This is a genomic window from Mycolicibacterium frederiksbergense (assembly GCF_012223425.1).
Classification (GTDB): Bacteria; Actinomycetota; Actinomycetes; order Mycobacteriales; family Mycobacteriaceae; genus Mycobacterium; species Mycobacterium frederiksbergense.
On the sequence record NZ_CP038799.1, the window covers coordinates 803330 to 861000 of the forward strand.

General features: G+C 64.1%; 52 protein-coding genes and 7 pseudogenes (2 of these 59 running past the window's edge). 21 read left to right on the forward strand and 38 right to left on the reverse strand.

The features are described from left to right. The 12 genes from EXE63_RS06815 to EXE63_RS06870 form a co-directional block, all read right to left on the reverse strand. Positions 1-860, reverse strand: the 5' portion of a protein-coding gene (locus EXE63_RS06815) for an MCE family protein (protein WP_168141328.1). Its footprint begins 484 nt before the window's first position; 860 of the gene's 1344 nt are visible here — the first part of the coding sequence; its start codon is at positions 858-860; its stop codon lies off the left edge, out of view. 4 nt (positions 861-864) lie between these two features. Next, positions 865-1722, reverse strand: coding sequence for an ABC transporter permease (locus EXE63_RS06820; RefSeq protein ID WP_168141329.1), 858 nt, complete (start codon positions 1720-1722; stop codon positions 865-867). Continuing rightward, positions 1719-2528, reverse strand: a complete 810-nt coding sequence (locus tag EXE63_RS06825) for an MlaE family ABC transporter permease (RefSeq protein WP_168141330.1) — start codon at positions 2526-2528, stop codon at positions 1719-1721. Before EXE63_RS06825 ends, EXE63_RS06820 begins: the two co-directional genes overlap by 4 nt. A 155-nt stretch (positions 2529-2683) precedes the next feature. Next, entirely contained in the window at positions 2684-3133 is a 450-nt protein-coding gene (locus EXE63_RS06830) for a dioxygenase family protein (protein ID WP_234904398.1), read from the reverse strand. Between the two features lie 71 nt (positions 3134-3204). Further along, positions 3205-3603 carry an SCP2 sterol-binding domain-containing protein gene (locus tag EXE63_RS06835; RefSeq protein WP_168141331.1) on the reverse strand — a complete coding sequence of 133 codons (399 nt, stop codon included), beginning with the start codon at positions 3601-3603 and terminating at the stop codon, positions 3205-3207. Between the two features lie 28 nt (positions 3604-3631). After that, positions 3632-4129, reverse strand: coding sequence for an aromatic-ring-hydroxylating dioxygenase subunit beta (locus tag EXE63_RS06840; RefSeq protein WP_011855458.1), 498 nt, complete (start codon positions 4127-4129; stop codon positions 3632-3634). Next, entirely contained in the window at positions 4123-5286 is a 1164-nt protein-coding gene (locus tag EXE63_RS06845) for an aromatic ring-hydroxylating oxygenase subunit alpha (RefSeq protein WP_234904400.1), read from the reverse strand. Before EXE63_RS06845 ends, EXE63_RS06840 begins: the two co-directional genes overlap by 7 nt. Positions 5287-5300: 14 nt before the next feature. Next, positions 5301-6386, reverse strand: coding sequence for a beta propeller repeat protein (locus EXE63_RS06850; protein WP_011777804.1), 1086 nt, complete (start codon positions 6384-6386; stop codon positions 5301-5303). A gap of 14 nt (positions 6387-6400) precedes the next feature. Then, entirely contained in the window at positions 6401-7426 is a 1026-nt protein-coding gene (locus EXE63_RS06855) for a 2,3-butanediol dehydrogenase (RefSeq protein WP_011767832.1), read from the reverse strand. A 57-nt stretch (positions 7427-7483) separates the two neighbouring features. Further along, positions 7484-8311 (reverse strand): SDR family NAD(P)-dependent oxidoreductase, encoded by an 828-nt coding sequence (locus EXE63_RS06860; protein WP_083406783.1) that lies wholly within the window; start codon positions 8309-8311, stop codon positions 7484-7486. A gap of 19 nt (positions 8312-8330) precedes the next feature. Next, positions 8331-9698 carry an aromatic ring-hydroxylating dioxygenase subunit alpha gene (locus EXE63_RS06865; protein ID WP_083406782.1) on the reverse strand — a complete coding sequence of 456 codons (1368 nt, stop codon included), beginning with the start codon at positions 9696-9698 and terminating at the stop codon, positions 8331-8333. 60 nt (positions 9699-9758) lie between these two features. Further along, positions 9759-10268 (reverse strand): aromatic-ring-hydroxylating dioxygenase subunit beta, encoded by a 510-nt coding sequence (locus tag EXE63_RS06870; protein WP_011777802.1) that lies wholly within the window; start codon positions 10266-10268, stop codon positions 9759-9761. 193 nt (positions 10269-10461) lie between these two features. Between EXE63_RS06870 and EXE63_RS06875 the strand changes: the two genes are divergently transcribed. Further along, positions 10462-11744 (forward strand): IS3 family transposase gene (locus tag EXE63_RS06875; RefSeq protein ID WP_085981120.1). Its coding sequence is split into 2 segments (ribosomal slippage): positions 10462-10744 and positions 10744-11744, totalling 1284 coding nucleotides; the frame shifts between segments, so codons are not numbered across the junction. Between the two features lie 39 nt (positions 11745-11783). Here the strand turns inward: EXE63_RS06875 and EXE63_RS06880 are convergent. From EXE63_RS06880 to EXE63_RS06900, 5 genes and pseudogenes are all read right to left on the reverse strand, one after another. Next, positions 11784-12125: pseudogene (locus EXE63_RS06880) on the reverse strand (transposase); the annotation flags it as partial. A 275-nt stretch (positions 12126-12400) separates the two neighbouring features. Next, positions 12401-13861: an aldehyde dehydrogenase family protein gene (locus EXE63_RS06885; RefSeq protein ID WP_011777801.1), complete on the reverse strand. Its 1461-nt coding sequence runs from the start codon at positions 13859-13861 to the stop codon at positions 12401-12403. A gap of 195 nt (positions 13862-14056) precedes the next feature. Beyond that, entirely contained in the window at positions 14057-14347 is a 291-nt protein-coding gene (locus EXE63_RS06890; protein WP_011767827.1) for a 4Fe-4S dicluster domain-containing protein, read from the reverse strand. Further along, complete coding sequence (locus EXE63_RS06895) at positions 14344-16116, reverse strand: FAD-binding protein (RefSeq protein ID WP_011559041.1); 1773 nt, start codon at positions 16114-16116, stop codon at positions 14344-14346. The genes EXE63_RS06890 and EXE63_RS06895 overlap by 4 nt, the downstream gene beginning before the upstream one ends. Before the next feature lie 122 nt (positions 16117-16238). Next, positions 16239-16748: an aromatic-ring-hydroxylating dioxygenase subunit beta gene (locus EXE63_RS06900; protein ID WP_011559047.1), complete on the reverse strand. Its 510-nt coding sequence runs from the start codon at positions 16746-16748 to the stop codon at positions 16239-16241. Between the two features lie 323 nt (positions 16749-17071). On the opposite strand from EXE63_RS06900, the pseudogene EXE63_RS06905 reads away from it, so the two are divergent. Next, positions 17072-18377, forward strand: a pseudogene (locus EXE63_RS06905) (IS256 family transposase). Between the two features lie 798 nt (positions 18378-19175). On the opposite strand, the gene EXE63_RS06910 reads toward EXE63_RS06905, so the two are convergent. From EXE63_RS06910 to EXE63_RS06960, 12 genes and pseudogenes are all read right to left on the reverse strand, one after another. Continuing rightward, complete coding sequence (locus EXE63_RS06910; protein WP_011777791.1) at positions 19176-20201, reverse strand: dihydrodipicolinate synthase family protein; 1026 nt, start codon at positions 20199-20201, stop codon at positions 19176-19178. A 168-nt stretch (positions 20202-20369) separates the two neighbouring features. Then, a complete protein-coding gene (locus EXE63_RS06915) occupies positions 20370-20756 on the reverse strand; it encodes an SCP2 sterol-binding domain-containing protein (RefSeq protein WP_011777790.1) in 387 nt (128 codons plus the stop codon). Positions 20757-20801: 45 nt separating this feature from the next. Then, complete coding sequence (locus EXE63_RS06920) at positions 20802-21692, reverse strand: VOC family protein (RefSeq protein WP_013470355.1); 891 nt, start codon at positions 21690-21692, stop codon at positions 20802-20804. Positions 21693-21710: 18 nt separating this feature from the next. Further along, positions 21711-22709 (reverse strand): dihydrodipicolinate synthase family protein, encoded by a 999-nt coding sequence (locus EXE63_RS06925; protein ID WP_011777788.1) that lies wholly within the window; start codon positions 22707-22709, stop codon positions 21711-21713. Between the two features lie 24 nt (positions 22710-22733). Continuing rightward, a complete protein-coding gene (locus EXE63_RS06930; protein WP_168141332.1) occupies positions 22734-23819 on the reverse strand; it encodes a cupin domain-containing protein in 1086 nt (361 codons plus the stop codon). Positions 23820-24395: 576 nt separating this feature from the next. Beyond that, complete coding sequence (locus tag EXE63_RS32855) at positions 24396-24776, reverse strand: oxidoreductase C-terminal domain-containing protein (RefSeq protein WP_234904548.1); 381 nt, start codon at positions 24774-24776, stop codon at positions 24396-24398. A gap of 21 nt (positions 24777-24797) precedes the next feature. Continuing rightward, positions 24798-25636 (reverse strand): annotated as a pseudogene (locus tag EXE63_RS06935) (NAD(P)/FAD-dependent oxidoreductase); the annotation flags it as partial. Further along, positions 25633-25833, reverse strand: a complete 201-nt coding sequence (locus tag EXE63_RS06940; protein WP_069416979.1) for a ferredoxin — start codon at positions 25831-25833, stop codon at positions 25633-25635. The pseudogene EXE63_RS06935 and the gene EXE63_RS06940, both read right to left, overlap by 4 nt. Positions 25834-25861: 28 nt before the next feature. Next, positions 25862-26665: a 3-(cis-5,6-dihydroxycyclohexa-1,3-dien-1-yl)propanoate dehydrogenase gene (gene hcaB, locus EXE63_RS06945; protein ID WP_011855194.1), complete on the reverse strand. Its 804-nt coding sequence runs from the start codon at positions 26663-26665 to the stop codon at positions 25862-25864. Then, positions 26662-26967 (reverse strand): hypothetical protein, encoded by a 306-nt coding sequence (locus EXE63_RS06950; RefSeq protein ID WP_013470350.1) that lies wholly within the window; start codon positions 26965-26967, stop codon positions 26662-26664. Before EXE63_RS06950 ends, hcaB begins: the two co-directional genes overlap by 4 nt. Beyond that, positions 26964-27563, reverse strand: coding sequence for a 3-phenylpropionate/cinnamic acid dioxygenase subunit beta (locus EXE63_RS06955; RefSeq protein WP_168141333.1), 600 nt, complete (start codon positions 27561-27563; stop codon positions 26964-26966). Before EXE63_RS06955 ends, EXE63_RS06950 begins: the two co-directional genes overlap by 4 nt. Beyond that, positions 27560-29014 (reverse strand): aromatic ring-hydroxylating dioxygenase subunit alpha, encoded by a 1455-nt coding sequence (locus EXE63_RS06960; protein ID WP_168145442.1) that lies wholly within the window; start codon positions 29012-29014, stop codon positions 27560-27562. Before EXE63_RS06960 ends, EXE63_RS06955 begins: the two co-directional genes overlap by 4 nt. A gap of 474 nt (positions 29015-29488) precedes the next feature. Here EXE63_RS06960 and EXE63_RS06965 point away from each other — a divergent pair, with 474 nt between their 5' ends. The 5 genes and pseudogenes from EXE63_RS06965 to EXE63_RS06985 form a co-directional block, all read left to right on the forward strand. Further along, the gene (locus EXE63_RS06965) at positions 29489-30289 is read left to right on the forward strand and encodes an IclR family transcriptional regulator (protein ID WP_168141334.1); all 801 of its coding nucleotides are present in this window, start codon (positions 29489-29491) and stop codon (positions 30287-30289) included. Further along, positions 30289-30792, forward strand: a complete 504-nt coding sequence (locus EXE63_RS06970; protein WP_011777780.1) for a hypothetical protein — start codon at positions 30289-30291, stop codon at positions 30790-30792. Before EXE63_RS06965 ends, EXE63_RS06970 begins: the two co-directional genes overlap by 1 nt. 690 nt (positions 30793-31482) lie before the next feature. Further along, positions 31483-33000 carry an IS21 family transposase gene (istA, locus tag EXE63_RS06975; RefSeq protein ID WP_083339402.1) on the forward strand — a complete coding sequence of 506 codons (1518 nt, stop codon included), beginning with the start codon at positions 31483-31485 and terminating at the stop codon, positions 32998-33000. Further along, positions 32997-33809: an IS21-like element helper ATPase IstB gene (gene istB / locus EXE63_RS06980; RefSeq protein ID WP_070946684.1), complete on the forward strand. Its 813-nt coding sequence runs from the start codon at positions 32997-32999 to the stop codon at positions 33807-33809. The genes istA and istB overlap by 4 nt, the downstream gene beginning before the upstream one ends. 79 nt (positions 33810-33888) lie before the next feature. Continuing rightward, positions 33889-34278, forward strand: a pseudogene (locus tag EXE63_RS06985) (tyrosine-type recombinase/integrase); the annotation flags it as partial. Positions 34279-35853: 1575 nt separating this feature from the next. On the opposite strand, the gene EXE63_RS06995 reads toward EXE63_RS06985, so the two are convergent. Beyond that, positions 35854-36321, reverse strand: a complete 468-nt coding sequence (locus tag EXE63_RS06995; RefSeq protein WP_234904402.1) for a hypothetical protein — start codon at positions 36319-36321, stop codon at positions 35854-35856. 316 nt (positions 36322-36637) lie between these two features. Between EXE63_RS06995 and mobF the strand changes: the two are divergent. The 3 genes and pseudogenes from mobF (at position 36638) to EXE63_RS07015 (ending at position 43699) form a co-directional block, all read left to right on the forward strand. After that, a pseudogene (gene mobF, locus EXE63_RS33590) lies at positions 36638-42496 on the forward strand (MobF family relaxase). A 150-nt stretch (positions 42497-42646) separates the two neighbouring features. After that, positions 42647-43195 carry a GIY-YIG nuclease family protein gene (locus tag EXE63_RS07010; protein ID WP_168141336.1) on the forward strand — a complete coding sequence of 183 codons (549 nt, stop codon included), beginning with the start codon at positions 42647-42649 and terminating at the stop codon, positions 43193-43195. Between the two features lie 159 nt (positions 43196-43354). Then, the gene (locus EXE63_RS07015; RefSeq protein ID WP_168141337.1) at positions 43355-43699 is read left to right on the forward strand and encodes a hypothetical protein; all 345 of its coding nucleotides are present in this window, start codon (positions 43355-43357) and stop codon (positions 43697-43699) included. Between the two features lie 127 nt (positions 43700-43826). Here the strand turns inward: EXE63_RS07015 and EXE63_RS07020 are convergent, their stop codons facing one another. Continuing rightward, a complete protein-coding gene (locus tag EXE63_RS07020; RefSeq protein ID WP_168141338.1) occupies positions 43827-44027 on the reverse strand; it encodes a ribosomal-processing cysteine protease Prp in 201 nt (66 codons plus the stop codon). 167 nt (positions 44028-44194) lie between these two features. Here EXE63_RS07020 and EXE63_RS07025 point away from each other — a divergent pair, with 167 nt between their 5' ends. Further along, positions 44195-45205 carry a hypothetical protein gene (locus EXE63_RS07025; RefSeq protein WP_168141339.1) on the forward strand — a complete coding sequence of 337 codons (1011 nt, stop codon included), beginning with the start codon at positions 44195-44197 and terminating at the stop codon, positions 45203-45205. Positions 45206-45217: 12 nt separating this feature from the next. Here the strand turns inward: EXE63_RS07025 and EXE63_RS07030 are convergent, their stop codons facing one another. Together EXE63_RS07030 and EXE63_RS07035 are read right to left on the reverse strand one after the other, a co-directional pair. After that, positions 45218-45781 carry an RES family NAD+ phosphorylase gene (locus tag EXE63_RS07030; RefSeq protein WP_168141340.1) on the reverse strand — a complete coding sequence of 188 codons (564 nt, stop codon included), beginning with the start codon at positions 45779-45781 and terminating at the stop codon, positions 45218-45220. Then, complete coding sequence (locus tag EXE63_RS07035; protein WP_168141341.1) at positions 45778-46125, reverse strand: antitoxin Xre/MbcA/ParS toxin-binding domain-containing protein; 348 nt, start codon at positions 46123-46125, stop codon at positions 45778-45780. The genes EXE63_RS07030 and EXE63_RS07035 overlap by 4 nt, the downstream gene beginning before the upstream one ends. A gap of 68 nt (positions 46126-46193) precedes the next feature. Here EXE63_RS07035 and EXE63_RS07040 point away from each other — a divergent pair, with 68 nt between their 5' ends. Beyond that, on the forward strand, positions 46194-47345 hold the full coding sequence (locus tag EXE63_RS07040; RefSeq protein WP_168141342.1) for a hypothetical protein: 1152 nt from the start codon (positions 46194-46196) through the stop codon (positions 47343-47345). Between the two features lie 127 nt (positions 47346-47472). On the opposite strand, the gene EXE63_RS07045 is transcribed toward EXE63_RS07040, so the two are convergent. The 4 genes from EXE63_RS07045 to EXE63_RS07060 all read right to left on the reverse strand — a co-directional run bounded on the left by EXE63_RS07045 (position 47473) and on the right by EXE63_RS07060 (position 51137). Then, entirely contained in the window at positions 47473-48057 is a 585-nt protein-coding gene (locus EXE63_RS07045; RefSeq protein ID WP_168141343.1) for a hypothetical protein, read from the reverse strand. Between the two features lie 118 nt (positions 48058-48175). Beyond that, on the reverse strand, positions 48176-49309 hold the full coding sequence (locus tag EXE63_RS07050; protein WP_234904403.1) for an EspK C-terminal domain-containing protein: 1134 nt from the start codon (positions 49307-49309) through the stop codon (positions 48176-48178). A 1235-nt stretch (positions 49310-50544) separates the two neighbouring features. Beyond that, positions 50545-50820, reverse strand: a complete 276-nt coding sequence (locus EXE63_RS07055; RefSeq protein WP_168141344.1) for a hypothetical protein — start codon at positions 50818-50820, stop codon at positions 50545-50547. A 2-nt stretch (positions 50821-50822) separates the two neighbouring features. Next, positions 50823-51137, reverse strand: a complete 315-nt coding sequence (locus EXE63_RS07060; protein ID WP_168141345.1) for a hypothetical protein — start codon at positions 51135-51137, stop codon at positions 50823-50825. A gap of 485 nt (positions 51138-51622) precedes the next feature. Here EXE63_RS07060 and EXE63_RS07065 point away from each other — a divergent pair. The 6 genes and pseudogenes from EXE63_RS07065 to EXE63_RS07085 all read left to right on the forward strand — a co-directional run. Further along, positions 51623-52447 (forward strand): annotated as a pseudogene (locus tag EXE63_RS07065) (IS256 family transposase); the annotation flags it as partial. Positions 52448-52640: 193 nt separating this feature from the next. Beyond that, complete coding sequence (locus tag EXE63_RS07070; protein ID WP_234904404.1) at positions 52641-53900, forward strand: IS110 family RNA-guided transposase; 1260 nt, start codon at positions 52641-52643, stop codon at positions 53898-53900. Between the two features lie 79 nt (positions 53901-53979). After that, positions 53980-54459: pseudogene (locus tag EXE63_RS07075) on the forward strand (transposase); the annotation flags it as partial. A gap of 353 nt (positions 54460-54812) precedes the next feature. Further along, entirely contained in the window at positions 54813-55103 is a 291-nt protein-coding gene (locus EXE63_RS33450; RefSeq protein WP_366515314.1) for a YbaB/EbfC family nucleoid-associated protein, read from the forward strand. Between the two features lie 18 nt (positions 55104-55121). Beyond that, positions 55122-55421 carry a LuxR family transcriptional regulator gene (locus tag EXE63_RS07080; RefSeq protein ID WP_234904405.1) on the forward strand — a complete coding sequence of 100 codons (300 nt, stop codon included), beginning with the start codon at positions 55122-55124 and terminating at the stop codon, positions 55419-55421. A 357-nt stretch (positions 55422-55778) separates the two neighbouring features. Next, positions 55779-55937 (forward strand): hypothetical protein, encoded by a 159-nt coding sequence (locus tag EXE63_RS07085; RefSeq protein ID WP_168141346.1) that lies wholly within the window; start codon positions 55779-55781, stop codon positions 55935-55937. Here the strand turns inward: EXE63_RS07085 and EXE63_RS07090 are convergent. Next, entirely contained in the window at positions 55922-56146 is a 225-nt protein-coding gene (locus tag EXE63_RS07090; protein ID WP_168140739.1) for a hypothetical protein, read from the reverse strand. The genes EXE63_RS07085 and EXE63_RS07090 overlap by 16 nt on opposite strands. Positions 56147-56534: 388 nt before the next feature. On the opposite strand from EXE63_RS07090, the gene EXE63_RS32860 reads away from it, so the two are divergent. The 3 genes from EXE63_RS32860 to EXE63_RS07105 all read left to right on the forward strand — a co-directional run. Beyond that, positions 56535-56891 carry a helix-turn-helix domain-containing protein gene (locus EXE63_RS32860; protein WP_234904549.1) on the forward strand — a complete coding sequence of 119 codons (357 nt, stop codon included), beginning with the start codon at positions 56535-56537 and terminating at the stop codon, positions 56889-56891. Positions 56892-57265: 374 nt separating this feature from the next. After that, entirely contained in the window at positions 57266-57484 is a 219-nt protein-coding gene (locus tag EXE63_RS07100) for a helix-turn-helix domain-containing protein (RefSeq protein WP_168141347.1), read from the forward strand. Further along, on the forward strand, positions 57481-57671 hold the beginning of the coding sequence (locus tag EXE63_RS07105; RefSeq protein WP_234904406.1) for a site-specific integrase. Its footprint extends 1144 nt past the window's final position; 191 of the gene's 1335 nt are visible here — the first part of the coding sequence; its start codon is at positions 57481-57483; the stop codon falls past the right edge of the window. The genes EXE63_RS07100 and EXE63_RS07105 overlap by 4 nt, the downstream gene beginning before the upstream one ends.

Sequence of the window (57671 nt, forward strand, 5' to 3'; positions counted from 1 at the left end):
AGCATGGGGTTGTACTTCATCAGCAAGTTCGTCGTGGGTTCCAGCAGGTTGACCGCAGTCACCAGGTTGTCTTTGCTGGCCCCTAGCAGGTCCACTCCGCTGCGCGACAGCCCCACTACGTTGAGCAGCAGCGCATCGAGTTGCTGGGCATGGCTGGTGACTGTCGCGCTGGTGGTGGTCGCGGCGGCCAGGGTGTCGATGATGTTCTTTGCCGCGGCGCTGTAGGTGTCGCTGACACCTTTGAGCGCGCGGAAGTCCTCGCGCAACGTGTCGGTGCGTGGATTCAACTCCAGCAGAACCTCATTGCTCGCGGTGATCGCCTCACCGATCCTGTCACCTTGTCCTCTCACCCCCTCGGCGAGCGCACTGAGCACGGCGTTGAGCTTGAACGGGTCGATCTGTTTGATCAGCTGCACCACGTTCTGAAACACGGTGTTGACCTCCGTGGCGACGTTCTGCGATCGCAGCACTGCTCCCGCGGACAGCCGCTGCGGGCTGGGGTCGGACGGGTAGACAAGATCGACGAACTTCGCACCGAACAGGGAGATGGACTGGATGCGCGCCTCGACGTTGGCTGGGATGTACTGGATCTGCGCCGGGTCGATGTCCAGCTGGATGCGCGTGAAATCTCCGCCACTAACCGAGCTGACGTGCCCGACCTGCACACCGCGCATTTTGACCCGCGAGTTGGGCTCCAGCACCAGGCCCGATCGGTCCGCCGTCAGCGTCACCGGCACTGTCGGGGTGAATGTCCCGCTGAACATGCTCAAACTCAGCACCACCGCCATGACGATGCCCACGACCAAGAACCCCGCCCACCACTCGGAGGAGATTCGACGAGCGCCTGTTCCGTGCGTCACCGCGTCACCCCGCGAAGTTGAAGTTGCCGGTCTGGCCGTAGAGGGCCAGGGTGACCAGGAGAATCACCATCTGCGACGCGATCAACGATGTCCGGGTGGCACGTCCGACCGCTTCACCCACGCCCGCGGGGCCGCCGGCGGCGTTGAGTCCGTAATACGTGTGGATCAGCATGATCACCAGTACTTCGGCGACCGTGACGCCGACGGAGTAGAACACGGCCTGCGGATCGAGAAAGGTGTCGAAGTAATGGTCGAATACGCCGGACCCCTGCCCGTAAAACACGGTGGTGATGACACGCACCGAAAAGAACGACATCAATAAAGCTACGCAGTACAGAGGAACTACCACGATCATGCCGGCGACCACACGGGTTGACGCCAGGTAGGCGATTGGACGGATGCCCATCACCGCCAGCGCGTCGATCTCCTCGTTGATCTTCATCGCGCCCAGCTGCGCGGTGGTACCGGCACCAATCGTCGCAGCGAACGCGAAAGCCGAGCTGGCTGGGGTGACCAACCGAACGTTGACGAAGGCAGAGGTAAAACCCGCCAAGGCTTCCACACCGACCTGAGACATCTGGTTGTAGGCCTGACTTGCCAAGGCGCCGCTGGTCGACAAGTTGAGGAAGGCAACCACCGCCACGGTGCCACCCACTACCGCCAAGGAGCCCGCGCCCAGACCAATCGCGGCGATCTGGCGCAGCAGTTCAGCCCGGTAGATGCTCACCGCCTGCCCGATTGAGGCGATCGACTGACCGTAGAAACGGGCTTGATCACCGAGAGCCTTCCACCTGGCCCTCGACCCGCTCAGAGCGCGAGCGCTACGCGGAAGTCTCTGTCGTAACACGACGCTGGCGCTCATTTCGTGACCTCGAATCCGACTGCGGTGACGATGGCGTTGACGACGAACAGCAACAGGAACGCGATTACAACGGTCTCGTTGACCGCATTACCCACGCCGGCCGCGCCTTTTTGCACACGCAAGCCCTGGTAGCACGCGATCAGACCGGCTACGAAACCGAACAGCGCGGCCTTGACGAGAGAGACGACGACATCGCTGAGGCCGGTGATCAGGGTCATGCTGGCAACGAACGACCCGGGTGTCACATGCTGGAAGTAGACCGAAAAAAAGAAGGCTCCGAGGAGACCGGTCACGGTCACCACAGATGACAGAAGGACCGCGACCGTGGTCGTCGCCAGCACCCGGGGGACGACCAGGGAATGGATCGGGTCAAGGCCAAGCACCCGCATCGCATCGACTTCCTCGCGGATGGTGCGCGACCCGAGATCGGCACATATCGCCGAAGCGCCAGCACCCGCGACGACAAGGACGGTCACGAAGGGGCCGATCTGGTTGACCGCGCCCAATGCTGCGCCGGTCCCCGAGAAGTCGGCGGCACCGAATTCGGCGAGCAACGTGTTGAAGGTGAATGACGTCAGGACAACCAGGGGAATCGACAACGTCAGCGCAGGGACCATGGAAACCCGCGCCACGAACCATGTTTGGAGCAGAAACTCGCGCCATTGGAACGGTGGTTTGACCATCGCCACGAACATGTCCAGCGTCATCGCGTAGAGCCCGCCAATGATGCTGAGTGGTTTCAGAGCTTTGACGTCAGCCGCTGTCGGGAGGTTCTCAACCTTGCTACGGAGCGAAAGGCCCTTCACTCAGAAGCCCCCATAAGGTTGCTGAGGTGCGCGTCTGGGACCGGAATCTCCCTCACCGCGGCTAGGCCTGCCCCAACAGCACGGCCGAAATGCGTCGATGACAGCAGGCATGGTGAGGCCGGACCGCCCCCGATCGCCTGAAGCCGGCAACACGGTCACGTCGCAGCTTCCTGTTGCGGCTCAACAAAGGTTTCAACCCTCACGCCGTGTGCTGGCCGCAGCGTGATGTCGAAACGAAGTCCGATGTCGTCGCGGGTGGCAATCAGGGCTTGCCGCCGCTCGGCGGGCAGGCGGCGGAGCAGGGGGTCCTTGGCGAGATGGCACCCTGGAAGGTAGGCGCGGGTTATCAGCCGATCGAGAAGCCCTCGAGTATGCACCGACACCGCAATGAACGGCGCTGCCCCGTGCTCGGGTGCTCGAGGCGGCACCATTCTCATGCTGTAACGACCCTGTTGGTCGGTGATGACGCTCTTTGGGCGGGTGTAGTTCCGGCCGTCGCACCGCGGCCGTCCGATCTTCGTCGCCGCGTTGTCGTCGTCCCCCGCGGCGTGCCAGGTCTCGATCAGGACGTTAGGAACTGGTCGACCATCTTCATCCGTAATCACCCCGTGAAACTGAATGGCCCCGGACGCGCCCGCCGCCCGGTCGCACTGCCACCGTGGAGAAGCTGCCATGTTCAGTCTCCCCAGACGAGTCCGTCGACCTGACCTAGGAGGCGGAGTCCGGCGCCGAGCACCGCCATGTTCGCCATCGCCACCTTGACCGGGCCCACGAATTTGATCTTGCGCGTCGCGATGGCGTTCGCTACGCCGAGCTCGCCGTCCGCGACCCGGTGCCAGACGCTCGCGGTTGCAGTCAGAACGAAGTCAGCCTTTCGCCCTTGGATCTGCACCCCGCCGTAGACGGCCTCACCATCGGTGATCTCCAACTGTGAGACCTGGTCGTTGGCGTCCTGTACTCGCCATTCGATCAGCATGCTCAATTCTTTGGCACCCTGCCGGATCTCGGCCGAGTCGTTCCACAGGTCGCGGTACGCGCGTGCCCACTCGGGCGACATCAACGCAACGGCAGTCATTATCTAATCCACTCCTTCGGTCGACGAGTCAAACGGGGTACACCAGATAGCGCGGCGGAGTGTTGTCCACCACCACGAATTTCTGCTGAAACAGCGCGGTTTCATCGTCAAGGACGACGACGTCTTCGCTGTAGCCGCTGACCAGAATCCCCGGCTCGCCGGAGGCGCCGGTGTAGGTGACGAGGACGTTGGACCGTACCTCCCAGCGGTCTTCGCCGAGCTCACGCATCGCCGTACGCTGCTGAACGTGGCGGGTGTCGTAGGGTTCGACCGTGCCCGCCCAGACCTCCTGGATCATCTTCACGCGGTCGGCCAGCCGTTCTCGGCAATCGTCCATCATGTACGCCAGCGGCAGCCCCTCACGGACGTTCTCCATCGCGCGCACCTCGTAGGCACATTCCGTCGCGAACAGGGCAAGCCACGCGGTGAAGTCTTGATCGTCGACTGCGCGGGCGTAGGCTCCCAGCAGTTCGTCCACCAGGTACGCGGCACGTGCCCGCCGATCTTCGACGCTCGATGTCAGCAAAACTCCATCACCTCCTGGTAGTGCGCCCACCAGCCGGTATTGGCGACCTCGTCGTTCTGCGACGACTCCGATAATGGTCGGCCGACCCCGGCGACAAAGCGCTGATAGCCGCCGTCACGCGCGGTCGCCTGCACGCGGTTGTAGACGGCGGCGTCCTCGATACTGATGAAGCCGCTCGGCCCCAGCAGATTTGACGACTGGCGGACTCGGTGGCGTGCGAAGTCCTCGGAGTCACTGGCATGGCCGAAGAACGTGTATCGCACCTCGGTACGATCAACCCCCAGCGGGCGGGCGTACCGGATGTTGATTGTGTCGACGTGACGCACGATCCCAGTGACCGGCCGTAACGCAATCACGCGGGCTCGGCTGTCATCCCCCATCCGCGTGACCACACTCGGGTCAGCCAGGAAACCGTTGTCCACGTAGGGTTGCGCATCGTACAGAATCGACATGTGCCCATAGGGCTCGCTGACCAGCACGTTTCCGCTGCCGCCCTGCCAGTTGAGCAGTTTGAACGCGCTGTGCAGCAGCGGCGCGTGATAGGGATCGTTGTCGATGTAGGTTTTCCAATTACTCTGAAACACCACCGTCTGGTAGCCCAGCAACGTCAAGTCCCCGTCATCGACCATGCAGTCGCGCAACGGATCCGCGCTATCGCCGAGATAATCGTCGAACGGCGGCGGCTGCGCAGCCATGCTGACGAAGATCAAACCCCACGCCTCGACTACGTGCAGCTCCCGGAGGCCGTAGTCCTCCTCGCGAAAGTCCGGGCGAAACTGCATGCGGCGGGGCGCGCCGGCGAAACGGCCGTCATTGTTGAAGATCCACCGGTGATACGGACACTCGAATCGCTCCGCCACCCCGCACCGGCGCTGTTCCAGTAGCGTTCCCCGATGGGCGCAGGAGTTGACGAACACGCGGATGCGGTCATCGCCGTCCCGCACCATCAGCAGCGGCACGTCGGCCAGCCATCTCGTCCGGAAGGCGTTGCGCTCGGCCAGCTCGGCCCGGTGCGCGATCGGATGCCAGTAGGGGCCATAGAAGATGCGGGTGAGCTCTTCCCGGTAGACGTCGGGGTCGCTGAACACCTCTTTGGGGATGTCCGCGGCAGAGGTGAACCGTTTCCGGATCGCCGGCTGTATGTGGTCGAACTCCATCGTCGGTCCAAGCTTCACTGCGCTGTTCCCTTCTTCGGCGTCGCGATGTGGGTGATCGCGCCCAGGCCGTCGGCCAGGCACTTCCAGGTGTGGCCCTCGTCTTCCGACACGTAAAGCCCACCCGCCGTGGTGCCGTGGTACAGCAGCAGCTCGCCGCCTTCAGTGAGCTCGCCTTCCAGCGCCCAGACCATGTCGAACAGGCCGCGGTCGTCCTCGCTATCCAGCCGTACCCAGGAGGCGCCACCGTCGTTGCTGCGGAAGAATCCCACGTCGGCGCCGCGGCGTCGGCGCAGTTTGGACGGCGACAAGAAATAGACGTTGCCGTTGATCACGCCCATCACCAGCCGGCGCACTGCAGCCCACTTCGGTGGGATGCCGTCGGCCGCGGCGAGGAACACCACGTCGGGGTCGGCGGGATGCACCACGATCGCGTCTTCGGTGTAGTTGCGCTCGCCAAGTCCGTTGTTGGACTGCACCCAGCTCGATCCGCGGTCGGTGCTGCGGTAAATGCCCTTGCCGCCGCGGTAAGGCTTGGTGTCTTGGCCGGTGGTGACGATGAGCCGGTCGGGAGCTTCCGGGTGCAGGACCACGCGGTGGATGTCGTGACCGAGGCCATCGATCTCCTCCCACGTCTGTCCCCGGTCCCGGGTGATCAGGAGGGATCCAACTTCAATGCCGACGTAGACGACGTCAGCTTCTAGTGGGTGCACGGCGATGGTACGGACGTGCGCGATTCCCGGGCGGATGGGGAAGCTCCACCTTTTCGCTTCGGGTACGCCGAGGACGTTTCCACACTCGGCCCAGATCCCGTCTTGCCACCGCAGCAAGTGCGCTGGTTCTGTTCCGGCGTAGAGCGCGTTGGGCGTGTGCGGATCGAACGCCAGCGCGCGCACGTCGCGGTGGGCGAGGCCATCGCCGAGGTCAGTCCAGTGGTCTGCGCCCGCGGTGGCGAGAAACACGCCGTGCTTGTGGACGGCGACGGCGACGCGCTCGTCCTGAACAGCCATGGCCATGACCTGCCCCGGCAACTCGGGCCAGGCCCGGGCCTTGCCGTCGCCGGACACGGTGAATACACCGCGGCTTGTCGCGGCGACGACCATCAAGTCTCCCTCACTCACGGCTTCACCAGCACCTTGACCAGACCCTCCCGGCCCTCCAATAGCCCGCCCAATCCCTCCTTGACGGCGCGGTCCAGCGGGACTCGAGCGGTGATTTGCGGCGCGAGCGCGAGTTTTCCGTCGGCGATCAGGGCGAGAACGGCCGGGAAATCGTCGAACATGTCGTAACCGAAAACCATCCGGAGCTGAATCTCCTTGAGCAGATGGCGGTTGACATCGAGCGAGGCCGCGCCGGCCCACGACGACATCTCCATGAAACGGCCCTGTTTGCGGAGGCAGTCCAGGCCCTGTGTGAACGCCTCCGCGCTGCCCGCCACATGGAAGACCACGTCCACCCCTACACCGCGGGTCTCCTCCAGGATGCACGCGGTGGTCCCGGGGTCATGCGGATCGAGCACCAACGTGGCGCCGAGGTCGCGCGCCAGGCTGGCCCGCACGCCGCTTGGTTCCGTGACGAAGATTCGCGCAGCTCCGGCCGCGCGTGCGCACTGGATCACGGTGAGCCCGAGTGCCCCGGCACCGAGGACCATCACCGTTTCGCCGAGGAGCAGTTCCGCTCGCCGCACCGCGTGGAACGCCACCGCCGTCGGCTCGGTCAGCGCCGCCTCCTCGAGGTCCACCACGTCCGGCACTCGGACTGCGAGCCGAGAGGGCACTGCGACGTAGTTCGCGAGGCCTCCGTTTCGGGTGAAGCCGATCCATCCTGGGCGCTGGCACAAGTGGTAGAGCGACCGGTGGCAGTAGTGGCAGCTCCCGCAGAAATCCATCGGGATCACCGCGGCGCCCTGCCCGATGCGGGATTGGTCGACGCCCGCTCCGACCTCCACGATCCGGCCCGAGACCTCGTGACCGAGCACCACCGGCGGCTGCGAGAAGGTGGGCCCCGCGACATACTCGTGGAGGTCAGTTCCACACAGCCCTGTCGCCGCCACTTCGATGATGACCTCACCGTCCTGCGGCGCCGGGTCTGGCACCGACGTCAGACCGACGTCGTTGGTGCCGTTGAGAACGATCGCTTCCATCTCAGCTCGCGGTGCTTTCGTGGGTCCGGTGTAGATTCCAGCGGTTGGGGATCATGCTCATACCGCCTCGAACGCCCGGAAAGTGACGCCGGCGGTCATGCCTCCGTCGACCGGCAGTACGGCACCGGTGATGTAGGACGCCTCGGGCGAGGCAAGAAACACAGCCGGCGCCGCGATCTCGTCTGGTCCTGCGAAACGCTGCATCGCGCAGAGGTCCACCATCATCGAGGCGTGTTCGGGGTGCTCGGCCAGGAACCGTTCGATCCTCGGCGTGCGGGTGCCCCCGGGGGCGATCGCGTTCACGCGGATGTTGTCGCGGGCGAAGTCGAGGGCCATGTTCTTCGTGAGTAGCACGACCCCGCCTTTGCTTGCGCTGTAGGCGGAGCACCTGTTCTCGGCGAGGATCCCGGCCGTCGACGCGACGTTGACGATCGACCCGCCGCCACCCTGGCGCAGGAGTGGGATGACGGGTTTGGACATCTGAAAGACACTGCCGAGGTTCATGTCGATCTGGCTGCGCCACTGCTCCTCGCTGATCTCCTCCACGTTGCGAGCCAGGCTCCCGCCGACGACGTTGAACAGTGTGTCGAGCCGCCCGAACTCGGTCAGCGCCCGTTCGACGACACTGTTGGCAACATCGCTGAGGCAAACGTCGCCGGCGACGCCGCAAACCGCCGCGCCGGACTCGGCCAATTCATGCACGGCCGCATCGAGGCCCTCGCCGTCGGTGTCGGCCATGACACAGGACCCACCTTCGCGGCACCACCGCAGGGCGATCGCCTTACCGATTCCCGCGGCGGCGGCAGTGACAATTGCGACCCGGCGGTCCCCCGCCTTCACGGCACTCACGCGGCGCCGATTGGTGAACGGGCGCACTTCGCGCATAGCCTGGGCAGAAGCTTCATCAAGCACGCCCGCCGAATGCGGGAGGCTGACCCATGTATTCCAGCCATCTCCCCCAAAACCGCCGCTGATTCTGCTCGGCGTACCCGCTCGGGAGGGCCTCTCCCGGCCCTGGCCAGTCGGTGAGCGGAGTCAAGTCCATGCCCATTTCGTAGTTCAGCAGGCCTTCACCGGCGAACGGGCCCTGGACAGATTCGGTGATGGCCTTCCATGCCTCGGCGTCGTCCTGTTCGAAAACCCCACCTGGGCCGAAGTTGTTGACGTAGGACGCCTGGGACGCATCGCGCAACCATTCCGGAGCATCGCGTTCGACCAGGAACCAGGAGAGGATCTCCATCCGATCATGGGAGAGCGGATGCCATACCCGGAACGTGATGAAGGGGGTAGGGGGCGACATGTGGTCCGGCGCGATGGTCACGTTGATGAACGACAAATTCGGGAACACGGTGCCGTGAATAAAGGCTGAGCGTCGCATCAGGTCCTTGTGTACCGGCGACGGGTAGGACGTCGCCATCTGGTCGACGACTTCGTCGGGGTATCCCTCGTACTCGGGAAAATCGGCGAGCGTGGGCGGAAAGCCGAGTACGCCGACGCCGTGGCCGTTCTGCAGCGAGATTTCCGCTGGTGCGCTCGCGAAGTTTGGGTCACCGGGCGCCATGCCTAGCTCGACCATCGAGCGGTGAGCAAAGAGGGTGTGGTAGGAGTCGCCGACAAAATTGTCGGCGGCTGTCTTCCAGTTCGCTGACATCACCCATCGATGCGGTGCCCCTATCACCTCCAGACCGCCCGCTGTCTTCTTCGCAATGAGGTCGAGGTAGAACGTCGTGTCGCCGAGGTAGTCGGTCAGGCTCGGCGCCTTCGGATCGACGCTGCCGAAGATGAATCCGGCGTACGAGTCGACATGGGGGATGTGACGTAATCCCCACTGCGACTTGTCGAAGCCGCCGGGATAGGCCTCCGTCATCGCCGGCACGCCGACGAGCTCTCCGGTGTTGCTGTACACCCAGCCGTGGTACGGGCATTGGAAGTGCGCGGTGTTTCCCATCTCCGCCCGGCACACGAGCGCACCACGGTGGCGACAAGAATTGGACAGCGCCTGGATGCGGCCGGAGTTGTCCCGGCAAACGATCACCGAATCGGCCCCGATGTGCCGCACGACGAAGTCGCCGGACTTGGCCAACTCCGACTCGTGTCCGAGAAACACCCAGGCGCGCCCGAAGATCCGCTCCATCTCGATCGTGTGTAGCGCGGGATCGCTGACGACGCGGGCCGGTAAGCGCCCGACCTTGAGCCCGTCCGCTACCTCCCGCAACGCGCGCCGCAGGTAGGGATCGGTCGCGTCAGCTGTTCCGGTTGTTTCGGTGGTCATATGGTTGGACCCTTTCTGGAATCGGCGATATCCACGAGGAGGTGGTGAACGGAGCTGGCCCTACAGGACTACCGACAGGTTGTCGATAGGCAACGTCGAGTGATCGAGCAACACCTCGCGCCGAGCCAACCGCAGCGAATCGTCGGTCCGGCGCAACACGTCGACGCGTTCGGCCGACAGCAACTCCCACCGGCCGCTATCTCCGCGGCTGCGAAAGAACAACAGATTCGAGCGCACGGTCAACTCATCAGCCTCCGGTCCGGCAACCGTGCGAATGTTGGACACGAAGTGCCGGGTCCGCGACCGAGGTGACTCGGCCCACGAGAAATCCGTCTCGCCCCGAAGGACCCGCATCTCCAAGCCCGTGTAGTCGTCGTTCCAATGCGCGATCGCACCCACCCAACCCGCGGAATCCTCACGGGTGGTGCGCACCGGAACCACATACCGGATGTCGGGGTCGAGCAGACCCAACCATTCCCGGAACTGCCCCCCATCGAGTAGCTCCGCCTCCCGGAACATGAACTCCTCGACAGCCTCACGGGTATCCCGATCGACCGCAACCGCGTTCATCACACCGAACTCCTCGACCAGACCATCAACACTCACTCTCTATTCTGCTGAACAGATGTGTCCTCCGCTGTAGAGAATGTAAGCTACGTCTCACCGGGCCGTCAAGACAACATCTCCGAATGGGCAACGACCAAAACGGCTCTGACCCCTCCCGGCGAGTCCGGAGGCTCCCGATCTTGGGAGGATCTGAGTTATGGGACGTCCGAGCAAGTACCCCGACGAGTTGCGTGAGCGTGCGGTGCGCATGGTCGCCGAGGTCCGTCCGCAGTACCCGTCGCAGTGGGCGGCGATCACCGCGGTCGCGGGCATGTTGGGGATCGGCACCCCGGAGACCTTGCGGACCTGGATTCGCCGCTCGGAGGTCGATACCGGCCAGCGTCCGGGGGTGACCACGCAGATGGCCGAGGAGAACAAGGCGCTGCGTAAGGAGATCGCCGAGTTACGTCGGGCCAATGAGATCTTGAAAGCAGCGGCGATTTTCTTCGGGGCCGAGCTCGACCGGCCCGGGAGACGGCGATCCGGTTCATCGCCGAACACAAGGACCATCAGGTGGCCGGCCCCGACGGCGGGGCCGGGCTGCGCTGGGGTGTCGAGCCCATGTGTGCCGTGCTCTCCGAGCATGGCATCGCAATCAGCCCGTCGACCTACTACGAGTGGATCGCCAAGACCCCGACCCGGCGCGAGATCCGCGATGCCGAGTTGGTCGAGATCATCACCGCGGCAAGGGAAGGCAAGAGGAAGGGCCGGTTCGTCCAGACGCTCGGGTCACGCAAGTTGTGGATCTGGCTACGCGGCCAGGGCCACGACGTCGCCCGCTGCACGGTGGAGCGGATCATGCGCGAGAACGGATGGGAAGGCGCCCGGTACGGGTCCAAACACAAGACCACCGTCGCCGATAGCAGCCATGTCCGGTATCCGGATCTGGTGGACCGCCGGTTCTACGCGTCGGCCCCAAATCGGTTGTGGGTGGCTGACTTCACGTATGTGGCGACGTGGATGGGGTTCGTCTACGTGGCGTTCGTCATCGACGCCTACAGCCGCCGGATCGTGGGATGGCGAGCCGCTCGGTCGATGACCACCGACCTGGTCCTCGACGCCATCGAGCACGCGTTCTTCACCCGCACCCAGGACGGCACCAGTCTGCGCGGGCTGATCGCGCATTCGGATGCCGGCAGTCAGTACACCTCGGTGGCGTTCACCCAACGGCTCATCGACGAGGGAGTGGATCCGTCGGTCGGCTCGGTCGGTGACGCGCTGGACAACGCGCTGGCCGAGACCACCGTCGGGTCGTTCAAGAACGAGGTGATCCGCCGGCAAGGCCCGTGGCGCGACGTCAACCAGGTCGAGCTGGCCACCGCCGAGTGGGTGGTGTGGTTCAACACCGAGCGTCCGCATGAGTACCTCGACGACTTCACCCCTGAGGCCGTCGAGAAGCTCCACTACGATCAAAAACTCACCCCACCAAAGGCAGGGTGATTCAACGAATGCAGCCTCCGGACTCGCCGGGAGGGGTCACACCTCGATCTCGATCTGCCCGCACGCATCGGTCAGTACGGTCTTGGCCCGGGTTCCGTTGCGGGAGTTGCCCGAGCCATACCCAGCCGGATCGTGACGGTCATAGCCCAGGTGCTCGGACAGTTCCTCGTCCAGAGCGGTCTCGATGACCGTCTTGGTCATCGCCTTGAGCAACCCGCCCGGACCGGTCAGCGATACGCCGGCCTCGCGGGCCTGGCGTACCAACTCCCGGGCAACCTCGAGCTCGTCGACCTCACGGCTATCCGGGACATCAATGGCCGCCACGGCGGCCTCATCATCGGGATTCTGCGATGGCTCCACAGCCACGACAGTTTCGGTCATCACGCGACCTTTCCGGCCCCGACACACCGGGGCCGATCAGGCCGTTTACACCGTTACCGCGACAGTCCCACTATTGGCGGTCTCTACGTTAGGAGGGTCGAATCGCCGCGAACGTTGGGCCGGAATGGATCATTAATGGGGGCATCCCTGCCGAAGCACGCGCCGCCACGCCTTCACACCGTCGGCGAAGTTACCTGTGTGCATCGATACCGCCGCGTCGTCGTCGCTGATCTACGACCGTGACGAATATGTGTTGGTCAGGCTCCCCGCCGGACTCAGGACAGCGGAGGGCCTGGCGGCCCGATGCGACGGCTGATTGTTTGTAATTCGGTGTAGGAATCCAGGCTGGCTGGAGAGAATTCGCGTCCCAAGCCGCTCGCTTTCGCCCCGCCGAAGGGTGCGCGGGGGTCGAGGGAGGTGAAGGTGTGGCTGTTGATGAAGACGGAGCCGGTGTCGAACCGACGGCCGAGCAGGAACGCCCGCTCTTCATCTGACGTCCAGATCGAGGCGGCAAGCCCGTATTGCGATTGATTCACGAGCCGGATCACGTCGTCGAGTTCGTCGTATTTCAGCACGGGCACTACCGGGCCGAACTGTTCCTCTTCGACGATTGCGAGGCGGGGATCAGCCGCAGTGACCACGCTGGGCATCATGAAGTGGCCGTGGTCCCAGGCCGCCGAATCGAGCCGCTGCCCGAGGGTGGTGACGGTCGCGCCGCTCGAGCGCGCGTCGTCCACGATCTTCTCGACGAGGTTCTTCTGCTGAGCGTTGTTCAGCGGCCCCATGGTGACTCGGGGGTCGTCGCCGGGCCCGACGACGATTTCATCCACGGCGGCTGAGAACGCTTCCACGAAGCGGTCGTGGATGCGGGTCGGCACGTAGATACGTTTGAGACCGAAGCACACCTGGCCGGTGGTCCCGAACGCGCCTTTTACGATCTGCCGCATAGTCTCGGGCGAGAGGTCGACGTCGTCGAGGAGGATCGCGGGGTCGTTTCCGCCCAGCTCGAGCGTCACCCGCTTGATGTCGCGCGCGGCCGCGGCCATAACTTTGCGCCCGGTATCGATGCCGCCGGTGAAACCAATCTTGCGAATTCTCGGGTGAGCGACGAGTGCTTCTCCGACCGCGTCGCCACCGGTGACCATGTTGAGCACGCCCGGAGGGAAGTGCTGTTGGAGGGCTCGGATGATCTCGGCGAGAACCAACGGGGAGTTTGCCGCCGGCTTCAAGACGACTGTGTTGCCGGCGACGAGCGCGGGCGCCAGCTTCATGAATGCCAGGACCACCGGGAAGTTCCACGGCGTAATGGCGGCCACCGGCCCGATTGGGCGGCGGCGGATGAGGGTCGTGCCCCCGGTGTCGCGAATCTGTTGGTCTGCAAGGATTTCAGCCGAAATGCCTGCGGTGTAGCCGCAAATGCCCGACGCGAATTCGAGGTCGACGTGCGACTCTTCGAGGATCTTTCCGTTCTCCCGGCTCAGGATCGGCGCATATTCCTCGATCATGTCGTGGATCGTGCCTGCAGCGGCAAGTAGTGCTCCCTGGCGTTCTTCCAGGGGCCGCGATGACCATTCTGGGAACGCCATTGCAGCCGCTGCGACCGCTTCGTCGACCTGCCCGGGTGCGGCGTCTGGGACCGAACCGAGCAGTACCCGGATATCAGCCGGGCTGACGACGTCGATCGTCCGGTCGGATGTTTCCTCACGTCCATTGATGATGAGGTTTGCGCTGATCATGCCGAAGTCCTAACTTTCCTGCGGGGAACGGTGGATTTGTGGGAGCCATGTCTGCGTCATCGGAGGATCGCCCGGCGACCGCCAGATAAGTGCCGAATCCGGCGCCGGCCGCATCGGGCGGCCATCATCGCCTGACCCCGCAGCCGGGACCTTGCCGACACCGAACACGCCCGACTCGCGCTATTCCGATGGACATCAAGTTTTCTTTTCGTCGGGCGGAGCGTCGCGGCTGCCGTCGAGGGGCTCTACGCCCGGGAGGAAGGGGTCGGGGATCACCAGTGCGTGGCTGACAACGATCGCGTCCACGTGGCAATCGATTGCGCACAACCGACAGGAATGACAGTCGTTGGGGTAGATGATCTTGGCTCGCCACTTGGTCGTGGACCACGGTTCGTCGCCCTCCACCAGCCGGATCACCCCGGTTGGGCAGCTGTCGATGCAGACGTTGCACCCGTCGCACGTTGTTTCGTCGATGCTTTCGATCACTGAACCGCCGCCTCCTCACGGTAGCCTTGCGGCACGGTATATGGACTTGGATGGCGGCCGGGCGGGGCCTGCACCGGCCACGACTGGATCGGCAGGTCGCGTTCGCTGAACTGCAGATCGAATTCACCGCCGCTGCCCCGGCGCACGAGCAGCCACTTCAGCCACTCATCGTTGTCCGCGTAGGGGTAGTCGATACGAAACAGCTCCCCGCGACTTTCGGTGCGCCGCTTCATCGCCTCACAGGTGATGATCGCCAACGTCAGGTATGCGCGCACCTCATGCGCCTTCTTAAGTTCTTGATAGTCCGGCGCGAAAACGTAACGCAGTACCCGATCCCGGATCCGGTACAGCTCAGCGAGCGCTGAATCGATCCGTGCCTCCGACTTAAACAATGCGAATGCCGGATTGGCCGTCGCCTCGCCGATGGCTTTCCACACATCCACCGGCCGGACCTGCCGCAGCCGACGCATCGGCGCGAAATACTCCGCGAAGCTCTCCTGTGCCTGGTTCTCCCACACACTGCGCGCTACCGCGTGACCGCCGCGCGCCGCCGCCGCAGTGCCCGCCCGGTACCCCGCAACAGCCGAGAAGCTCGAGATCCCGCTGCCAGAAATTCCCGACATCAAATGCGGACACGCCGTGCCATACCCGGCCGCGTACAGGCCGGGCACTGTGGTGGCTCCGTCCAGGTCGATCGTGGGACCGCTGGTGCTGCTCGTGCCGAGCACGATGAACGGGGTCACCTCCAGCAGGTCAGTGGAGGGATCGACCTCAAACTCGGTAAAGGCGCGCCGCACCGTCGGAGACACTTCATACAGCACCTCTAGATCCGCCTGTGGTACGTGACGCAAGTCGAGATAGCACGGCCCTCGGCCCTCGACCATCTCGGTCATGATCGCGCGCGCGATGGTGAACAACCCGCCCTTATCGCCCCAGATCGGGTCATAGCGGTCCATGAAGTACTCGCCCGCCGCGTTGCAGAACTTGCCACCGATCCCCTGAATCTTGGCTTGACCCGGTGTGAAGAATGACCGATTGAAGTAACTCCAGGCAGCGAACTGGCCGAATTCCATGCCGGCGAACTCAGCACCCACTCGCCAGGCCGCCACATGACCTTCCCCGCTGCAATGGTCGGCGAACGCGTAATGCAGCTTGGGGTACCAAGGGCCGGTGTTGAGGATGACGCTGCCCGCCGTGAAGACATGACACTGGCCGGTGACAACGTTTACCCCCACCGCACCACACACCGCACCAGCGGTGGGCCGACACCCGTCGGTGGTCAGCAGATCAATCACATCGACCCGCTCGAACAGTCGCACCCCCGCCGCTTTCATCCTCTCCTTGAGGATTTCCATACACACGCGACCATCCACACCCAGCGTCGTGCCAAGGTTGTGGCCGCGGACCGTCACATACTTCAGCGACCCATCCTCATGAGTGGAATAGGGCACACCCCACTCGATCTGCTCGTTAACCCTGTCATAGGCCTCGGCTATGTACTGCTGCACCCAATCCTGATCGGCCAAATAATTGCTGCCCACCACGAACTCGCGCGCCCACTCCGTCATCTCCTCACCCTGCACCCGGTGATCAGGGGCGTATTGGCTGTGGACATACGTCATCGGCCCTGCCCGAGACACCACCGCTTTCTCCACCAGAATCACCGACGACCCCAACTCCGCGGCCCGTAGTGCTGCCCGCACTCCGCCAATTCCCCCACCCACTACCAAGACGTCGCATTCTTGGACCGACACATCCAGGTCACCCATAACGCCAGTCACGCCTTCACCAACATCTCGATCAAGTCCGTCTCGGTTGTTTCGGTGGTCATATGGTTGGACCCTTTCTGGAATCGGAGATATCCACGCGGAGGTGGTGAACGGAGCTGGCCCTACAGGACTACCGACAGGTTGTCGATAGGCAACGTCGAGTGATCGAGTAACACCTCGCGCCGAGCGAGCCGCAGCGAATCGTCGGTGCGGCGCAACACGTCGACCCGTTCGGCCGACAGCAACTCCCACCGGCCGCTGTCTCCGCGGCTGCGGAAGAACAAGAGATTCGAGCGCACGGTCAACTCATCAGCCTCCGGTCCGGCAACCGTGCGGATGTTGGACACGAAGTGCCGGGTCCGCGACCGAGGTGACTCCGCCCACGAGAAGTCCGTCTCGCCCCGGAGGACCCGCATCTCCAAACCCGTGTAGTCGTCGTTCCAGTGCGCGATCGCGCCCACCCAACCCGCGGAATCCTCACGGGTGGTGCGCACCGGAACCACATACCGGATGTCGGGGTCGAGCAGACCCAACCATTCTCGGAACTGCCCCCCATCGAGTAGCTCCGCCTCCCGGAACATGAACGCCTCGACAGCCTCACGGGTATCCCGATCGACCGCGACCGCGTTCATCAAATCGAACTCCTCGACCAGACCATCAACACTCACTCTCTATTCTGCTGAACAGATGCATCCTCCGCTGTAGAGAATGCTAGATACGTCACACCGGCCCGTCAAGACAACATCTCCAAATGAACCACGGCCAAAACGGCGCGCAACTAATGATGATGCTGCACAACCGAATCTGGACGCGAGCTCATGTGGCGCCTCCATCGGATGCGCAATGCCCGGGCGCCTGGCGCGTCGGGACTGTCGCGGTAACGGTGTAAACGGCCTGATCGGCCCCGGTGTGTCGGGGCCGGAAAGGTCGCGTGATGACCGAAACTGTCGTGGCTGTGGAGCCATCGCAGAATCCCGATGATGAGGCCGCCGTGGCGGCCATTGATGTCCCGGATAGCGGTGAGGTCGACGAGCTCGAGGTTGCCCGGGAGTTGGTACGCGAGGCCGGCGTATCGCTGACCGGTCCGGGCGGGTTGCTCAAGGCGATGACCAAGACGGTCATCGAGACCGCTCTGGATTAGGAACTGTCCGAGCACCTGGGCTATGACCGTCACGATCCGGCTGGGTATGGCTCGGGCAACTCCCGCAACGGAACCCGGGCCAAGACCGTACTGACCGATGCGGGCGGGCAGATCGAGATCGAGGTGCCGCGCGACCGCGCCGGCAGCTTCGAACCCCAGATCGTCCAGAAGCGCCAACGTCGCCTGACCGATGTCGACGAGGTGGTGTTGTCGCTGTATGCCCGCGGGCTGACCACCGGCGAGATCAGCGCCCATTTCGCCGACATCTACGGCGCGTCGGTGTCCAAGGACACGATCAGTCGGATCACCGACCGCGTGGTCGAGGAGATGACCGTGTGGCACACCCGCCCGCTGGAACGCGTGTACGCCGCGGTGTTCATCGACGCCCTGCACGTCAAGATCCGCGACGGCCAGGTCGGCCCCAGGCCCATCTACGCCGCGATCGGGGTGGACCTGGCCGGGCATCGTGACGTGCTGGGCATGTGGGCCGGCGAGGGCGAGGGCGAGGGCGAGTCAGCCAAATACTGGCTGGCGGTACTCACCGAGCTGAAGAACCGCGGGGTGGCCGACATTTTCTTCCTGGTCTGCGACGGGCTCAAAGGCTTACCGCAGTCGGTGGGCGCGGTGTTCCCCGACACTGTGGTCCAGACGTGTGTCATCCATTTGATCCGTGGGACGTTCCGCTATGCCGGGCGCCAGCACCGCGACGCCATTGCCAAGGCGTTGCGGCCGATCTACACCGCGGTCAACGCCGAGGCTGCAGCGGCAGCGCTGGACGCATTCGAGAGCCGAGTGGGGTAACCGCTACCCGGCGGCGATTCGATTGTGGCGCAACGCGTGGAGTGAGTTCATTCCGTTCCTGGACTACGACACCGAGACAAGGAAGGTGATCTGTTCGACCAATGCTACTGAATCGTTGAACGCCCGCTACCGCCGCGCCGTGCGGGCCCGCGGTCATTCTCCCACCGAGCAGGCGGCGCTGAAGTGCCTATACTTGGTCACCCGGTCGCTGGACCCGACCGGGACCGGACAGAAGCGATGGACCATACGCTGGAAACCAGCCCTGAACGCCTTCGCGATCACCTTCGCCGACCGCATGCCGGGCAGCGAAACCACCTAACCGAAGATGCCGCTTACACCGTTAATCTGACGGACCCGGCGCGTCACCTTATGTAGACGAGATCACGCTAAGTCCTGGCGAATCAGGCATTTACGACGCGTTCGGCAGGCTGCGGCAGTGCACGCAAGATCGCGACTGGACGTGTTGATCTCTTTGACCGACTTGCCTTTGCGCCGGGGCCGCCAGCCGCTCATGGCCGAGGTCTGTGGCGATGTCGTCGTGCTGTCGGTGCCCTGTTATGAACATTCGGCCGCGGGGCGCGGGAACAAGAGCACGCGCGGCGGTCGTTGCCGCTATTGTCCGACGAACACCCGGGTGGCGGGCGTTAGCCGACTCCACTCCCCCGATCGCCCGGGTCGGCAGGCGATGCCGATTGTCGCGCCTATCGGTTCGGGCATCTCCAAGTCATCGCCGGTATGGTCCCTGGCAGACCGCCCGTGGCGCTGTGACTTGTGACATGCTCGCCGTGGCCACGGCCGCGAAACCGCTTGTGGTGCACACTATCTGTGTGCTCGGCGACGCGTTGGCTCGGGTGCGACTTCCTATCTTGACGCTGCTCTCGATCGCAATCCTGACTGGCTGACCTATCATCGCGCAACGGGCTCTTGGAGAAGCCCATCAGATCGGTGGTCGCGAGCAGGCGGCATTGTTCAACCTCGCCGCCGTCGCATTGCTCGGCTTGGCAGTCCTTTCCGAAGTTCAGTCGCTGCTGAGTGGTCTGGCGACGTTGGCTACAGACCTAGACGCCTAGGTGGGGGGAGTGGTCAGCAGGTCGCCCTGACGGTTCTTCCCCGGCGTCTATGACGAGGCGGCGGCGACGTTCGCCGCGGCAGGCGGCAGCCCAGCGGCTTCCCTTGACCGGTGATAGCGCTCCGCAAGTCCTGCCCAGCGTTCACCGTAGCGGTGCGCGGAATCGACGACGGTCTGCGGTATGTGAACGAAGGGCGGCCGAGCAGCCCCAGCACGCCCATAGCCCGCAGTGTCGATTGCCATCTTCCACCAGGCGGACTGCATGGCTTGGAATTCCTCCATAGTCAGACCCAGCGTTCGAAATGGCGCCTGCATCTGGTCGGCGATGGCCGCGGCCTCTGTCCAGTCGCCACGCTGGCATGCATCGCGCAGCGAAAGCGCGGGCCAGGGGCCCATGCATACGTCGATGCTCCACGCTCCGGCAGCACCGAACATCATTGCGGGGTACATCAATTGGTCCAAGACGAGGACCGACATCTTTTCCTTGACCGCTTTGATGGCGCCGATCACATTGAAGATGTCCATCGAGGTCTGCTTGAGCGCAACGATATTGCGAATCTGGGCCAGCTCCCTAAATGCACCGGGCGGCAATGTGATGCGGAACGCATGCGGGTTCTGGTAAATCATAATCGCCAGCTCCGGAACGGCCTCGGCGAGGTCTTTATAGTACTGGACCGCGTTCTCGGCAGTCTGCGGCAAATACATCGGCGGTCCGCTCATAATGCCGTCCGCCCCGAGGTCGGCGATGACGCGGGCGCGTCGGATCGAGTCGCGCGTGTTGAGCGTGCTGGCACCAACGAACACCGGAACCCGGGCGTTCACCGTCTCCACGACTGTCGTGATGAGCGTGCGGTATTCGTCGTCGGAAAGGGTGTGCGACTCGCCGGCGCTGCCGGTCGTCACGATGCCGTCGACACCATCACGCACCAGACGATCCACCAGAGACGCGAGCGCATCGGTGTCGATCGTGTCGACCGCGTTGACATCGGCGGCGTCCGGCGTCGAGCAGGCCGGCACGAATCCCCACAGCCCCTTCATGTCGCTGGGAACGAGTTCGCTGCTACGTGTTGTCATGAGCCGTGTCCAATCTGGTTTGATGATCTTCGGAATGGCTTTTATTGGCGGTATGGTCGCGCCGGACCGTCCAGGGTGGGACTTGAGCCGATGGTAAGTGCCGATGCACTCCCGTTCGTGGCATTGTGTCCCTCGGCGCGAAGTCAACTCTAGGCGCCGCGATAAGTGCTAGTAGTCGATGTCTAAGCCGCTCTCGAGTTCAGCGAGCCGATCCTGGGCTTTTCCGATCGACATCATCTTCATCATGTTGCCGACGGCTTTCATCTGCCCGGTCATGGTCGCGGTCTGGCCGTTGAGCGCACCCCGAGACAGCTCGACGTTTGTTTCGTAGCTGAGCTCGGCCTCCACGTCGGGCGTGCGCGGCGGGGATCCGATACCGACGATGAGCGACCCGTCAGAGAAATGCATGTAGTAGTCATCGCTGGCCGGGCTCTGCGACACGGATACGCGGAGCACCACGTCATGTCCCTTCGCTGCAATGCGGAACCTCTCGTCGGCATTGGCCGCGTCGGTCACCGCAGTCGCCCAGTCGTCGGTTAGGAACCGGATCGCCATTTCACCTCCATATGATCGTTTTCGTCGTCTCGGCCGTCGAGCCGTTCATGTTGTTGCGGCTTCGAGTGCGCCTGGTGGTGTTTGGGCGACCATCTGGTGGCCCCACACACTGGGTCGGTCGTACTGAGCGACTGTCCAGGTTTCCTCGTCGACGGTCACCGCATCCCAGCCGTACTCGATGTCAAACCCGCTCGGTGTGCGCGCGTAAAACGACACCATCCGATCGTTGACATGGCGCCCCAACGTCATGCTCAGCGGAATGTTGCGCGACATGCACAGGTCATAAGCCATCCCCACGTCATCAAAACTTTGCACCTCGACCATCACGTGGTGCAGTCCCCGCACACCCGGCATCGGAGTCAACGCGATGCTGTGATGGCGCGGGTTGCAGTGGTAGAACCACAGATCCATGAAGGTGTAAATCTCATCGCTCTTCTTAAACCCCAACACCCCCCGCAAAAACCGGTCGGCCTGCGCAAGGTCCGGCGTCGCCAACACCACATGACCCAACCCCTGCGCACCGGTGACGAACCCCGATATCGCACGACCGGGCCGGAAGGAACCCGGCACCACCTTCTGACCGTAAAACAACTCATGACGCAACCCCGAAGGATCCGACAGCGTCACAAAGCCCAACACCCCGCGGGCCGCGCAGTCCTCCTCGGTCCCCACCTCAAACCCAATGCCCCGCTTGTGCAGCAACTCCCCGGCAGCCTCAAGCGCCTCCTCGCTGCCCACATCCCAGCCCGCATACAACATCCGGTTGCGCTCTCCGTGATGCACAGCCAAACGATGATCGGCGTCGTCGATCCGCAACAGGACCGACCCACTGGACGCCTCAACCGCCTCCATCCCCAAAACCTCCGGACCGAACGCCAACCACTCCTTCGCATCCGGAGACTCCACACCCACATAACCCAACGTCTTCACCAACATGTGCTGTCCTCAGGCGATTCAGTGGTTCGAGACGGCAAGTGACGCATAGCGCTGCTGGAGTGCGGCCCAGTTCTTGCCGGCCTCGCGCCCGCCAGCCAAATAGGACTCCGGCACTTCGGTGTACGGCGGTCGGGTGGGCCCCGTGCGCATAAAACCGGCCGCCTGGAATTGGGCGTTGTCGATCTGGATGCTGTACTTGAGGAATTCGGCGAAGTTGCCGCCCGGGTACAGCGTCTCAAGAGCCCCCTCGAGTTCGTCGGTGAGCGCTTGGCAGTCGTCCCAGCGGCGGGCTCTGATTAGGTCGCGCAAGTGCGTTACTGGCGCAGGGCCGCAGGCCACATTGCCCGACCAGCAGGCGGTGACCTCTTCTGGGAAGAGCCGCGCAAAGTAGTACCAGTCAGTCTCAAGCGGCAGTAGCCGCACGCGACCGCTTACCGCGCGGAGGTCGGAAAGGAAGGCGGAGCCACTGAGCAGCCCGAGATGCTTGGCAGCGACGACCTGGGGTATCTGGCTGAGTGCCTCGTAGGCGGGCGTCCCGATCTTTCCCTTGAAGGCGCCGGGGTTGTCGTAGACCACCAATGCCATGTTCGGCACTGCCTCGGCCACATCCCGGTAGAAGCGCACGATGCCGGCGTCATCCAGGGGCAGCCACATCGGACGACCCACGAACAGGCCATCGGCGCCGAGCTCGCCGAGCCGGCGACCCCTCGCGATCGTATCGCGGGTATTGAGCGTCGTCGCTCCGGCGAAAACCGGGATACGTCCCGCGACGGCGTCGACCACGGTGGCGACAAAGCTCTGCAACTCGTCCCACGTCAGCGAGGCGCACTCGCCGAAGGTGCCTGTGGTCATGAGCACATCCACTCCGCCACGGACCATCGCGTCGGCGAGCTTCGCCGCCTCATCGAGGTCTACGGAGAACGCGGTGCCCGGTTGGTCGGCCGTCGGGATGGAGGGCGTAGGGATAATGCCGACGACACCGGTGATGTCATCGACGGTCAACTTCGTGTCACGCACGTGCACTGCCTCTCTCGTGAATCGTCAGCGGGCTCGGAGGTTAGCGGGGACCGGCGGAAATGGCTGCGTCCCCAAAGACAGCTCGGGCTCTTCGTAGTAGAGATCGAGAGCCTTCAATGTAGGGATGTCGTTGACCGAGAACAGCAACGCATTTTCTGCCGACCGGTTGACGAAGTGATGGGTGCTCCAGTTGGGCACCACGAAGCTGTCGTGGGGCCCCCAGTCGAGTTCGACCCCGTCGACAACCGTAGTTCCCTCACCGCGCACGACGAAATACACGGCACTCGACGTGTGGCGATGGGCCTCGGTCTGCTGGCCCGGCCGCAGCAACTGCACCCAGCAATCCAGCGTTGGCATAGTCGATCCGCCGGTAACGGGGTTCGCATAACGCAGGACTACGCCGTCGTAGGGACTGCCCGCAAGGCCCGCCATCCGCTGGAGCTGCCGCTCGACGTCACGCCAAGGATAGCGGTACGGGAAGTTCGCCGCCTTGACCTGCTCCCACGCCGGGCGCAGCATCCCACCGCGGTCAGCGAGATGCTCTCCCGGGTCCTCGCGTTGAGGTTGGCGCATCTCGCCATAGGGCTCATAGAAGGGCACATTCAGCCCGAGCACTAGGCCGATATCCAGCACGTCGAGCCAAACGACGTTCTCCGAGGTGGCGTTCTCATGGTCATGCCACGTCCAGCGAGGGGTCAGAACCAGGTCGTAGGTGTCCATTTGACAAGGCTCGCCATCCACCACAGTCACCAGGCCGGGGCCGCCTTGAATAGCGAACCGCAGCGCTGCCATGGTGTGGCGGTGCGCATAGGCAATCTCGCCGGGCTTGAGCATCTGCATACCCATGTTGATGGTGTGCGTGGTTCCCCGGGCATCCGGATTGATGAACGAGAGATTGCGTCGCGCCGTCAAACTTTCAGGCATCACGTCGCACGACTTCAGAAGCTTCGCGTAAACATCGTGCCATCGCCACAGAAACGGAACACCGGCGGGCTTGGGGCCGCCGACGACGCTCTCCAGCATTTCGTCGTAGATCCATTGTCCACGTAAGTTGGCAGCCTCGAGCTCGGCGTCGAATTCGTGAAGCCCTGAAATCTCAGCGGTCGACATGAGACTACCTTCTCTGTTTTGCAGAACACTACTCTGTTACTTAGAGAGTATCGGGACCGGCCGATTGCGTCAACACCAGGAAGTGCCGCGTACTAACCTCACCGTACTGACCATCGCCGTTGGTGACGGCGTGGCGAGGTGAGAACAAGAAGACCTCCAAGTGAGCTAGGAACGCTCAACAACCTCCGAGGTCTTCTTCATGACTCGTGGCGCCGTGTCGGCTGCGACAGGTTGTGTTGTCGATAGGGTCCCAGAGGTCACCGATGTGGGTCGGTCGCCAGCGGCGCAGCCCCGAACCTCGATGATCGGCCACTCCGTTTCGAGCCGAGTTCCGTCTAGGGGAGCGATGCGGTCGCGGCAACTCATCCGTGATGCCGGCGCCCAAGGCGCGGTATCGGCCTGTCCACCGAGCCGGGGCGGTGGCCGAAACCTGAATACCGCGCCGCGGCCACCGAGGACCTCGCGCGGTAGAAAGCCGCGACATTCCGAGCTAAGAACGCGGCGAAGCCGCAGCGAGCATGTTCGGTGGGAAACCAGTCCCACTTGCAATGCGGCGCGCAACCACTTGTGGCCCGACTATGGCGATCGCGTTGCGGCGGTATCGGGTGGGTTCGTCAACACTTCGAGCCTTCCCCGCACACTTTCGAGATCGCTACCGGCCTGCAGCGCACGCCTGCACTCGATCAGTGCTCGAGGCCAGTTCACCACCGCCGCGCCACCAAGACGTTGCTCGCCATCCGGGTAGAGGACTGTGAATCGATTGTCGGACAGTCGATCTCCGACGACGAGTGGCTCTCCTAGGTGAGTTGTCTGGCCACAGACCTGAATCTTCCAGTCGTACTGGTCGCTCCAGACGTACTCGACGGGCTCGTAGCAGCGCAATTCATCGGGATACAAAATATTATGCGCGACGCAAGAGGCCTGGTCGACCGCGTTTGTCCAGTGTTCGATGCGCATCGTCACGCCGCGGGCGCGATGGAACCAACGCGACACGTCGCCGACTGCGTAGATGTTTTGTGACGTAACTGCACGACAGAACTCGTCGCAGACCAGGCCGTCATCGACTAGCAGTCCCGACTGCATCAGCCAGCCGTCATTCGGAACGGCGCCGATGCCCACCACCACCGTGTCGGCTTCTAGGACCGTCCCGTCCGTGAGGCCGATCTTGAGGTTGCCGCGCTCCCCCTCAATATTCTCGACACCGATACCGAAGCGCGTGTGCACTCCGTGGTTTCGGTGCAAATCGATGAACCACTCGCCGATCTCTTCGGTCAGAACCCTGCTCATCGGAACGGGCACCGGGTCGACAACGGTCACCTGCCCCCCATTGACCGGGCGGTTGACGCAACTTCGGCCCCGATGAATCCTCCCCCGATCACCACGAGGCGGACACCGGCGACAAGGTCGTCCCGTAGCCGCAGACAGTCCTCCAGAGTGCGGAGCACATGAATGCCCGATCCGTGGCCCCACGGGGATGGTCGCGCGCTGGCTCCGGTGGCCACCACCAGGTGGTCATAACGCAGGGGCTCATCATCGGCGAACTCGACCTGACACGCTGCGACATCCACTCCGATCGCGCGGCGGCCGAGGAGAAGCTCGATGCGGTCGGCGGCGGCAGCGTCTCTACTGAGTAACGTCACAGCGGCGATGTCACTCGTACCCGCAAGCAATGCCTTGGATAATGGCGGCTTGTCGTAGGGCAGCGCAGTTTCCTCGCCCACCAGGACGACGTCGCCATCGTAGCCTTGCGAGCGCAGCGCCTGGGCCGTGCGGACCCCGCCGACAGAACTGCCGACGATGACGACCCGCGACGTCATTCGTCTAGGACTTCCAGCGCGGCCACCGGACAGCTGCGCGCAGCCTCCTCGACCCGGGTCCTGTCCGCGGAAGGAACCTCCGTCTTGCGGACCTCCACGAGTCCCCGATCGTCGATGTCGAAGTAATCCTCGGCCGCAACGACACAGTTCGCGTAGCCCTGACATACCTCGCGCTTAGCCTTTATAACTCCGCCCATCTGCTTTCCTTCCCTGTGTTCGTCGGGTTCAATTCCGCTGGGGTGGGGGTCCGAGGCTGAAACCGCCGTCGGGATGGATCGTTTCGCCGGTGAGCCCGCGGGAGCGGTGAGAAGCGAGGAAGACGTAACTCCAGGCGTGGTCTTCACCCGATAGGGCCACGCCCAGCGGTGTGCGGGCAGCCAATTCGCGGGCCCGATCTGGTGCAGCATCCAGACGGCGGGCGCCAAGGTCGAGGCTGTCGAGTCCGCGCAGGTCGGTGTTCAACGTCCCCCCGGGGGCGACACCGTTCACACGGATCCTCGGCGCGAGTTCGTGAGCCAGTGCAGTGACTACGCCGCGCACCGCGAACTTCGACGCCACATACAGCAGGCCGCCGCGTCCTGGATAGAACGATGACGCGGACTCGGTGAGCACGATCGAGGCGCCGTCCTGGCCCATCAGCGCCGGCACTGCTGCCTTGACTGAGTGGATATGACTCAGGACGTTGATGCGAAACATTTCGTCGAACGCCTGGTCGATCAGCTCGGCGGGGATGTCCTGAATACGGCGGTAGAAATCGAAAATCCCCACGCAGTTCACCAATGTGTCGAGTCCGCCGAAGGCGTCGACAGCGACCTGCACTGCTTCGTCGTTGGCGGTGCGAGTGGTCCCATCGCCCTCGATCACCGGAACGTCGGGCAGCTGCTGGCGCAGCGTGGCGCACTTATCGCTGTCGTACTCGAGCACGGCCACCCGGGCATCCTCGTTCAGGAACGCGTCGACCGTGGCCCGACCGATACCCGAACCTGCTCCCACGATTAACGCGCGTTTGCCCGCCAGCCAGCCAGTCATACCTCCTCGCCCAGAATCAACGGAGCACCTGCGTTCCCCACCATGGCCGCCAAGGTGGCCGGATTCTGCCAGGTCAGCGCCTCGAGTTCCAAGGCATCCAGCGAGACCCACTGCGCCGATTTCGGCGCCTGAATCAACAGCCGAGCTCCATTGCGAGTGGTCACTCGGCGCACGACGACCTCTGCGAACTCGTTGGCAATGTTCAGTGCATCACCGGTCGACCCGGCCAGCAGCGTCGACAGTTCCTCGCACGCCGGTTGTGGGGGCGACTGCGCGCCCTCGCCGGATCCGTTTGAGCTCATAGGAAGACCGCCAGATTCTGCATTCGAAGCACTGATTCATCGACGCAGATTGTTCGGCGTGCGAGTTTGAGCGCGTTGCCATCGCGACGTAGAAGATCTTCACGACCACATGAGATGAGCGTGGACTCGTTGACGTCGCCACGGCTGCGGAAAAGCAACTCAGCGCTGTCGACCACGAGGTGGTCGGCATCGTCGCTGAGGAATGTGCGCACATTGGTGATGAAGTGACGCAGACGCGACGGCGGATCCTCAGTCCAGGCATGCTCGGTGGCGAAACGGGCAACCCGGCGCTCAAGTGAGTATTTGTTCTCGTCGAAATGCGCCATTCCCGGTGAGCTATCAAATCCGGCTCCCGCGGCGGTGGTGATCCGCACCGGCATGTAATAGTGGATGTCCTCGGTAAGCAGACCCAGCCACCGGTCGTAGTCTTGAGCATCGAGGAGGTACGCCTCGTTGACGAGGAAACTATGCGCCTGGAGGTGACGAGGGTCGTCGAACGGCAACGGGTCGCCGACGCGTTGGGCGCGCGCCGCGTGCGCCCCGAGTACCGATGGCGCCGTGGGCTGACCAATGCGCTGGTGTTCGTGGACGCTCATAGCATCACCGACGTCGGAGCGGACCCCGAGTCAATACCGGCGGCGCCCGCGCCGTTGGTCTGGACCATTGGTTCAATTCCATGCGGATTGTCGCTGAGCACCGTAGCCGGGTCGACGCGCAGCGGCGGCATGTCCAGGTAGTCGGCCCAGAGCCTCAACAATTGCCGTTGATTGTTCTCGTTGTAACCGAGCTGAGCGTATCCCGGCCCGTGGAATTGAGCGCTGCTAAGGGTGTCAACCACCCGTACATCGTCTGCGAGCAGTCCCATCCGGCTGTTCAGCCGCAGTCGGCGGGCCATGGAACCCCCCGCCGTGTTGGTCAGCGACACCCAGTTCTCGACATCGTCTTGCTCGAACATTCCCGTCGAGCCGAAACACATCAAATAAGCCTTATACGAGTCCGCCTTAAAGTCTGCCGGGGCATCAGAATCCACCGCAAACCACGACAGCACCTCAGTTTCGTTCTCGCTGATTGGCTGCCACACCCGGATTGAAATGAACGGCAAGACGTGCTCCCCGTCCTCCACTTTCGGCCAGTTGTGCACGAAACTGATGTTGGGAAAACACGTCGCGGCCGAGATCATGAACCCGTCGGTGCCGACGACTTGTTGCTGCTGCTCGGTCCAGGTGGCCTTGGCTCGACTGATCATCTCCGCCGGGTAGCCCACATAGCTCATCCGGTCCTCGAAACTCCCCTCGGGCAGCTTGTATGTGGTGCCCCCACCTCTACCCGCCCAATACGTGGCGCCGTCTTTGCGCTTGTTGGCCTTCGGCTCTCGGAACAAGCCGATCTCCACCACAGACGTGTGCGTCTGAGGTGTGTGGTACATGTCCCCGGCGAAATTCTCAGCTGCGATCTTCCAGTTCGCTTTTACCCGCCAACGCTGCGGACCCCGCACCTCAAGGCCGTTGGGGCCCTGCTTGGTGTAGAAATCGAGATAGAACCTGAAATCACCCAGATACTCTTCAAGCGATTCCGCGTCAGGATCCATCGACAGGAAGATCAACCCGTTGTAGCTGGCCACACTCGGCGCTGGCAACAGGGTCTGCCCCGCCTTGTTGAACCCGGCGTCTCCTCCGTAGGCCTCTTGGTGAAACGGCAGGCCGATAATGCGGCCGTCGTTGCGGTAAGACCACCCGTGGTACGGGCATCTGAAGTTCGACGCGTTCCCCATTTCCGCCCGGCAAACCTGCATACCGCGATGGAGGCACATATTGAACATCACCCGGATCTCGCCGGCAGAATCACGAGCGACGATGAACGAATCCTGCAACACTTGTCTGACCACGTAGTCCCCCGGCTGCGGAATCTCCGACTCGTGCGCCACGAACAACCACGCCCGACTGAACAGGCGCTCCTTCTCGAGCGAGAAAATTTGCTTGTCGTTATACACGTGCGCCGGGATCATGCCAGTGCGTACAGCCGCTAACACCTCACCGTGATCCTGCATGTTCAACTCCATGACTCAGTGACTGGACTCGATCCACGACCAAGGCGCCTTCACTGTTATGTAGAACGCGACTCTGTCTAGCAGAGATTATGCCGTCTCCTTACCGGTGGAGTCAAACGAGGGCGTTGACTAGTCGAGACTGCAGCGAGTGAGCGCTAGACCGCGCAAAAGAGGACCGCAACCCGTTACCACAGGGGGGCGGGGGACAAGCGTCCGATCCGAGCGGCTACCACAGGGATGAGCCAAAACGTATTAACGCGGCGATCCTGTACTGCCACAGGCGAACTGCTCGTCGACGAAGGCACCGCCGCGTGCGCCAAGAAGCAAGTCGGCGGCCCCCAACTACCCGCCGCAGCCAAGGCAGACAAACGGCGGCCAGGCTTGTGCGCATGAAGGCGACTTTTCGCCCCCGGCACCGGACTCGTCGCGATTCTTCGACCTGCATTCGAACCTGACCGCGGTACGCTCTCTGTCATGCAGAAACCCTCACTCGCGGGCATGGAGCGTGACAGCACAGGGAAGCCCCCGCAATATCCGATCGAGTCTGTCGACAACGCTCTTCGCCTACTCCTCCTCCTAGGAGAGCGCTCTGAGATCCGGCTCACTGACGCCAGTGAGTACCTGCGCGTCGCTTCGTCGACCGCGCATCGCCTGTTATCGATGCTTCAGTACCGTGGGTTCGTCCGCCAAGATCCGGCCAGCAAGGCGTACCAGCCCGGACCGTCCCTGACAAACGTGGCGTTCGCTGTCCACTCCAGGATGGACATACCACGCACGGCCGCCCCGATTCTGCGCCAGCTGGTCGACACGCTTCAGGAAACCGTGCACGTAGGAACGTTGGACGGCAGACTGGTTCGCTTCATCGCGACACTCGAAAGCCCTTCTGCCGTCCGGGTGATCTCGCGTTTGGGTAGCACGCGTCCTGCACACTGCACGTCGACCGGCAAAGTCCTACTCGCCGGCCTATCCGACGACGAGCTGGACCAGTTGTACCCCGACCCACATTTGGAGCCACTCACTGAGCATTCCGTGCGCACTCTCACCGAACTGCGCACTCAATTGGCAGAGGTCAGGAAAAGCGGGTTCGCGATCAGCAGGCAGGAAAGTGAGGAAGGCGTCGCGTCTGTTGCCGTGGCGGTACCCCAAGGTGGTTCCGGGATAAGGCTGGCACTAAACGCGTCAGCGCCGAGTTATCGATTCCGGCCCTCCGATGTTCGCAAAGCTTGCAGTGCCCTAAAAGACGCCGCCGCCGAGCTAGCCCGCAATCTCGGCTGATGACATCCGAAGAAACGGAGGCCGACAGGAAGGTACCCGGCGGCGCCCCGGACCTGCCTGGCTTCATTGCGACCATCGACTTATTCCTTCGATTGGAGAAGCGAAGGAAATCCGAACCGATGTTCGCCGCGGTCCTCACCGACGACTTTCAGATCGGTTTTCGTGGTGGTCACCAGTGGAAAGGCCGCGATGGCCTACAGGTGTACCTCAACCAACGCGACGGGATCTTCGACGAACGCCTCGAGCTGCGCCACGTACTTTCCTACGTCCCGGTGAATGAGGGTGTGGTGGAGCTGACGACCCGTCTTGAGTTCTATTTTCGTCGCTGGAAGGCGCCCGCGTTGGTCAGCGAAGAATTCACCGGGTCGGCCTTTCGCACGTGGCTGATTCGCATCGCTGACGACGAGATGCGCGTGAAGCGGGTGATCATCGATGGATTTGCCAATCTCAACGAAAACGCACGGACGGTGTTTGCCATCCCAGATGAAGGGTTCGACGAGTAAACGATACTGCCCGGTGAACGCGGTATACGACCACGGACGCCGAGGCGCACGATCGCCACACGCTTCTCCATAGTGAAGTTCGATGTGCTTTATGTGAGAAACCCACATCGAGCTCGTTGACGTGGCTCACTGGTTAGTGGAAGAAAATGAAACCGGCATCTCGGGTCACTCGCCGATTATTTTTTCGTGATGCCCAGAAGGTTTTTCCGTGACGCCCAGAAGGTTTCGGTAATCGTCGGCCCATGTTCGGATGGCTTCGGGTGCGTGGCGGTGGACATCCACTTCGAAGCCAGCTGGTCCGGACCCTGAAGCGGCTATGCGATCGCCAACGCGAGGGCAATGTAGGCCGTGATGTTGGCACCGACTTAAGCCGGAATTGACGGCGCTCGCTGAAATTCCCCACTGATGCTCATCGAAATTCCCCACCCGTGTGGCTCCGCCGAGAAGGGCGAGCCTCCTTCGAAGCTGCTGGTGTCTGACGCCAGTTGCTTCACCGAAGGAGGCCCGCTTTCTCATGCTCACATGGTGTCCGTGGCCATGAAAAAGTACCCACTGGTGGCCAGGTGGAGGTATCCAGTTTTGGCCGGATAAAAGTATCCACCCCGTGTTCGTCGTGTCGATCAGGAACTGCGGGCCCCGATGGTGACGGTGAAGGCGCCAATCAATCGCCATCACCATCGGGGAGTTCCATTGAAATCTGCGAAGGACCGCATGGACATCATTTCCGCCTACTACGAGCTCGGGTCGTACCGGGGTGCCGCCGATAGGTGCGGCACCACCCACCGCACCGTCAAGAAGATCATCGACCGGCACGAGGCCGAGCAGGCCGGCATACCGCCAGCACGCCGGGTCGAACGAGCGCACAACTACGACACGGTCGCCGAACTCGTCGCTGAACGCGTCGAGAAATCACAAGGCCGGATCTCGGCCAAACGGCTATTGCCGATCGCCCGGACCGCCGGCTACCAGGGCTCGCCGCGTAATTTTCGGCGTCTGGTCGCAGAGAAGAAAGCGTTGTGGCGCAGTAACAATCACCGTGGCCGCCGCCCGGCAGTGTGGGCGCCGGGCGAGTATCTGGTGATCGACTGGGCCCAGGCCGCGCCGGGGCTGTTCCTGTTCTGCGCGGTGCTGGCATTCTCCCGGTGGCGCTTCGTGCGCTTTGCCACCGACCAGAAAGCCTCCACCACGCTGGCGTTGATCGCCGAAGCACTGGCCGTGGTCGGCGGCGTTCCGGCGCGGGTGCTGGCCGACCGGATGGCCTGCCTCAAAGGCGGGGTCGTCGCCAACGTCGTTGTCCCGACCCCGAACTACGTCCGCTTCGCGACGCACTACGGGTTCGCCCCGGACTTCTGCCACGCCGGCGACCCGCAGTCCAAGGGCATCGTGGAGAATCTGTGCGGCTATGCCCAACGCGACCTTGCAGTGCCGCTGCTGACCGAGGCTGCCATCGCCGACTCCCCGGTGGATCTGAGGGCCGCCAACGCCGCCGCGGCCGCCTGGTGCGCCGAAGTCAACGCCACGGCGCACTCGGAGGTCCAAGCGGTCCCCGACGACCGACTGATCGCCGAACGCCAAGTGCTCCAACCACTCCCATCGCTACGACTGCAGATCGGTGCACCCTCGGTGCTACGTAAAGTCGACCGGTTGTCGTGTGTGCGCTACGGGTCAGCCCGCTACTCGGTACCGACCCGGCTGATCGGGACCAGCGTGGCCGTTGTGGTCGATCACGGCGCGGTGTGCCTGCTCGAGCCGGCCACCGGGGTGGTCGTGGCCGAACACGAACTCATCGCACCCGGTGGCGCCTCAATTCTCGACGAGCACTACGACGGGCCCCGGCCGGCACCGAACCGCGGACCACGGCCGAAGACCACCGTGGAGAAGCAGTTCTGCGACCTCGGCGACGACGCGCAGGCGTTCCTGGTCGGCGCTGCCGCGATCGGCAACACCCGCCTGGCCTCCGAACTGGAGATCCTTCTCGCTCTGGGCGCCGCCCACGGTGAACAGGCGTTGGTGGCGGCGTTGCACCGGGCGGTAGCGTTCCGGCGGTTCCGCGCCGCCGACGTGCGCTCCATTCTGGCCGCCGGCACCGGCGCCCCGCAGCCACGCGACGCCGGGGATGCGTTGATCCTGGACCTGCCGGTCGCCCCGACCCGGTCGCTGGAGGCCTACCGGGTCGCACCCGTCGCTGACGGTGAGGTGAACTCGTGACCAACACAGCACCGTTGACCGATACCAAACCCGTTGCACCAAAATCAGTTCCACCATTAGATGCCGATCTCGATGCCGGACTACGCCGCCTGAAGCTGGCGGCCATCCGGCGAACGGCACCGGAGGTGCTGATCACCGCCAAGACCCAACGCTGGACCCCTGAAGAGGTGCTGCGAACTCTAGTCGAGACCGAACTCGCGGCCCGGGATGCTTCCAACGTCGTCAACCGGCTCAAAGCTGCCGCGTTCCCCGTGCCCAAGACATTGGAGAGCTTCGATGTAGCCGCATCGTCGATCCCACAGAAGACCTTCGACTACCTGTCGAGTCTGGAATGGATACGTGCACAACGTAACCTGGCGATCATCGGTCCCGCCGGGACCGGCAAGAGCCACACCCTGATCGGGTTGGGGACCGCCGCGATCCACGCCGGCCTCAAGGTGCGTTACTTCGCCGCCGCCGATCTCGTCGAAACCCTCTACCGCGGGATGGCCGACAACACCGTTGGCAAGATCATCGAATCGCTGCTGCGAGTCGACCTCATCATTCTCGACGAGCTCGGCTTCGCACCCTTGGATGACACCGGCACCCAGCTGCTGTTCCGGCTCGTCGCCGGCGCGTACGAACGCCGCAGTCTGGCCATCGGGTCACACTGGCCCTTCGAGCAATGGGGCCGATTCCTGCCCGAACAGACCACCGCCGTCAGCATCCTCGACCGCCTGCTGCACCACGCCACCGTCGTCATCACCGACGGCCAGTCCTACCGCATGAAAGACGCCCAACACCGAAAGGAGACCACCCCGACAACCTAGGAATCACCGCACGGGGTGGATACTTTCATCTGGCCACCAGCGGGTACTTCCACCTGGCCATTGACAGAGACGAGAGGCTCTAATCTCTCCCGCCCTCGACGGCGGCTACCTGCCACGACCGCGCTCTGCCAGCGGTTGGTTCGCCGCAGCGTTGCGGCGAGCCGGATTGCAAACGATCACTCCGCACGATCTGCGGCACACTTGTGCCTCGTTGGCACTGTCGGCAGGAGCCAACGTGCTTGCGCTACAGCGCATGCTCGGTCACCGCGGCGCGAAGGTGACCCTCGACGTATACGCCGACCTGTTCGACTCTGACCTCGACGACTTGGCGTCGAACTTGAACGCCGAATACGCGCCAAAAACGGTGGGCAAAATGTGGGCACAACAGGCGGAAGACAACGCGAGTCACGGTGAAAAAGGCATCCTAAGCAGCAACGATGCTTCCTGTCTGCCCCTTCGGCGGAGGTAGGGTGGTGGGTAACCCTCCGTAGGCGTCCCCATACTAATGGTGGTCAACGTCTAAGCTGTCAATCGCCTTTGTGGCGATCTGATACGGGTGCCGTTTTGATGGATAACATTCGTTATCCATCAAACCTCCTTCACACCAGTGCCCCAACATAGCCATCGCGCCATTCTCTATTACCTCGTCGAGGTCACCGAGCGGCAATACCCCTCGCACGATGGGAGAGCGGCCACGCAGGACGGATCACACTACAACTGCCCCCTTGAGCTTGCGAGGGTGATCGCACTATCGAGCAGCACCCCCGGCTGGACGGTTACCGCGAGCTGTTTCACCAATGACGCCATTCCCGAGCGCCGTCGAGCCTGCGATGTCCACCCAGGCGACTTGGCGTGGTGACCGCAGGGACGGCCTTCTCGAGCCGTTCCCCCGCCAGCGCCCTCACCGCCTTCATCTACCATGCCGCGCAACTACGCGCCCGTCGACAGCCTCACCCGGAGGCCGACTGCCGGCTGGCGATGCTGAGCTACAGCGACTCGCTGCGCATCTACACCAACGGTGACGGCCGGCGCGAAACGATTGGGCAGCACTGCATCTGCTGGGCTCGCACGGCGTGCGTCTCCGCCTTGCTGTGTGGTTCGACAGCGGCACGACACGTCCACCCCGCACCGCCGTGCTGCTCCTGAGCAGTCCAGGGCAGCCCCAACGACCGCTTCTTCGACTTGCTCAGCTCATCGCTGTGACACCGGCCGCCACCGGCCCGCACTGCCCGCCCAGGGGGCGGTATCCGACGCCCAGACGCCGATCCTTCGCGGGCGCCCATACGCACCGGAGCGTCGGCTGATCGCCAAGCAGCACCGCCTGCACCGCGGCTGCGTCCCAGCCGTTTGGTACCGCCTCGTGAAGTGCCACTGAATCATTGCCGCCGTACACCGCGACTGTTGAAACATCGCACGGCATAGCGGCCACGGTCGCGACGCATCTGCGACATGCGCTCCATGTTGTCGCCCTAAAACCTGAAACGACATGCAGCTTGTGCTGCGCTGTCGTGTGCGATCTTGACGCACACGCGGGGTTGCGGCACTCGTGCAGCCCCAGCACGCGCCGCGACCACACCCCTTCGATCGCCAATGCGTAGCGGCGCGAAAGCACACACAGCCCCCCGACACGGGCGAGGTAGAAGCGCCTGTAACCATCGGCACCCAATCCACCTGTCCAGATTTCGCAATCGGAAATCATTGACCGCATACGACGTGACTCAGGATGCGGCGATCTCACCAGCATGCAGACGCTGATCAACGATCGGCCTGCCCGCGCTCCTCTTGACCGCCGACTCTAGATCGCTGCTCTGACATCAGCCGTCCCAAAACGACCACGGATACCCGCGACGGAGGAGCGGCGGCGTATGCGAATGGCAGGGGCGCCCAAGCGTTCAGGCGTCACATCCCCACTCGTCCGTACGGCGTACCGTGACCACGCAGCGCTGAGCGCCCCCGGCCAGCCGAGCGGGAACGGATCGTGGTGAGCGGCGGAGACGGCGCATCTCTGCCAGGTCTGCCCGAACGCCCCCACGGCCGGCGCCGATCATGCCACGGTCACATCACGCACAGCGCCGGTGCTATCAACGCCATCCATGGACCCCGCCCGGGCGCCATCGCCGCCTGGTGCATGCGAACCGTTACTCGCCATAGGCTTTTCGGGTTTTGGTGCGTGCCGCAGCATCGCGCGAATCTCTCCAATGCCGTCGCCGGTCAGATCAGCGATCGTCGTCAGGGTCTCACCATTGCCCTGCATGAGTTTGAGCGCCGCGCCCGCCTCGGCGCGATGGACTGCGCGCCGCTTGTTGGCCTCGGCCCGCACTTGATCGCGGAGCTGGGCAAGTCGTTCGCGCTCCCACGTGTCTACCGCGGCAAGTTTGGTCTTGGCCACTATGTAGGTCGCCGCGTTCTCAATGTTGGCCCGCTCCCGCGCAGCGCGAGCCTCATTGGCGCGACGGGTCGCCTCGCGCGCCCGCCGCCGGGCCTCCACCTTTGACGTACCTGCTGCTGTCATGGTCGGAACCCTAGAAGCTTCCGGCCGACCGGGCCACCACCACAGCCACATTCGCTGTCCACCAATATTTTCACCGTCACTTCTGCCGCACCACCATCGCTCACGCACCACACCGCTGCCCGTCCTCCTCACCACCCCTCACCGCCGCCTCAGCTCACCCCCTCACAGCCCCCTTTCACGGCCCATCGACAGACCACACACCTCTTGCATCCAGGCCCTGATCCTGAGAGTTGTTTAAGGACACCCGGTTTGGTGGTGGCATTCTTGGTGCCGAGCTTCATAGCGTCCCGGGCATGGACTCCATTCGGTGGGCGTCATGGTGATGACGCTGCACAAGCTGACCGCCGGGGACGGATACCTGTACCTGGTGCGGCAGGTCGCCGCCGCCGATAGCACCGAACGGGGCCGCTCCACGCTGGCCGACTACTACTCAGCCAAGGGCGAGGCACCCGGGCAGTGGATGGGCCGCGGCCTGACCGCCCTGTCCGATACCGGCCGGTGCGAGGTCAGTGCCCAGGCACGCGAACAGATTTGGACTGTCGAGGCGGGCTCCGGAGTCAGCGAGGAGCAGATGCGCGCCCTCTACGGGGAGGGTATACACCCCAACGCTGAGCGCATCGAGAACCACGTCGCCGGGCGAGGTATCGGTACACAACGGGCGGCGAGCCTGCTGGGGCGCAAGTTCCTCGTCCGCGACGGCGAGCCGGAGTTCGCCCGCCGCCTGGCGGTGGGCTACCGCGACCACAACGCCGAAGCGGGCGAGCACTGGAACGCCACCATCACCGCGGATGTCCGCGCCCGGATCCGCACCCGTGTGGCCGTGAATCTCTTTAGCGAACAGTACGGCCGCCCCCGGCCGACGATCGGGAGCTCTCGGGGTTCATCGCACGCAACACCCGCGCCCGCACCACCGCCGTGGCCGGTTATGACCTGACGTTCTCACCGGTGAAATCGGTGTCGGCGCTCTGGGCCATCGCCCCGCTGTCGGTGGCCGAACAGATCGAAACCGCCCACGACGCGGCGGTCACCGACGTACTGGAGTGGCTGCAGGATTCCGCAGCATTCACCCGCACCGGCGCCAACGGGGTGGCCCAGGTCGACACCGAAGGACTCATCGCCGCGGCGTTCACCCACCGCGATTCCCGCGCCGGTGACCCCGACCTGCACACCCACGTCGCGGTGTCGAACAAGGTGTCTCACGTCGACGCCAATGGGGTGCGCCGGTGGCTGGCCCTGGACGGTCAACCGTTGCACCGCGTCACCGTGGCGGCCTCGGAGTTGTACAACACCCGCCTCGAAGCCCACATGATCGCCAGCCTCGGCGTGCGCTTCGTCGACCAGGCCCGCGGACGCGGTAAGCGACCGGTGCGCGAGATCGACGGAATGTCGACCGAATTGATGTCGCGCTGGTCGAGCCGGCGCGCGGCGATCGAGGCGCGCACCGCCGAGCTCGCCAAGCAGTTTCACGCCGCCCACGGCCGCGAGCCGACCAACGTCGAGACAATCGCCCTGGCCCAGCAGGCGACACTGGAATCGCGTGAGGCCAAACACGAGCCGCGCTCACTGGCTGAACAGCGCCACACCTGGCGCAGCCAAGCCGTCGAGGTACTCGGGCGCCCCGGACTCAATCAGATGCTGGCCGACACCCTCGCCGGTCCCGACCGCACCCAAAGTCCACCCGAGGTCGATGCGCAATGGGTCGCAGCGCGCGCCGGCGAACTGATCGCCACCGTCAGCGAGGCGCGCTCAACCTGGCAGCGCCACCATGTGCGCGCCGAGGCGCTGCGCCAGGTCCGCGCGCACGGCCTGGCGCACGATGGCGCACTCGTCGAGCACCTCACCGACACCGCCCTTTCCGATGCGTTTTCGGTGCCGCACGCCCGCATCGCCGATGCTGAGTTGGGTGAGCCTGGCGCGTTGCGTCGCCGCGACGGCGCCAGCGTCTACAGCCGCCACGGCGTCGCCGTCTACACCAGCGCGGCGACGCTGGCCGCCGAGCGGCGCATCCTGTCCGCGGTCGGTCGCGAAGACGGTCGACGGGCTAGCGCTGGCGATGCCGAACTGGCACTGGCGGATTCGGGGGCCCGAGGCCGCACGCTCAACCCCGGCCAGGCCGCCCTGGTCTCGGAGATGGCGACCTGCGGACGCCGTGTCGCGCTCGCACTGGCGCCGGCCGGGACCGGCAAGACCACCGCGATGGCCGCACTGGCGCACGCCTGGCGCAGCTCCGGCGGACACGTTATCGGCCTGGCCCCGACCGCCGACGCGGCGATCGTGCTCGGCGAGGACCTCGGCGCGACCACCGACACCCTCGACAAGTACGTGTGGTCAGCCGACCCCACCAAGGCGGTGCTCGGTCGTCCGAAGTGGTTCGAGAAGGTCGGCCCAGACACGCTGATCGTCGTCGACGAAGCCGGCAAGGCCGCCACCGCCGGCCTTGACGCGATGATCACCGACGCGCTGCGCAAAGGCGCCAGCGTGCGCCTCGTCGGTGACGACGGGCAGCTGTCGTCGATCTCAGCCGGTGGAGTGCTACGCGACATAGCCGAAGCCACCGACGCGCTCACCCTCTCCGAAGTCGTGCGCTTCCGGTCGGCCGCCGAAGCGGCCGCCGGGCTGGCGTTGCACGACGCCGACCCGGCCGGCATCGGCTTCTACATCGACCACCACCGCGTCCATGTCGGCACCGACGACACCGCCGCCGACATGGCCTACCGAGCGTGGCGAGCCGACCTGGCCGCCGGCGCAGACTCGATACTGCTGGCCCCCACCAACGACGTCATCAACGCGCTCAACGCACGCGCCCGCACCGACCGCCTCGCCGCCGACCCCAACGCCGCGAGCGCTCCCACCGTGGTGCTGGCCGACCAGCTGACCGCCAGCGCCGGGGACACCATCCGCACCCGAAAGAACGCGCGCTGGATTCGCATCGGGCGCAACGACTTCGTCCGCAACGGCTACCGCTACACCATCACCGAAGTCATGACCGATGGCAGCCTCAAAGCCCGCCATCTGCGCAGCGGGCGCATCGTCACCCTGCCCGCCGACTACATCGCCGAGCACGTGACGCTGGGCTACGCGGCCACCATCGACTCGGCCCAAGGCTTGACCGCAGGACGGCGCGACACCAAAGGCAGCTGCCACATCGTCGGCTCGGACATGCTGACCCGCCAAGCGCTCTACGTCGCGATGACCCGGGCCACCGACGAGAACCACCTCTACCTGTCGACCGCCGAGGGCGACCCCCACCGGCTGCTATCGCCCAAGGCCACCCACCCCGACACCGCCGTCGACGTCTTGACCCGCACGCTGGCTCGCGACGGCGCCCAAGTCTCGGCCACCACCGCAGCCCGCCAAGCATCCGACCCCGCCGCGCGACTGGCCGCCGCAGCAGACATGTACTACGACGCGCTCGGCGCCGCCGCCGAGAACCGCCTGGGCGTCGGGGCCCGGGACCGACTCGACGCCATCGCCGATGAAGTGATCCCAGCGCTGAGCACGCGCGAAGCCTGGCCGGTGCTGCGCCGCAACCTCGCCGTCCTGGCCCTGAGCGGTGCAGACCCCCATCAGCTGCTGGTCGACGCGCTGGCCAAGGGCGGCGTCGATGATGCCGCCGACCCTGCCGCCGTCCTGGACCACCGGATCGATCCCGCTGGAACCCACTCCTCCGGAGTCGGGGTGCTGCGCTGGCTGCCCGCGATTCCGACCGTACTTGCTGATGATCTCCAGTGGGGCGACTACCTGGCGCGGCGCGAACAACTCGTCGACACCCTCGCCGACGCCATCCGCGAGCGCGCGCAGGGCTGGACCAACGCGACCGCCCCAGCCTGGGCGCGACCCCTGATCACCGTCAACCGGGCGCTGACCGCAGAAATCGCGGTGTTCCGCGCAGCCGTGGGCGTCGAGGAAGCCGACACCCGCCTGACCGGAGCACGCCAATTCCCAGTCCGAACCCGCGACGTGCAAGCCCTACTGCAGCGCCATGCCGCCGCCGGAATCGGACGACGCAGCGCCGACACCACCCGCTGGAACGACCTCATCGACGCCATCGACCCGCGCCTGCGATCCGATGCCTACTGGCCACAACTGGCCGCCCACCTGGCCCAAGCCACCCGCACCACACCGGACCTGCGCCAGATCATCACCACCGCCGCCCGCCAAGGGCCCCTTCCCGACGAACTACCCGCAGCTGCGCTGTGGTGGCGCATCGCCGGCGCGCTCTCACCGACAGCCACGCTGGCCACCACACACTCGCGGCTACGCCCAGCCTGGATCACCGACGTCGACGCAGTATTCGGATCCCTGCTGGCCGAAACCATCACCTCCGACCCCGCCTGGCCCGGATTGGTCGCCGCCATCAGCGCCGCCAACCCCCACAAGTGGACACCGCGCGACCTGCTCAGCGTGGCCGCCGAACACCTCGCCGACGCCAGCGCCGACAGCGACCCGATCGCGCCCGGCGATTACGCCCGACTGATCACCTACACCGTCGACGCGTTCACCCACCGCCTACGGGCCCATCTCGGCGTGGACTTCGACAACATCCCCGCCCCCGACGACACCGACGCACCGCCCGACCCCGCCGAGGAACACCTGCTTCCCCCGACCCGAAGACACCTACCCAACCACCGACGAGCGAGCCCCACTCGACGACTACTTCGATGACACCCCGCCGGACCCGTACACATTCGTATGTCCGCCGGACGAATTTGACGGGCTGCAATTCGACGATTTGTCAGCAAACCGCCCTGCACCCGAATTGGGCATCACTATGCAGAAGCTCACCATCCTGCGCGACGAATATCGAACCGTCTGCAAAGAAATCACCACGCTCGACGCCGACATTCGCGCCGGAAATGGTCCCGCCATGCGCGCTGTCGCCGAGGAATTACTGCGCATGCGCCGCCAAGTCGATGCCGACCGCCCATACAGTCTCGCCGTCACCGCAGTCATGGAGCAGTGGGCCGACGCCGACGCCGACTACAACGACATCCTGCGCATGATCGAGCACGCCCGCACTCAACTGGACACCCTTCACGCAGCCCCCGAGTCCGACGATCTCGACATCGCCTCGGCCCAAGCCGATCTGGCCTTTCACACCCGCCGCCTGCCCGAACAGCCACCGTCGCTTCAGTTTCAACAGGCCTTCGCCGAGGCGCAGGCCGCGCGCACGGCGGCCGCCGGCGGCCACAAGATCGTCACCGAGCACGACATCGTCACCGCGCGCGGCGACGCCGAGCGTGCGGACCAGGCCGCCCGCGCCGCACTGCACGACCGCCGCCAAGCACTGCGCCGCGAGCTCGATCGCGCCGACCGCGACCTGGCCGCAGCCTTCGCCGCCGCCCAGACCGCGACCTCCGACACCCTGGAAACACTGCTGGATTCGGCACGCGCCGAGGTGGAGCTTCTGCGCGCCGCCGGCCGCATCGACTTTGATCGCACGCCGCTGGCCATCCCCGACACCGTGCTCGCCGAACACGACCCGGCCATCGCCCACTGGCTCAAAACACTGGCCGCTCAACCCCATCCGCTTGGCTATACACGCGCCGACGTCACTGATCCCGACACCGCTGCGGCGCTGTGCACACTTCGCGCCATCGCCAACATCAACGACCGAAACGTGCTGTGGCTCAGCACTGCCGACGAGGCGACCGCTCCCGCGCGCATCGCAGAGCTGGCCGACACCTTCACCACGATCGCCCAGGCGCACCAACGCATTAGCGATCAGCAGTGGACGCTCCCACCCGGGACGATCATCGTCATCGACGACCCCGCCGACGCCGACCCAGCGCACCTCGGCCGCATCGCCCACCACACCGCCAGGGTCGGCGCCCGCGCCATCATCATCGACCCCACCAGCCAGCACGGCCCCAGCACACCCGCACTGCGGCTGCTCAACGCTCTTCCCTGGGCCAGCAGGCTGACCGCCAACAATCAGGCCGCGGAGAACCTCCGCCTCGACGAGCCGACACCCGCAGTCACCCTGGCCGACCGCCTCGGCCGCACCCGGCTCAGCGAGCCGTGGCGCCAGCTGCTCACGGAATACGACACCGCCGCCCGTGCCGCCCGTGCCGCCCATCGCCGCCACCTTTCCCTTGGCTGGCGTACACCGACCGCGGGGATCGACGAACCCGACCATGCCCTGTCTGCCGGCGAACTCGGTTTCGACGACTAGATGCACTGACCTGAGAGGTCAGGTGCGCGGGCGGCACCCTCCCGCCCGTCCTCGGCGCCGTGCACAGCGTCCCCGCAATGTGCAAGCGCGAGTGGGCCCCAGACTGATTGGCATCGCTGCGATCCGCTCCGCTGGCACAATTTCTGAATTATGGACGCTGTTGCGCGGGTGCTCGCCGGCTTATCCGCTGCCCGCAGCCAGCTGGCAGACCTCAACGCGCCCGCTGCTCCAGGCGTTTACGCGTTCTTCCTCCGCGATCCAGGAGCCCTCCCCGGCCTCGATGAGTCGGCCGACGGCATCGTCTACATCGGCCTGTCGACGAACCTCGCCCAGCGCGATGTCGACACGCATTTCCGAGCCGGCCAAAGCGGCTTCTCGACGCTGCGTCGTACCCTAGGCGCCCTGCTGATCGCTGATCTGGGCCTGCAGCCACGGCCGCGGGGATTCGGCGCAAGCGATAGCAACTACCGAAGTTATCGCTTCGACGAGGCAGGTGAAGAACGGCGCAGTGCCTGGATGCGCGGACATCTCGATGTCGCCGTGCAGCCGGTTGCCGACCCCAAACAGCTTGAGCGAGCCCTGGTGGCCATTGCCCGCCCACCGCTGAACCTCACGCTCTGGGCCAACCCTGACGCTGCCGCGATCAAAGCCGCCCGGAAAGCCTGTGTGGCGGCAGCGAGGGCTGCCGAGAACCGCTGACCGACTTACCATCACACCATGCGGAGCTCGAGTGGCCTACGCAGCCCGTTTCCGCGAGACGCGGATGGGGGTCGTCCGCCGGACCATGGAGCAGAGCCGGCCGGCCGTTCGGTCGGGCCGCGCGGCCTGATTGTGCGAGACCCGTATGCCTCGAAGCTGTTGAACGGCGAGAAGATCTGGGAGATCCGCGGCAGACCAACCCAGATTCGGGGACCCGTCGTCATCGTGAAGCAAGGTACCGGCAAGGCCTATGGGATCGCGAACCTGGTTCGCGTGCTGGGACCTCTTGACCTCGATGACCTTGTCACTTCGCCAGAGGTGCCGCCCGAGGAACGTGATGAACTGCGACGCGACGGGCTTCCATACCTAAAGACCTACGCATACGTTTTCACCAGTCCGCAATGGTTCGAGCATCCGATGTCCTACCGGCACCCGAACGGGGCGGTGACATGGGTCCGTTTGCCGGATTTAGATTTGGACGACGTTGAGTGGCTTCGCTCGTGAGTTGCGGCGCGGTCTGTTCACAAATGTGAGCGTCACCAGCAAAATCAGGCACTCGCGATGTTCACCAGTATTGAAATCATCATTTGGCGTCGGGCGGGCATGTGTCGGTGGAGGAAGAACTGGCTGATCACCGCGGCGGCGCATCCGCGTCGTCGTCGTCGGACCGGCCGAGCAGTGCGCGCAGGGCGCGTAACGCGGCGTCTCGTCGGCGCCGGCTGGGCGCGAAGGCGGCGGTGAAGGCGAGGACGGATACAGCGGAGCAGTAGACCATCACGGGCAGCGCTGCACCGTCTGCGTGGCCGGTGATTGTCTCGATGAGCGTCAGCATGGTGGTGCGCCTTTCGTCGGGTGTGCCTTCGGTGCGAGTTCATCCGCGGCAGCCGTGTCCGGCGAGCATCAGCACAGCTATCGTGAACAAATGGCCAGTTCAGACGGTGTGCACCGGAATTCCGGCGCCCGGAACACCGGAGCAGACGTCGGTCATGGGGCCATCCGGTGAGCGAACCCCTCACCGCCCGTCAGCGCCTGGCAGCTGAGCTGCGGCATTTACACATCAACGGTGGCAAACGGCCCTACAAAGACATCGTCAGGCGGGCTCGCGCGCAGTCGACGAGCTTTTCCTTTAGCACTTCCAGCGCCGGCGAATGGCTCAACGGCACGTCGGTGCCCGACCCAGTGGGCAAGCTGGCGGTCTTCGTCAAAGCCATGACTGGCAGGGACCAACTCGACGATGCGCTGCGGCGCCTGCATCACGACGCTGCACGGGAGAGCCGGCCGACGCCTGGCCGCCGGCCGAGGCGCACATCCGCGACGGCGGCGGCGGTGACTCCCAGTCACATACCGCGCCTGGACGCGGTGCACTACGTCGACATCGATCGGCTCTATGACCTCGTGCTCTCACACGGAAACAGCATCGAGGTGCCCGACCTGGACTGGACCGTACGCCGTGGACCGGGCCACGTCCGATTTCGACGCACACTCGTCGAGGAACTCGACACCGTCGCCCTGTGCGCCAAACGCTTCGTGCATACTCTCGATCTGCGCCAGCTGCAGCAGGGCGATCTGCTGATCTTCGACACTCAAGTACGCACCCGCAACGGAGTCGCTCCCGACCAAAACATCCGTCTCACGGGTGACCTGAATCGTGACCCCCATGTCTACATTCAGCGGCGCGGAGTGCGAATCGTGTTGCCCCTCAAGCCTGAAATGATTACAACGGATACCGCCTACGGATTCCTGAGCGAGGGCACCACCCGACTTGCAGGCGTCTGCAGGATCAAGCACCGCGTCACCGACGAGGGCGAACGACGACGAATGCGTGCGACGGACAAGGTGCAGTATCTGGGCACTCCTCTCGTCTTAGGGAGCACCGACATTTTCAGCGAGCACGCCGACCTCCGCGAGAGCCCAGTATTTAACGCCCTCGACGTGGAAACCGATGGGACGCACACGATCGGGCCGTGGCTGGGACCATTCACGGGCGGCTCCGGCGAGCTGATCGAGTGATTCCGAGTCCCGTCAGCTGGCCGCGCGCAGTCTTTCGTATGTGGCAGGCGTTAGATCGTCAGTACGCAGGACGGTGAGTTGGCCTGGCCTGATCCGCTGTTCGTAGGCGGTGATGACCAGGCCTACGCCGCCGGCTGACGGCACGAGGATCGCCTGGGCGTGGAGAAACCAAGCGGCGTGGCCGACTTCTTGACATGCCGTCCAGTCGTCGCTGGTGAGGTCGGCTGGTTCGAGGCCAACTGTGAGTTGCGCTACGGACGTCCGTAGATCTAGCACGCTCAAATCGTTGGCGGTGATGTGATGCAGTTTGTGTGGTGCTCGCAGCTTGTTCTGCGGAGTCGTTGAGGCGACTGCGGCCGCGCGTTCGAGTTCGACCATGCACGCTTTCTCGGAGTCTGACAGGTAGATCGCAGAGAACAGTCCCCGCTTGTTCCAGCGGCCACCGAAGCGTCGCGCTCCCTCACCTGAGAGAGGGTCCCGCATTGCCGATGTGTAGCGAAAGCAGGAGCTGGACCATTGCTGAGTTCCGAGTGAATCGACGCGTTCGACGAGTTCGTCGTCGAGCGCGTCGCTCACACGAAGACTCCCTCGGCCATCGCGTCGATGAGGTCGAGAACGTCCTTGAATTTTCCTTCGCGGATCAGATCGGCAGGCTTGCGATGCCCGAGCAGTCGATTGGGCGAGAACATCCAGACGTTGGCGTGGTCGGCGGGTAGGACTTCGGTGACCGCTTCGGCGACGTAGGCCAGCTCCAGGAGGCGCTCCTTATTAAGTCGTTGCGGCACGACGTCGCCGGCGGCCCACCGTGCCACTGACCGGGGTGAGGCGTCGACGATGTCGCCGACCTCTTCGTTTGTCAGGCCGAGCCCGTTGATTGCTGCCGAAACCTTGCTGGCAAGCGCTCCCGCACCCTCGCGCATTGTGTGTCTTCTTTCTGTCGAATCTCTGTCATGTATTATGGCACAGGCGACAGACAGGAGGGATGGCGATGGGCGTCGAGTTCCGAATCTCCAGAAACGACCAGAAGCCGATCGAAGACTTCCTAGGCCGCCGGTCGGACGGCGTCACCGCCGTCAGCCTTGACACCAAGGCGGGTCCCACACAGTTCAACGTGGCCCGAGCCGCGCGCGAAGCAAACGTTGCCGTGTACTGGGAGCCCGGCACCGAGCGCCTTGCAAGCATCGGCTACAACCACGACCAGCATCCCTTGTGGGGAGGTCAGCCGTTCGACCCCGCGGCCCTCGCCACGTCATCCGACGAAAGCGACCGCCTGGTCGAGGCCACCATCGCCGCTCACCCCGAAACTGTCACCCATGTGACAGCCCCACACTTCTATGCCAACGACGCCACGGCAGCCCGGCTCAACGTGGCACTTGCAGAGCGCACCCACGAGCTTCACCGCGCGCAGCCGACCCGCGCAATCCTGACCATCTCAGCCCGAAACGCCGTCCATCTCATCGTCGATTTGGACCTCGCCGCGGAGTATGCACGCGCAGGCGTGGAAGCGATCGAGATCCGCCTCTCCCCCTTTGGGGGCGAAGATGTGAGCCTGCCACGAATCCGAAACGCCTACGCAGTACTGGAGATGTTCCGGTCCCAAGGCATGCGCGTCACGGTCGGACACTGCGGAACGATTGGCTTGGTTGCCGTTGCAATGGGACACGCCGACGCTCACTCCCTTGGTGTCGGCTACCTGGAAAAGGTCGATCACTCCGCTGCGATCAACCGGCAGGCACGCCCACCAGCGGCAGACGCTGAGCGCCGCGGCCCCACCGCCGGCGTCTACCTGCCCGGAATCGCGGCCACGGTCCCCCGCAAGCTGGCTACCGCGCTTCTCGAAAACCGCGAGATCCGAAGCCGACTGGCGTGCCGCACGGGCACCTGTCGCAACAGCATCCTCGAGCCCGTTGAGTCCGCGCGCATGCATTATGTGCATTCGCGTGCCGCCGAGATGGCCAGCCTGCTGGCTCGCCCGAAGCCATGGCGCGCGACGCTCGAAACCGAACGGCTGGCTGAACGGCTGCAGCTACGGGAACGAGTCAACAAACACTGCTTGCCGTCCGGGGTATCCAAGATCGAAACACGCACCCTGCGTAGCCTTCTGGACATCTTCGAGGACCGCCAGCAGGCCGCATCCTAACTAGATCGCGACACGCGTAGCTCTCACGGTCGCAATCACCGTCGACACGGTTAGTCGCCGGGCAAGAACACGCTGGGACACCTTCTAGTCCCAGTGCGTTGGCGAGCGAGTCATGGCCGCGTGCGTATCAGGGAAGCCAGTACGCGGGCAGTGATTGCATGTGATCCTTGTCGCCGTGCTCTAGTGCAGTCAGTTCTTCGATAGCCGAAGGTCCTTCAAGACTCGATAATCCGTTCGTCCAGGCCGCTATTCGGCTGCGGTACCAGCCACGCCAATTGACCTCCAGCCCCCCAGCGGCCAAACCGGCGTAGTACCAGGCGCCTTCCCAGTCACGCCACCGGCGACGGCCCTCAGCTGCCCGCTCAGCGAAATCCGTGAGCACGGGATTGCAGGCGATTGCCTCGGAGAACCTCAACGCAAATTCAGGTGTATCGGCGTCGACCACGACCATCGCCAGCTCGCTCTGGTCGCGGGAGTCGTTCACCTCCTGCAGGGCTGCGTACCAAGCATCCAGCGCCGTGCGCCAGCCCGAACCGGTATACCGTTCCCACGGCTGAACGTTCATTGTCGAAAGATTATGTACAGCAAGCAGATTGCTGTCTTCAAGGCTGGTCTCCGAAGCACCACCAACTAGGGCCGCCGAGATGCCTTGACGCCAATTCGGATCCAGTGTTCCCGTGCGTGCATCCATAAGAATTGGCTTGAGCAGCATGCACCGTGCAAACCCGTATTGGTGGCGCGCACTTTGCTGCCGGAGCTCCCAAATGTACGAACTACTCATGGCCGCGCTTGGTCCAGATCCTCTTCGACGCTCAGCACCGCGTCTTCGATCAGTTCTCGGTGATGCCCATGTCGAGTGCGGTGGCGGCGTACACCATGTCGGGTAGCGGCAGTGGTCGCGTCGACCAGCCGCCGATGACTTCGGCTGTTCGCGCAACCAGCCAGTGCGCTCGGTACTTGCGCAGATCGTCGACAGTCTCACTGGGGTCTCTGCCGCCGCTCATGAAGCCGGGACGCGCCATTGCCACATACACGTTGAAGTTCGGGGCCTCGGCATCGTAGGCCGCCCACTCCTGCGCGCTCGGCTCAAGAGGAGAACCGCGCATCGACCAGATCCGCCGAAACGCATCTGGAATCCCACCCTCCACGGCCACCGCCTGCGTGGTCGCAGCATTGAGCATGAGGGCACTGACCGCATTGACAATGCGGTCCTGATACACCGGATGAGCTTCCATCACACGCAGCAGCCGGGGATACATATCAGGCCACAACAAGCTCAAACGGTGCACATGCAGACCATCAAGGGTCGGCGGAGCGATGGGCCGCTCCCCCGGCCGCAGAAGCGGATTCGTCGCACGTGAGCATGACGGTGGATGCTCCACGCCCGCGTCGCGCAGCACGGTTACCGCGCCGGTGGTCGCCGCGGCCACCAGCCGCCAGCCAGTCTCGGAGCGGATACGCGCGTATTCGACGAGAACCCGCGCCGGATCGTGCCATCCGAACCACAGTTGGCGAAAGTGGTCGTCCACCAATGGATCTGTGGCCAGGACTCGTACCGAGCGTGGAACATAAACACCGGCCGGGATAAAGCTCGCACCGTCATTGGACGTGATCACCATTTCGGTCCCGCTCGGCGACCGAAAGACGCCGACCGCCCAGTCCATGCCAATGTAGTTCACCCACTCTGCGGCGTACTGAAGCTTCCACGCCAACTCCTTGGCGGCCGCCGCGTCGGCCGACTCCCGCCGCTCCCGCGCCGCCGCCGTCTGCCCCGTAGCCACCACACTCGCCGGGATCAGCGTCGCACCCCCTCCCGCGCTCGACGGCGGTGCCGTTGAGGATGGCGCATTGTTGCCGCCACCAATCGTTCCCGCCGGCATAGTCGGCACCGCCGGTGGAGGCACGAGCCCCGCCGGCGGCCCCATCGAACCCGGCGGCAGCATCATCGGTGCGGCGCTACCCATTCCAGCCCCTGCAGGGGCCGCTGGAGCCGCCGCGGCAACCATGCCCGGCTGCGCCGCTGCCGGCGGGACGCCGCCGCCAGCCGCGGCCGCGTGTGCAGCAGCACTGCCCGGCGACAGCGCCGGAGATGGAGTCGCCGGAGCTGGTGGCGGCATCGCCGGCATCCCTCCGCTGATCCCGGCACCCGTGGACAAGCCGCGAGAGAACGCCGCCGCAGGAGAGCCCGCCCCGGCAGAGGCCGGCGTTCCACCAGCGGCCGGCAATCCTCCTGCCGCACCAGGCATCCCGCCTAAACCACCGGTGGGCGGATTAGACGACAGACCGGACACGCCGCCACCCAGACCCCCCGGCATACCCGGCATCCCACCGGAGCCCATCCCGCCACCACTGCCCATGCCAGGCATCGACGGCACACCCCCACCGAGCGCCGACGCTTGTCGGGAGGGACCTGTTGGTGGCGGGGAGACTGCGTACTCGCCGCGATGACCAAAGTCCGTGCTGTCTTTGCTAACACCGGAAGCATCACCGGACTCGCCGGACTCACTAGGTCTTGGCGAGCTGCCGTCCTCGTACTCACTCCGTGTATTTGGGGCGACACTTGCATCGTCAGCGGCCCGCCCTGGCTTGGCATAGTCCCCACGGTGGCCGTCGTCTGCCGAGCTGTTGTCAAGAGCATCGATCAACGGAGGCGACGCGGGCGCGCCTCCGGCGCCGACCATCGCAGTCAGCGCCGAAATATTGGGCGCGCCTGGCCCATTGACTGCTGATTTGATCGCCGCACCCATTGCTTCTACGCCAAATGCGGTGCTGCGCCGTGCCGCAGCATGGTAGCGACGGACGATCTCAGCTTCGTCAGCATTAGGTCGCTGCGACTCGGCCTCTGCCAGAAGTACCAGGGCCGCGTGTCCCGCGGTGACCTCAGGGATCGCGGCGGCGACAGAGCCCGCAGCTGCGGACAGACGCCGGTAATAGTCTGCCCCGCCCGCAGCGGCGATCTCAGCCTGCTTCATTTTGAGGTGTCCGACTTCAAATCCCGTTGAGCGGGCGGCGGTTTCACGTGTTCGATTATCGACGCGGAGCTGCTCTGCAGTAGCTTCCAGTCGTGCTGCTGTCGCCGCATGCGCTGCTGCGAGCTGCGTGAAAGAACCTGGATCAGGCATTTCGATACCGCGTGTAATGATCAGACCCGCTATGCCGCTGCCAGCATTAGCCACCGCTGCCATAGAACTACCAGCCGTCAAAGATGGCTGACGGCGGTCAGCGCATCAGCGTTATCGGCGTCGATCTGCACGAGATTTGCAGTTGCTTGCCGGTGGGCGGTGTAACCGGACGTCAGCCTTTGATCTACGGCTGCTATCAGGGCCGCGCCCTGACGCGCGGCCAATTCGAAATCGGCTACAACTTGGGACAGGGCCGGGGCCGTTGTGGTGTTGGACTCGGTGGGAGCGCCCACTACCGGTGCATCTGTGTTGGCGGATTGCGCCATCGCTGCGTCAAGGTCAATACGCCGCATGCTCATTCTCCTTTGCAAATGGTGGTGATCTTTCTTGCCGCCGCCGACGCGCGGTCGAATGCTGCGTTGGAAATGGCAGCGGGGAGCCGCCTGGTATCAGCGTCAAGCGTGTCCAGGAGTCCGCTGCGATACGCCGCGATGGCCTCAGCGAGCTGGGCCGGCGTAGAAGAATCAACCGCCGATCGCATTGCCTCGAGTTCGACGAGCGCCGAGGCTTGCGCGCGGGTGAGAGCTGCAACGGTGATTGGATCGTCCCATCGCGGGGGCGCCTCCAGGAACGGACGTCGGTCACGGGCAATTGCCTCTGTGGCCGTCACTGCGACGCTGCACGCATCAGCTCCTCCGGCGGTCTTCTGTTCGGTAGGCGGTGCGAGCGGTGCCGTTTCCACTGATCGTGCCGGGGGCGCGTGCGGCGCTGGTGAACCGAACAAGGCAAGCGCACTGAGAACCACTGCCACCACTCCCAACAGAAGCGCTAGCCAGGAAACCCAACTCCGCGACGTACCTGCGGCTGGTGGCGTGCCCACACTCATGTGACTCACCGTAACCTCGTCCGCCGACATCCACCACTCCGCTAGCACATTTTAATCAACTGTATAAGCGCACGTCGTGTTGCCTATAAGCAACATCTGGCAAATCTCGTTACACGCTCCTAGTTCCCAGCTCGACTCGTAGAAGATCGGCATCAAGACAGTCTTGATATCTGGTCGCCCGCTGCCTTAACATCAAGACAGGGGACTGTGGATTTATCGGTGTTTCCGGCCTGACACGCTGAGCGTTGCTCGGCGGGGAAGGTGCCGTGATGACGACACTGGATGATGTGGCGAAGAAGAAGCAGGCTGAGCAGTCCGCAGAGCAGCAGGCCGCAGTCGAGCTGGTGCGGCTGGCCCAGGAACAGGGACTGTCGCTGACCGGGCCCGATGGGCTGCTCAAACAGCTCACCAAGACGGTGCTCGAGACCGCGCTCAACGAAGAGATGACCGAGCACCTCGGCTATGAGAAACATGATCCGCCCGACGCGGGGCCGGGCAACATCCGCAACGGCACTCGGGCCAAGACGGTGTTGACCGACACCACCGGCGCAGTCGAGATCGACGTGCCGCGGGATCGGGCAGCGACCTTCGAACCTCAGATCGTCAAGAAGCGCCAACGCCGACTGTCCGGTGTCGACGAGGTTGTGCTGTCGCTGTATGCCAAAGGCCTGACCACCGGGGAGATTTCGGCGCACTTCGCCGAAATCTACGGTGCCTCGGTGTCGAAAGAGACGATCAGCCGGATCACCGACAAGGTGATCGAAGAGATGAATGACTGGTCGGTGCGGCCGCTGGACGAGACCTACGCCGCGATCTTCATCGACGCAATCGTGGTGAAAGTTCGCGACGGCCAGGTCGCCAACCGGCCGTTCTACGCCGCCATCGGGGTCACCCTGGCCGGAGAACGCGACATCTTGGGGTTGTGGGCCGGCACCGGAGGCGAAGGCGCGAAGTTCTGGATGAGCGTGCTCACCGACCTACGCAACCGCGGGGTCAAGGACGTGTTCTTCGTGGTCTGCGACGGACTCAAGGGGTTGCCGGAGGTGGTCAGCAACGTCTGGCCGCAAGCAATCGTGCAGACGTCATCTATTAACAATGGACGAGCCGGGATGGTCTCGGCGTTCACCTGCACCACCACGGGCAGGACCTGTGCAAACGCGTCACCTTCGAGGTCCACATGCAGACCCGTCCGCCCGTGGTGGCTGCGGGGCATGGACCGGCCAGCGAGAGCAGCACCACCGGTATCAGCGGTGAGTGCCGAGATGAGGTTCCGGGCACGCCCCGTCATTGCAGCGTGAACTTTCGGATCGAAGGGATCTGACTGCAGTGATTCAGGATAGTCCGGACGGTGGGAAACGTTTCTGGTGCGGCATCGATTGGGGCGGACGCTCCCATCACCTCTGCGTCCTCGACGACGACGGCCAACAGCTCCTCAGCCGCAAAATCGCGCACACCGTCGACGGTCTGATGGCCCTGGTCGAGGTGATCGCTTCGTTGGCCGGCTCAGTGCTCATCGCTATCGAACGCGCCGAGGGCTTGCTTGTCGAACATCTCCAACAGCAATGCGAAGCTGAAATCTATTGCGTATCACCGAAGATCTCGGCTCGGGCCCGTGAACGGTATCGGATGGCGGCAGCAAAATCCGACGAGTTCGACGCCTACGTGCTGGCCGACACGTTGCGTCACCAGCATGCCCAGTGGCGGCCGTTAGCCACCCCGTCGCCGGTCCTTGCCGAGCTGACCGCGATCAGTCGCGACCGTCAACGCATCCTCGACATGCAGGTCGACACCGAAAACCGGCTGCGTTCGATCTTGGAGGCCTACCATCCCGCGCCATTGCACCTGTTCTCCTCACTGGACCGTGACATCACCCTGGCCTTCATCCAGACCTATCCCACGCCCGCGCAAGCGGGCAGGATCACCGCGACGCGGATGGGTGGATTCACCGGCCGTCACGGCTATAGCGGCCGCCAGAAGCCCGAAGCGCTCATCGAGCGCATGCAGCCGCACCTTTTGTCCGCTAGCGAAGGCACTGTGGCCGGTAAAGCGGTGGCGGCGAAAGCATTCACCGAACAACTCGCCTTGCTCAACACCCACTTACGAGGCCACGACAAGCGTCTACGTGAACTACTCGACGCTCACCCCGACACCCACATCTTCACCAGCTTCCCCGGTATCGGACCCGTCACCGCCGCAGTGCTGATCTCGGAGATGGGTGAAGAGCGCACCCGGTTTCCCTCGCCGTCGTCGCTGCTGGCCGACACCGGTTTGGCGCCAGTTACCAAGGCCTCCGGGCGCACACGGCAGGTTCGGTTCCGTTACGCCGCTAACCGCCGCATGCGGCACGCCATTGACTGGTGGATGTTCGTCGCCACCCGTGAAGATCCGTGGTCGGCCGAGATTTACCAGCAGGCCCGTGCTGCCGGCCATGCCCACCATCGAGCGTTACGCGGTCTCGGTGCTCGTTGGGTGCGGATCCTGTGGCGCTGCTGGCAAGACCACACCGCTTACGACCCGGCAGTTCATCACCGCCCGACCGCGGCCTAACTGGTTTACAGAAGCGTCCCGCTGCAGGCAGCAAACAATCGCTGCAGCGCGAACGAACGCGTCCGGAATCAGAAGGTTGACAGCGGGAGTCTGCATTATTCACTTGATCCGCAACACTTTTCGGCTCACTTCGCGCAAGTACTGGGATGAGATCAAACGCGATATCAAACCGATCTACACCGCGGTCAACGCTACCGCGGCACGAGCAGCATTCGACGATCTGACCGAGAAATGGGGACAGCGTTACCCGGCGGTGATCCGGCTGTGGGACACCGCCTGGGCAGAGTTCATTCCGTTCCTGGACTACGACGTGGAGATCCGGCGGGTCATCTGCAGCACCAACGCCATCGAGTCGCTCAATGCGCGCTACCGCCGAGCGATCAAGGCCCGCGGTCACTTCCCCTCCGAACAGGCCGCGATGAAGTGCCTCTACCTGGTCACCAGATCGCTGGACCCAACCGGGGTGGGCAGGGCACGATGGATGATGCGGTGGAAGCCAGCGCTCAACGCGTTTGCGATCACGTTCGGCGACCGATTCCCGGCAGCCGAAACCTACTGATGGAAACCGCCGGAAACACCGTTAACGAGATAGACCCCAAGACAGTCTTGATGGAAAGGCTCGGGAGGTCCTGGCATGGATGGTTACGACGCAGCGAGTGGTCGCGGTGACTTGGTGGTCTCAGTTGGAAGCGATGGCGTCGCACTTGGGGTGCGGCTGAGTCCGGCAGTGATGGATCTGCCCGCAGAGGAGTTGGCAACGCGGATTGTGCGGCTGAATACGCTGGCGTATCTGCGGTGTCAGTTGGCTATCGACCAGAGGGTACGGAGCGACGGCGGCGACCACTGCGCCCTTCGGTCAGCAGCGCAGGTCGCGGCGTACGCGCAGTCCATCGATTTCTGAGGGCTGGAGTCATGGACTTTGCGGCAGGAGTAGCCACGCAGGTCGCGGATCGCATCGGACGCATTCGGGCCGCGGTGGACGAACTTCGACGGCGATCGCCGAGTACGGAAGTTCGAGTATCGAGCGCGGGCGGCGAAGTAGTGGTGTCAGTCGATCGCCATGGCCGGCTAATGTCCCTGCAGCTGGCGCCGGGCTCGACAGTTCGCTTCACCTGCGAAGCTCTGGAACGTCTCATCAATGACACGCTGTGCGCGGCGGTGGAACTCGCAGCGCAGCCCGATCGACAGCTGGTCTCTGCATAAGCCGATCCGGCAGGGCAGTTGGAGGCCATCAACACATTCTGGAAGAATCCTAATCACCGGATTACTGCAACACGTCCGATGATTGAAGCGAGCCCCAGGGTGGATGAGAGCAGCGCAGTCGAGGAGTTGCTGGCGGCGCATGCCGAGATGGAGAGTTTGACGATCGCCCTTGCCGATGCGCGAGAGCGTCGACGTGCCGCCGCAAGGCGACTGCTTGAGCTTGGTCGTGGATTCCCGTGGATTGCAGCGCAACTGGGTGTTACCCCGCAGGCGGTCGACGGATTTGTGAAGTACAAGGACCGCAATCAACGCACCTAGGGTCGTGAAGCTGCACCCCGTTAGCGAACTAGCCTGCCAGCTTCACGGCCTTGGTGCGGTCGCACCCTGAGCCGCGGCGAGTGCCGCCTCGTCTAGTTCGACGACCGTGCGCTTCTTGGCCCAGAGCCGAGGCTGGTAGATGTCGCGAGGCAGCCGACGCCAGCCGGCAGAATCGGCGCTCCACGTACCACGGTGTTTCGACAGCTCGACGAGCGAACTCCCCTGGAGTGCTGCGGCCCTGTTGCATGCCTCGTACCACACCACCCGCCCCTCTGGATGCGGGTTTCTCTGTAGCGCACGCTCGCCGAAGACGCCCTTCGTCGGTCCTGCATCGCTCGTCGTCCTATCGTGGACACCATGGCTGCAGCCGAGCACTTGCGTAGCGCCCTACACGTGTACAGAACTCGGACCGCGCCGGCGCTCGGCATCGACGCCTACGCCCAGCAAGTCCATGAGACCAACCTGGAAACGCTCAAGGATCCGCTCTCAGCTGGCGACGATCACGACAATCCGTAACGGCGCCGCAATTCCCTTCCGCTAACCGTGTTTCCGGATGCATAGTCGGCATCGGCCGCAGCCAACTCGGCGCGCATATCGACTAGAAGCGCACGCACTTCTGCCTCCCCGTACGTGCGGCCGGCCGCAATGTCTTCGTCGGACTGCGCCAATGACTCCCGAATCCCGAGCACCGACAACCAATACTCCGTCTCGTCCACACCGCTCACGTTTCCCATTATGCCGGAGCGATGCTGGCCATCGCCATCTCAGAAACGCTGCGGCGCCCAAAAAGGGACGTCGTCCCTACCCTGGAATTCGCTGCACATCGACGACAGCCGAAGACAAACGACGAATTCCCGCATCCTCCCGAACCAATGTGGCTCAGGTCGTGGACTGCGTCCCAAGCATCGGCATACGTTCAGCCCCATGCGAGATCACTTACAAAACATGGCGATTCCTCGCCATGATGTGACGTCGGTCAGGGCAGCGCCACTTGTCAGTTTCGGAGTTGAGGTGGCAGCCAATCCCCATCCGCGACTCGATTACGCGTCTTCGTAGCCGATGAGTTGGAAGGCCGTTGACTGGGCGACTGACATCGGAGTCGGCTCGCCGACGATGAGGCTCATCCTCATCCTCCTTGCGAATAAAGCAGACGAGAAGTTCTCGTGTTACCCATCAGTCCGAACGCTGATGGCAGAATCCTGCGCCGCGCGAAGCACAGTCCTCAACGCCCTAAACAGGCTTGAGCACGAAGGACTTATCACGCGAGTCGCTCAGTATCACGAATCAGGGGCCCAGCGATCCAGTCGCTACTTCCTCAATCATCCAGACGCGCCTCACCTTAACCCCGGTCCAGAATCTGGACACCCCCGTCCGCACGCGGGACGGGCGGGGTCTCGCCCCGACACCCGGGGGTCCAAGATCTGGACCCCCGGGGGTCCAGAATCGAGACCCCTTGAATCCTCCAATTGAATCGCCATCCGAACCGTCGCCAGCGAGTCTGCTGCAATCCATGCCAGAGCCTTGGCGACTCACGCCCGGCGAGGCCACGAAGCTCGAGTCGGCAATTGAAGACGCTCTGGCTTCCGGATGGACCTCGCAAGATCTCAAGGCTCACCTGTCAAGTCGGCCGGACGGAGTACGGTACCCCGCCGCAGTTCTTGCTCGGCGCCTTGCGGAACTCCCCACGCCACCGAGCACGTCGTTTCGGCGTCGCACGCCCTGGTGCGGAGAGTGCGAAGACGAGCAATCGCGGACCATCACAGTCGAACTCCCAGACGGAACTGAGGCGGCGGCATTCTGCCCCCGCTGCAGCCCTCAGATGCGGCCACGCCCGCTCGGCCGGAATGTACCCGACTTCGATTCAAGAGGAGGTGAAACAATTGTCGGACAACGTCTTTGACCAACTACCACTACTGCTTGCGGTCCCCCGCGCTGCAGAGATCCTTGGCATCAGCCGCGCAGCGGCGTATCGACTCGCCGCTTCGGGTGAACTGCCGGCGCGGAGGTTCGGCGGTCGTGTCTACGTCGTCACCGCCCAGCTTCGAGAGATGGTCGCATCGTGAAAGGCACTGTCTACCGGCGTGGTAAGACGTGGACCTATCGCTTCCGCAGCCCTGAACGGGACCCGTCGACCGGCGACTACCCGTGGATCAGCAAGGGCGGCTATGCCACGAAGAAAGAGGCATGGACCGCCTGCCGCGAAGCGATGCGCGAAGCCGACTCCGGCCGAGTCGTCAGGCCGGCGACTCG

Coding starts and splice junctions, on each gene's coding strand:
- EXE63_RS06820 (WP_168141329.1), bottom strand. CDS start 1,722: ATGAGCGCCAGCGTCGTGTTACGACAGAGACTTCCGCGTAGCGCTCGC.
- EXE63_RS06835 (WP_168141331.1), bottom strand. CDS start 3,603: ATGACTGCCGTTGCGTTGATGTCGCCCGAGTGGGCACGCGCGTACCGC.
- EXE63_RS06845 (WP_234904400.1), bottom strand. CDS start 5,286: ATGGAGTTCGACCACATACAGCCGGCGATCCGGAAACGGTTCACCTCT.
- EXE63_RS06850 (WP_011777804.1), bottom strand. CDS start 6,386: ATGGTCGTCGCCGCGACAAGCCGCGGTGTATTCACCGTGTCCGGCGAC.
- EXE63_RS06855 (WP_011767832.1), bottom strand. CDS start 7,426: ATGGAAGCGATCGTTCTCAACGGCACCAACGACGTCGGTCTGACGTCG.
- EXE63_RS06860 (WP_083406783.1), bottom strand. CDS start 8,311: ATGCGCGAAGTGCGCCCGTTCACCAATCGGCGCCGCGTGAGTGCCGTG.
- EXE63_RS06865 (WP_083406782.1), bottom strand. CDS start 9,698: ATGACCACCGAAACAACCGGAACAGCTGACGCGACCGATCCCTACCTG.
- EXE63_RS06870 (WP_011777802.1), bottom strand. CDS start 10,268: ATGAACGCGGTTGCGGTCGATCGGGATACCCGTGAGGCTGTCGAGGAG.
- EXE63_RS06885 (WP_011777801.1), bottom strand. CDS start 13,861: ATGATCAGCGCAAACCTCATCATCAATGGACGTGAGGAAACATCCGAC.
- EXE63_RS06895 (WP_011559041.1), bottom strand. CDS start 16,116: ATGGGTGACCTGGATGTGTCGGTCCAAGAATGCGACGTCTTGGTAGTG.
- EXE63_RS06900 (WP_011559047.1), bottom strand. CDS start 16,748: ATGAACGCGGTCGCGGTCGATCGGGATACCCGTGAGGCTGTCGAGGCG.
- EXE63_RS06910 (WP_011777791.1), bottom strand. CDS start 20,201: ATGACAACACGTAGCAGCGAACTCGTTCCCAGCGACATGAAGGGGCTG.
- EXE63_RS06915 (WP_011777790.1), bottom strand. CDS start 20,756: ATGGCGATCCGGTTCCTAACCGACGACTGGGCGACTGCGGTGACCGAC.
- EXE63_RS06920 (WP_013470355.1), bottom strand. CDS start 21,692: ATGTTGGTGAAGACGTTGGGTTATGTGGGTGTGGAGTCTCCGGATGCG.
- EXE63_RS06930 (WP_168141332.1), bottom strand. CDS start 23,819: ATGTCGACCGCTGAGATTTCAGGGCTTCACGAATTCGACGCCGAGCTC.
- EXE63_RS32855 (WP_234904548.1), bottom strand. CDS start 24,776: ATGCGCATCGAACACTGGACAAACGCGGTCGACCAGGCCTCTTGCGTC.
- EXE63_RS06940 (WP_069416979.1), bottom strand. CDS start 25,833: ATGGGCGGAGTTATAAAGGCTAAGCGCGAGGTATGTCAGGGCTACGCG.
- hcaB (WP_011855194.1), bottom strand. CDS start 26,665: ATGACTGGCTGGCTGGCGGGCAAACGCGCGTTAATCGTGGGAGCAGGT.
- EXE63_RS06950 (WP_013470350.1), bottom strand. CDS start 26,967: ATGAGCTCAAACGGATCCGGCGAGGGCGCGCAGTCGCCCCCACAACCG.
- EXE63_RS06955 (WP_168141333.1), bottom strand. CDS start 27,563: ATGAGCGTCCACGAACACCAGCGCATTGGTCAGCCCACGGCGCCATCG.
- EXE63_RS06960 (WP_168145442.1), bottom strand. CDS start 29,014: ATGCAGGATCACGGTGAGGTGTTAGCGGCTGTACGCACTGGCATGATC.
- EXE63_RS06965 (WP_168141334.1), top strand. CDS start 29,489: ATGCAGAAACCCTCACTCGCGGGCATGGAGCGTGACAGCACAGGGAAG.
- EXE63_RS06970 (WP_011777780.1), top strand. CDS start 30,289: ATGACATCCGAAGAAACGGAGGCCGACAGGAAGGTACCCGGCGGCGCC.
- EXE63_RS06995 (WP_234904402.1), bottom strand. CDS start 36,321: ATGACAGCAGCAGGTACGTCAAAGGTGGAGGCCCGGCGGCGGGCGCGC.
- EXE63_RS07010 (WP_168141336.1), top strand. CDS start 42,647: ATGGACGCTGTTGCGCGGGTGCTCGCCGGCTTATCCGCTGCCCGCAGC.
- EXE63_RS07020 (WP_168141338.1), bottom strand. CDS start 44,027: ATGCTGACGCTCATCGAGACAATCACCGGCCACGCAGACGGTGCAGCG.
- EXE63_RS07035 (WP_168141341.1), bottom strand. CDS start 46,125: ATGCGCGAGGGTGCGGGAGCGCTTGCCAGCAAGGTTTCGGCAGCAATC.
- EXE63_RS07040 (WP_168141342.1), top strand. CDS start 46,194: ATGGGCGTCGAGTTCCGAATCTCCAGAAACGACCAGAAGCCGATCGAA.
- EXE63_RS07045 (WP_168141343.1), bottom strand. CDS start 48,057: ATGCTGCTCAAGCCAATTCTTATGGATGCACGCACGGGAACACTGGAT.
- EXE63_RS07050 (WP_234904403.1), bottom strand. CDS start 49,309: ATGGGTAGCGCCGCACCGATGATGCTGCCGCCGGGTTCGATGGGGCCG.
- EXE63_RS07055 (WP_168141344.1), bottom strand. CDS start 50,820: ATGCGGCGTATTGACCTTGACGCAGCGATGGCGCAATCCGCCAACACA.
- EXE63_RS33450 (WP_366515314.1), top strand. CDS start 54,813: ATGGACTTTGCGGCAGGAGTAGCCACGCAGGTCGCGGATCGCATCGGA.
- EXE63_RS07085 (WP_168141346.1), top strand. CDS start 55,779: ATGGCTGCAGCCGAGCACTTGCGTAGCGCCCTACACGTGTACAGAACT.
- EXE63_RS32860 (WP_234904549.1), top strand. CDS start 56,535: ATGAGGCTCATCCTCATCCTCCTTGCGAATAAAGCAGACGAGAAGTTC.
- EXE63_RS07100 (WP_168141347.1), top strand. CDS start 57,266: ATGTACCCGACTTCGATTCAAGAGGAGGTGAAACAATTGTCGGACAAC.